The 57438-nt window shown below is 59.0% G+C and carries 53 protein-coding genes and 1 riboswitch; of the genes, 46 read left to right on the top strand and 7 right to left on the bottom strand.

The window, feature by feature from the left end; genetic code table 11:
• The first annotated feature begins 71 nt into the window (after positions 1–71).
• Entirely contained in the window at positions 72–2210 is a 2139-nt protein-coding gene (gene zapA, locus F560_RS0107245) for a cell division protein ZapA (protein ID WP_019005055.1), read from the top strand.
• 577 nt (positions 2211–2787) lie between these two features.
• Here zapA and F560_RS0107235 read toward each other — a convergent pair.
• A complete protein-coding gene (locus tag F560_RS0107235; protein WP_019005053.1) occupies positions 2788–3162 on the bottom strand; it encodes a cupredoxin domain-containing protein in 375 nt (124 codons plus the stop codon).
• 89 nt (positions 3163–3251) lie between these two features.
• The gene (locus F560_RS0107230) at positions 3252–3611 is read right to left on the bottom strand and encodes a phage holin family protein (RefSeq protein ID WP_019005052.1); all 360 of its coding nucleotides are present in this window, start codon (positions 3609–3611) and stop codon (positions 3252–3254) included.
• Positions 3612–3781: 170 nt separating this feature from the next.
• On the opposite strand from F560_RS0107230, the gene F560_RS0107225 reads away from it, so the two are divergent.
• From F560_RS0107225 to F560_RS24515, 17 genes are all read left to right on the top strand, one after another.
• Complete coding sequence (locus tag F560_RS0107225; protein WP_019005051.1) at positions 3782–6154, top strand: endonuclease MutS2; 2373 nt, start codon at positions 3782–3784, stop codon at positions 6152–6154.
• A gap of 25 nt (positions 6155–6179) precedes the next feature.
• Complete coding sequence (locus tag F560_RS0107220) at positions 6180–6611, top strand: DUF350 domain-containing protein (RefSeq protein ID WP_019005050.1); 432 nt, start codon at positions 6180–6182, stop codon at positions 6609–6611.
• A gap of 108 nt (positions 6612–6719) precedes the next feature.
• A complete protein-coding gene (locus tag F560_RS0107210; protein ID WP_019005049.1) occupies positions 6720–7304 on the top strand; it encodes a hypothetical protein in 585 nt (194 codons plus the stop codon).
• Positions 7301–8230: a cysteine synthase A gene (gene cysK, locus F560_RS0107205; RefSeq protein ID WP_019005048.1), complete on the top strand. Its 930-nt coding sequence runs from the start codon at positions 7301–7303 to the stop codon at positions 8228–8230. Before F560_RS0107210 ends, cysK begins: the two co-directional genes overlap by 4 nt.
• A gap of 119 nt (positions 8231–8349) precedes the next feature.
• Positions 8350–8574: a hypothetical protein gene (locus F560_RS0107200; RefSeq protein WP_019005047.1), complete on the top strand. Its 225-nt coding sequence runs from the start codon at positions 8350–8352 to the stop codon at positions 8572–8574.
• A gap of 17 nt (positions 8575–8591) precedes the next feature.
• Entirely contained in the window at positions 8592–8972 is a 381-nt protein-coding gene (locus F560_RS0107195; protein ID WP_019005046.1) for a spore coat protein, read from the top strand.
• 153 nt (positions 8973–9125) lie between these two features.
• Complete coding sequence (locus F560_RS0107190) at positions 9126–9617, top strand: Lrp/AsnC family transcriptional regulator (RefSeq protein ID WP_019005045.1); 492 nt, start codon at positions 9126–9128, stop codon at positions 9615–9617.
• Positions 9618–9647: 30 nt separating this feature from the next.
• Complete coding sequence (locus F560_RS0107185; protein WP_019005044.1) at positions 9648–10859, top strand: aminotransferase class I/II-fold pyridoxal phosphate-dependent enzyme; 1212 nt, start codon at positions 9648–9650, stop codon at positions 10857–10859.
• Between the two features lie 111 nt (positions 10860–10970).
• Entirely contained in the window at positions 10971–11228 is a 258-nt protein-coding gene (locus F560_RS22750; protein WP_019005043.1) for an aspartyl-phosphate phosphatase Spo0E family protein, read from the top strand.
• A 77-nt stretch (positions 11229–11305) separates the two neighbouring features.
• Positions 11306–11935 (top strand): bifunctional adenosylcobinamide kinase/adenosylcobinamide-phosphate guanylyltransferase, encoded by a 630-nt coding sequence (locus F560_RS0107175; protein ID WP_019005042.1) that lies wholly within the window; start codon positions 11306–11308, stop codon positions 11933–11935.
• Positions 11907–12500, top strand: coding sequence for a cob(I)yrinic acid a,c-diamide adenosyltransferase (locus F560_RS0107170; protein ID WP_019005041.1), 594 nt, complete (start codon positions 11907–11909; stop codon positions 12498–12500). The genes F560_RS0107175 and F560_RS0107170 overlap by 29 nt, the downstream gene beginning before the upstream one ends.
• Positions 12493–13494, top strand: a complete 1002-nt coding sequence (locus F560_RS0107165; protein ID WP_019005040.1) for an RluA family pseudouridine synthase — start codon at positions 12493–12495, stop codon at positions 13492–13494. Before F560_RS0107170 ends, F560_RS0107165 begins: the two co-directional genes overlap by 8 nt.
• Entirely contained in the window at positions 13491–13853 is a 363-nt protein-coding gene (locus F560_RS0107160) for an arsenate reductase family protein (protein ID WP_019005039.1), read from the top strand. Before F560_RS0107165 ends, F560_RS0107160 begins: the two co-directional genes overlap by 4 nt.
• Positions 13854–13886: 33 nt before the next feature.
• On the top strand, positions 13887–14963 hold the full coding sequence (locus F560_RS0107155; RefSeq protein WP_019005038.1) for a site-2 protease family protein: 1077 nt from the start codon (positions 13887–13889) through the stop codon (positions 14961–14963).
• 21 nt (positions 14964–14984) lie between these two features.
• A complete protein-coding gene (locus tag F560_RS0107150) occupies positions 14985–16169 on the top strand; it encodes an aminotransferase class I/II-fold pyridoxal phosphate-dependent enzyme (RefSeq protein ID WP_019005037.1) in 1185 nt (394 codons plus the stop codon).
• Positions 16170–16274: 105 nt separating this feature from the next.
• Positions 16275–17168 (top strand): 5'-3' exonuclease, encoded by an 894-nt coding sequence (locus tag F560_RS0107145; protein ID WP_019005036.1) that lies wholly within the window; start codon positions 16275–16277, stop codon positions 17166–17168.
• 74 nt (positions 17169–17242) lie between these two features.
• Positions 17243–18649, top strand: coding sequence for a phosphodiester glycosidase family protein (locus F560_RS24515; protein ID WP_019005035.1), 1407 nt, complete (start codon positions 17243–17245; stop codon positions 18647–18649).
• A gap of 11 nt (positions 18650–18660) precedes the next feature.
• Here the strand turns inward: F560_RS24515 and F560_RS0107135 are convergent, their stop codons facing one another.
• From F560_RS0107135 to F560_RS0107125, 3 genes are all read right to left on the bottom strand, one after another.
• Positions 18661–18933, bottom strand: a complete 273-nt coding sequence (locus F560_RS0107135; RefSeq protein WP_019005034.1) for a hypothetical protein — start codon at positions 18931–18933, stop codon at positions 18661–18663.
• A 110-nt stretch (positions 18934–19043) separates the two neighbouring features.
• Positions 19044–19340, bottom strand: coding sequence for a DUF3055 domain-containing protein (locus F560_RS0107130; protein WP_019005033.1), 297 nt, complete (start codon positions 19338–19340; stop codon positions 19044–19046).
• Between the two features lie 70 nt (positions 19341–19410).
• A complete protein-coding gene (locus F560_RS0107125) occupies positions 19411–20526 on the bottom strand; it encodes a nitric oxide synthase oxygenase (RefSeq protein ID WP_019005032.1) in 1116 nt (371 codons plus the stop codon).
• A gap of 308 nt (positions 20527–20834) precedes the next feature.
• On the opposite strand from F560_RS0107125, the gene F560_RS0107120 reads away from it, so the two are divergent.
• Positions 20835–21833, top strand: coding sequence for an HRDC domain-containing protein (locus tag F560_RS0107120; RefSeq protein ID WP_019005031.1), 999 nt, complete (start codon positions 20835–20837; stop codon positions 21831–21833).
• A gap of 134 nt (positions 21834–21967) precedes the next feature.
• Here the strand turns inward: F560_RS0107120 and corA are convergent, their stop codons facing one another.
• On the bottom strand, positions 21968–22903 hold the full coding sequence (gene corA, locus F560_RS0107115) for a magnesium/cobalt transporter CorA (RefSeq protein WP_019005030.1): 936 nt from the start codon (positions 22901–22903) through the stop codon (positions 21968–21970).
• A gap of 334 nt (positions 22904–23237) precedes the next feature.
• Positions 23238–23359: riboswitch (SAM riboswitch) on the top strand.
• A gap of 97 nt (positions 23360–23456) precedes the next feature.
• Here corA and metA point away from each other — a divergent pair.
• The 24 genes from metA (at position 23457) to F560_RS0106985 (ending at position 52022) form a co-directional block, all read left to right on the top strand.
• A complete protein-coding gene (gene metA / locus F560_RS0107105) occupies positions 23457–24374 on the top strand; it encodes a homoserine O-acetyltransferase MetA (RefSeq protein WP_019005028.1) in 918 nt (305 codons plus the stop codon).
• 56 nt (positions 24375–24430) lie between these two features.
• Positions 24431–25591, top strand: coding sequence for an aminotransferase class I/II-fold pyridoxal phosphate-dependent enzyme (locus F560_RS0107100; protein WP_019005027.1), 1161 nt, complete (start codon positions 24431–24433; stop codon positions 25589–25591).
• A gap of 6 nt (positions 25592–25597) precedes the next feature.
• Complete coding sequence (locus tag F560_RS0107095) at positions 25598–26779, top strand: trans-sulfuration enzyme family protein (RefSeq protein WP_019005026.1); 1182 nt, start codon at positions 25598–25600, stop codon at positions 26777–26779.
• Positions 26780–26914: 135 nt separating this feature from the next.
• The gene (mqnC, locus tag F560_RS0107090; protein ID WP_019005025.1) at positions 26915–28051 is read left to right on the top strand and encodes a cyclic dehypoxanthinyl futalosine synthase; all 1137 of its coding nucleotides are present in this window, start codon (positions 26915–26917) and stop codon (positions 28049–28051) included.
• A gap of 417 nt (positions 28052–28468) precedes the next feature.
• The gene (locus tag F560_RS22740; protein WP_019005024.1) at positions 28469–29341 is read left to right on the top strand and encodes a putative sporulation protein YtxC; all 873 of its coding nucleotides are present in this window, start codon (positions 28469–28471) and stop codon (positions 29339–29341) included.
• A 441-nt stretch (positions 29342–29782) separates the two neighbouring features.
• On the top strand, positions 29783–31723 hold the full coding sequence (gene thrS, locus F560_RS0107080) for a threonine--tRNA ligase (protein ID WP_019005023.1): 1941 nt from the start codon (positions 29783–29785) through the stop codon (positions 31721–31723).
• A gap of 90 nt (positions 31724–31813) precedes the next feature.
• Positions 31814–32569 carry a 3D domain-containing protein gene (locus F560_RS24970; RefSeq protein WP_019005022.1) on the top strand — a complete coding sequence of 252 codons (756 nt, stop codon included), beginning with the start codon at positions 31814–31816 and terminating at the stop codon, positions 32567–32569.
• A gap of 84 nt (positions 32570–32653) precedes the next feature.
• Positions 32654–33178, top strand: coding sequence for an RNA polymerase sigma factor (locus tag F560_RS0107070; protein ID WP_019005021.1), 525 nt, complete (start codon positions 32654–32656; stop codon positions 33176–33178).
• A gap of 225 nt (positions 33179–33403) precedes the next feature.
• Positions 33404–34522 carry a cell wall-active antibiotics response protein LiaF gene (gene liaF / locus F560_RS0107065; protein ID WP_019005020.1) on the top strand — a complete coding sequence of 373 codons (1119 nt, stop codon included), beginning with the start codon at positions 33404–33406 and terminating at the stop codon, positions 34520–34522.
• 5 nt (positions 34523–34527) lie between these two features.
• The gene (locus F560_RS0107060) at positions 34528–35586 is read left to right on the top strand and encodes a sensor histidine kinase (RefSeq protein WP_019005019.1); all 1059 of its coding nucleotides are present in this window, start codon (positions 34528–34530) and stop codon (positions 35584–35586) included.
• Complete coding sequence (locus F560_RS0107055) at positions 35583–36251, top strand: response regulator (protein ID WP_019005018.1); 669 nt, start codon at positions 35583–35585, stop codon at positions 36249–36251. Before F560_RS0107060 ends, F560_RS0107055 begins: the two co-directional genes overlap by 4 nt.
• Before the next feature lie 65 nt (positions 36252–36316).
• Positions 36317–36730: a YugN family protein gene (locus tag F560_RS0107050; protein WP_019005017.1), complete on the top strand. Its 414-nt coding sequence runs from the start codon at positions 36317–36319 to the stop codon at positions 36728–36730.
• Between the two features lie 534 nt (positions 36731–37264).
• Positions 37265–38902, top strand: coding sequence for a S1C family serine protease (locus F560_RS22730; protein WP_019005016.1), 1638 nt, complete (start codon positions 37265–37267; stop codon positions 38900–38902).
• A gap of 85 nt (positions 38903–38987) precedes the next feature.
• A complete protein-coding gene (locus tag F560_RS0107040; RefSeq protein WP_019005015.1) occupies positions 38988–39674 on the top strand; it encodes a response regulator transcription factor in 687 nt (228 codons plus the stop codon).
• Between the two features lie 3 nt (positions 39675–39677).
• Positions 39678–41201, top strand: a complete 1524-nt coding sequence (locus tag F560_RS22725) for a sensor histidine kinase (RefSeq protein ID WP_019005014.1) — start codon at positions 39678–39680, stop codon at positions 41199–41201.
• 125 nt (positions 41202–41326) lie between these two features.
• Positions 41327–42274, top strand: a complete 948-nt coding sequence (locus F560_RS0107030) for a 4-hydroxy-3-methylbut-2-enyl diphosphate reductase (RefSeq protein WP_026298142.1) — start codon at positions 41327–41329, stop codon at positions 42272–42274.
• A 37-nt stretch (positions 42275–42311) separates the two neighbouring features.
• Entirely contained in the window at positions 42312–42809 is a 498-nt protein-coding gene (locus F560_RS0107025; RefSeq protein ID WP_019005012.1) for a DUF2062 domain-containing protein, read from the top strand.
• Positions 42810–42960: 151 nt separating this feature from the next.
• A complete protein-coding gene (gene aroF / locus F560_RS0107020; protein WP_019005011.1) occupies positions 42961–44022 on the top strand; it encodes a 3-deoxy-7-phosphoheptulonate synthase in 1062 nt (353 codons plus the stop codon).
• A 1186-nt stretch (positions 44023–45208) separates the two neighbouring features.
• Entirely contained in the window at positions 45209–46225 is a 1017-nt protein-coding gene (locus tag F560_RS0107015; protein WP_019005010.1) for an LLM class flavin-dependent oxidoreductase, read from the top strand.
• Positions 46226–46627: 402 nt separating this feature from the next.
• Positions 46628–48052 carry a type I glutamate--ammonia ligase gene (glnA, locus tag F560_RS0107010; RefSeq protein ID WP_019005009.1) on the top strand — a complete coding sequence of 475 codons (1425 nt, stop codon included), beginning with the start codon at positions 46628–46630 and terminating at the stop codon, positions 48050–48052.
• A gap of 226 nt (positions 48053–48278) precedes the next feature.
• Complete coding sequence (gene serC / locus F560_RS0107005; protein ID WP_019005008.1) at positions 48279–49367, top strand: 3-phosphoserine/phosphohydroxythreonine transaminase; 1089 nt, start codon at positions 48279–48281, stop codon at positions 49365–49367.
• A gap of 103 nt (positions 49368–49470) precedes the next feature.
• Positions 49471–49935 carry a tRNA (uridine(34)/cytosine(34)/5-carboxymethylaminomethyluridine(34)-2'-O)-methyltransferase TrmL gene (trmL, locus tag F560_RS0107000; protein WP_019005007.1) on the top strand — a complete coding sequence of 155 codons (465 nt, stop codon included), beginning with the start codon at positions 49471–49473 and terminating at the stop codon, positions 49933–49935.
• 176 nt (positions 49936–50111) lie between these two features.
• A complete protein-coding gene (locus tag F560_RS0106995; RefSeq protein WP_019005006.1) occupies positions 50112–50354 on the top strand; it encodes an AbrB/MazE/SpoVT family DNA-binding domain-containing protein in 243 nt (80 codons plus the stop codon).
• Between the two features lie 552 nt (positions 50355–50906).
• Complete coding sequence (locus F560_RS0106985; RefSeq protein ID WP_019005004.1) at positions 50907–52022, top strand: aminotransferase-like domain-containing protein; 1116 nt, start codon at positions 50907–50909, stop codon at positions 52020–52022.
• On the opposite strand, the gene F560_RS0106980 is transcribed toward F560_RS0106985, so the two are convergent.
• Complete coding sequence (locus F560_RS0106980; RefSeq protein ID WP_019005003.1) at positions 52019–52951, bottom strand: DUF2161 domain-containing phosphodiesterase; 933 nt, start codon at positions 52949–52951, stop codon at positions 52019–52021. The genes F560_RS0106985 and F560_RS0106980 overlap by 4 nt on opposite strands.
• A 222-nt stretch (positions 52952–53173) precedes the next feature.
• Here F560_RS0106980 and F560_RS0106975 point away from each other — a divergent pair, with 222 nt between their 5' ends.
• The 3 genes from F560_RS0106975 (at position 53174) to F560_RS0106965 (ending at position 57130) form a co-directional block, all read left to right on the top strand.
• A complete protein-coding gene (locus tag F560_RS0106975; RefSeq protein ID WP_019005002.1) occupies positions 53174–55069 on the top strand; it encodes a PrkA family serine protein kinase in 1896 nt (631 codons plus the stop codon).
• A 179-nt stretch (positions 55070–55248) separates the two neighbouring features.
• A complete protein-coding gene (locus F560_RS0106970; RefSeq protein WP_019005001.1) occupies positions 55249–55635 on the top strand; it encodes a LytTR family transcriptional regulator DNA-binding domain-containing protein in 387 nt (128 codons plus the stop codon).
• Between the two features lie 148 nt (positions 55636–55783).
• On the top strand, positions 55784–57130 hold the full coding sequence (locus tag F560_RS0106965; protein ID WP_019005000.1) for an MATE family efflux transporter: 1347 nt from the start codon (positions 55784–55786) through the stop codon (positions 57128–57130).
• Positions 57131–57438 lie beyond the last annotated feature (308 nt).

Below are 57438 nucleotides of genomic sequence, written 5' to 3'. Positions count from 1 at the left end.
CTTAAGCAGGGATGACGGAAGCCAGCGATGGATTCGCTGCTATTTTTCTTAGGGGACTGGGAGGAAGAACCGTGAATGCTGATCATCGTACGCGGGTAACGGTTGAGATATACGGAACGCAGTATACTTTGGCTGGCCATTCCAGCCCGGAACATATGAAGCGGGTTGCCGCGATGGTCAGCGAACAAATGTACAAAATTTCCGATGCCTCGCCGCGGCTCGACCTGTCCAAGCTGGGCGTGCTGGCGGCGGTCAACGTGGCGGACGAATTGCTGCAATTGATGCAGGAAAACGAACGGCTTCAGGAGGCGGAGAAGGAACGGCAGCGCCTGTCCGCCGAGCTTGAGCGCGCAACGGCCGAATCCGCCGCGGAGCGGCAGCGGCTCGAAGCCGAATTGGACGAGGCGAGGCGCCGCTTCGACGCGGAACGGGAAGCGTTCCTCGCCTCCAAGGAAGCCGAGCTTCAGGCGCTGCGCGCCGAGCACGAGGAAGCGGTCCGGAAGCTGCGCGCGTCCGGCGAAGCGGAAACGGCGCGCGTCCGGGAGTCGCTTGAAGCGGAGCTGGAAGCGCTGCGGACCGCCGCGGCGGAAGCCGCCGACCGCCATGAAGCGCAGCTTCGGGCGCTGCGGGAAGACGCGGAAGCCGCGGCCAAGCGGCATGAAGCGGAGCTTGCCGCTCTTCGTTCGGCGCATGAAGAGCAGCTGCGGGAGCTCCGGGCGGCGCATGACGAGCAATTGCGGGAGCTCCGGGCGGCGCATGACCAGCAGCTTCAGGAGCTTGAGACAGCGCATACCGAGCAGGTTCAGGAGCTTCAAACGGCGCACCGCTCCGAGCTTGACCGGATTCAAGGCGAGCGCGAAAGCGAGTTGAACCGCTTGAACGCCCGGCACGCCGGCGAGTTGGAGAAGCTGAAAAACGAGTTCCGTGCGGAAACGGAGCGGATGAAGCAAAGCCAGGCCGCCCAATTGGAGCGGCTTAAAGGCGAGCACAACTCGGTGCTGGTATCGTTAAAGAACAGGCATGAAGCGGCGCTGGAGGCGTTAAAGAACGAGCAGGAAGCGGCCGTCCGCCGTCTGAACGACGCTCACGCCGACGAACTGAAGCAGTTGAAAGCCGCGCATGAGGCCGAGGTCAAACGTTACGAAGACGAACTGCAAACGGCGAAAGCCGCTCATTCTTCGGAGCTTGGTGCCCTGCGCGCCTCTCTGACAGCCGAGAAAGAAGCGCTGGCCGCCGCCAAGGACGAAGAACTCGAAATCGTCAAATTGATGCATGCGGACGAGCTGGAGGAGCTGAAGGCCGATTTTGACAAGCGGCTAAGGGAAACGGTTGAAGCGCACAAGGCGGAGCTGGAGCGGAAGCTTTCGGATCAGACCGCTGAAATGAACGAGTTGAAGGCGGGTTACGAGTCCGAGCTTGCCGAGTGGAAATCCCAGGCGAAGGAATGGCAGTCCCGGGCGGAGGAGCTGCAATCGCAGCTGGGCAGCCTGCGGGATCGGCTGGAGGCGCTGCAGGCCAAGCGCGCATCCGAGCTGGAGTCCATGCGCGACGAGCGCGGTCGCTGGTCGGCCGAACGCTCCGAATGGCAGGCGAAGGAGAAGGAATGGCAAGCCGCAAGGCAGAAGCTGGAGAACGAAACGGCCCGCCTCGGCCGCTTGGTGGACGAGCTTCGGAAAGAAGCGAGCGAGCGGGAGCAGGCGGTTAAGGCGTTGGAGGCGAAGGCGGCCGAGCGGCTGAAGGCGGAGTCGGAGGCGCGCGAGCTTGCCGAACGGGAACGCGACCGGCTTGCCCGGCGCGAGCAGGAGCTTGCGGCGATGGAGAAAGCCGCGCGGGAAGCGCTGAAGCGGACGCAGGAGCAAAAGGACGAAGCCGAGCAAAGCGTGCGCGAAGCGCTGGAATGGGCGCAGGCGTTGGAAACCCGCGTGGCGGAATTGGAGCAGGAAGCCGAGCGGCAAAACGAAACGGCGCAGCTTGCCCTGCGGGAGCTCGATGCGGCCCGCGTCCAGGTCGCCGCGATGGAGGCGCTCGAAGCGGAGCTTGCCGCCGAGCGGGACGAACGGGCGCAGGAAGCGGCGAGCCACAGCGAGCGGGCAAAGCGGCTGGAAGCGGAGCTCGCATCGCTGCGGGGAGAATACGAAGCGCTGCGTGAAGAATACGCCAAGCTGCAAAACGAATTCAACGAATGGATCGATATGCTGGAAGATCAATGACCGGAATGCGGCAAGCCCCCTTCGGAACCGATATCCGAAAGGGGCTTGAATCGTTCAGGGAAGCGCCGGGAAAACGGCTTCGTCAATCGAATCAAACGGACCGTCATTCCATTATTTTGTCAAAAAGCAGCTGAAAATCGTCGCGATGTGACACTGGTTCCGTTATTCGCTCCTAACAGTGGTTTTTTGGCGTGATTTACCGGAAATAACGGATCCTCTGTCCTTGAAGGCCGACGATTAGGCGTTGAACATGAAAATAGCGGATTTCCTGTCCGTCTTCAGCAGCCAAGCTTTATGAAATCTTCGTCAAGGGCTCTCGCCAAGCGCTCGCCAAGTCTCGTCCCGTTTTTCCGTCGCAGATCGTTGCTTATAAAGCCAACTTCGAACGGTCGGGCGCACGAAAAAAGCAGGCGCGAAGGGCGCTTTGGCGCCAACAACGCAACTTGCGGACGGCCGGAGCAAAGATGAGCGCAGGTTACGGCAAGACGAAGACCGCGCATCTCGCCACAACCGGAGCAACCCGCCGCGCGGCAAAACGAAGCCCCCTTCGGCAATCGTCCGAAAGGGGGCTGTTCGTTCACTGCACGATCAATTTCGCCGTCATGTTCAAGTGGCCCTCACCGCAGATGATGTTGCACTTGATTTCATAAGTTCCTTCTTTCAGCGCGACCACCTTGGACTTTTTGCCGCTGCTCAGCTTGACGTCCGTGCCTTCGATGGCGATTCCGTGCGCGCCTTCTTCGTTGATCAGCTGAATCTGAACCGGCGTATCTTTCGGAATCGTGTATTCGGTCTGATCAAACTGCCAGTTGGACGCTTTGATCGTGAGCACTTCCGAAGCGCTTGCACTCGGTTCCTCCGCCGCGTTCGATTCGCTGCCGCCGCCTCCGCAGGCCGACAAGGTTAGCGCAAGCGCTGCGGTTGCCAGCAGCGCAGTCCATTTTTTGTACATTCCGCATCCCCCTCCGATGTCTCTGAACCAAGCGGGATTTGTCCCGTCTTTGGATTATCATACCACATCGGAGAGCGGCAGGCACACGGTCAGCTCCGGTTGTTGTTCGCCGCGCGGAACGGGTTGCCGATCGGAATGAACAGGTCGACGATGCCGATGACAAGCGCCGCCAGCAAAGCGCCGAGCACGGTTACGGAAACTTGACCCACGACGAACTGGGCGAGCCAGATGACGACCGCGCTGGTCAGGAAGCCGACGATGCCTCTGCCGAACGGCGTGACTTTTTTGCCGAAGATGGCCTCGACAATCCAGCCGATCAGCGCGATAACGAGAGCCAGCAGCAAAGCGCTCCAGAAGTTCCCTACCGAAAACTGGGGCACAAGGAACCCGACAATCATGAGCACAATCGCCGAAACGATGAAGCGGACGACATGTCCGAGAAAATTCATATTTGCTCCTCCTTAAGCAAAATGTTTGGCCGGAATCACCCGGTATTGCACATCCGGACTTACCGGTACTGAGCATAGTGTTTCCCCTTTTGGGACGGTTATGATTGGAAGGTTTCGCAAGCGCGCCGCCATCCGCTATAATAAGGGCTGAGAGGAGTTGGAACCCCGCCGTGAACGATAAGGCGTTATATACATTGGAGTACGATAAAATCCTGCTCAAGCTGGCGGAATTCGCGGCAACGTCGCTTGGCAAGGAGGAAGCCGCGCGGCTGCGTCCGTCCGCGGATTTGGATGAAGTGAGGCGCCGGCTGGCGGTTACGGACGAAGCGGTCCGGTCGGTTGAGCTCAAAGGGGCGCCGCCGTTCGGAGGCGTAGCCGACGTGCGGCCGCAGCTTCAGCGCGCGAAGCTTGGCGGCGTCCTTGGGCCCTCGGAGCTGATGGACATTGCCCAGCTCATCAGAGGCATAAGACGCATCCGCAAGTATACGGCTTCGGTGGCGGAAGAGATTTCCATTCCGCTGCTTGAAGATTTGGTCGAGCCGCTGATCGACGCGAAGCCGCTGGAGGACGAAATCCGCCGATGCATCGACGAGCAGGGCGAGGTCATGGATGCGGCCAGTCCGGAGCTTGCCGCCATCCGCCGGGAGATCCGCCTCGGAGAAAGCCGGGTCCGCGACAAGCTGGAAAGCCTGATCCGTTCGGCCTCCGTGCAGAAAATGCTGCAGGAAACGCTGATCACCATACGCGGCGACCGCTACGTGATCCCGGTCAAACAAGAGTACCGCTCGCACTTCGGCGGCATCGTGCACGACCAGTCCGGCAGCGGCGCGACGCTGTTCATCGAGCCGGAAGCGGTGCTGCAGCTCAACAACAAGCTCCGCGAGCTCAAGCTGCAGGAGCAGAAGGAAATCGAGCGCATTCTGCGCCGGCTGAGCGCCCTTGTCGGCGAAAAGGCGGAGTTGCTTGTTTCCGATAACGAATCGCTCGGATACATCGATTTTATTTTCGCCAAAGCGGCGTTTGCGAAGTCGCAGTTTGCGACCCGGCCCGAGATGAACGGCGAAGGGAAGCTTCGCTTAAAACGCGCCCGCCATCCGCTCATTCCGGAAGAGGCGGTGGTCCCGATCGACGTCGAGCTCGGCGAAAGCTATTCGGCGATCATCGTAACCGGTCCCAATACCGGAGGCAAGACGGTGTCGCTCAAGACGGTCGGCCTGCTCAGCCTGATGGCCATGTCGGGCCTGTTCGTGCCGGCGGACGAAGGCAGCCGGCTGTGCGTGTTCGACGGCGTGTACGCCGATATCGGAGACGAGCAAAGCATCGAGCAGAGCTTGAGTACGTTTTCCAGCCATATGACCAATCTGATCGGCATACTGAAACGGGTGACCTCCCGGAGCCTGGTGCTGCTGGACGAATTGGGAGCCGGAACGGACCCGGCGGAAGGATCGGCGCTGGCCGTTGCGATTTTGGAGCATCTGCACCGCATCGGCTGCCGCATCATCGCCACCACGCACTACAGCGAGCTGAAGGCATATGCGTACAACCGGGAAGGCATCATCAACGCCAGCATGGAATTCGACGTGGCCACCCTTCGTCCTACCTATCGGCTGCTGGTCGGCGTGCCCGGACGGAGCAATGCGCTCGCCATCGCCAGCCGGCTTGGATTGCCCCAGTCGATCATCGATTTCGCCCGGCGGGAAGTGGGCGATGACGAGCTCAGGGTCGACACCATGATCGCTTCGCTGGAACAAGACCGCCGCCGCGCCGAATCGGAACGCAAAACGGCGGAGCGCTTGCGCCAAGAGGTGGAGGCGCTCCGCAAGCAGATCGAAGAGGAAAGGTTCAAGTTTCGGGAGCAGAAGGCCAAACTGCTCGAGGAAGCGCGGGAGGAGGCACGGCTTTCGGTTCTCAAGGCCAAGCGGGAAGCGGAGCAGATCATTGCGGACCTGCGGAAGATGGCGATGGAGGAAGCGGCGTCCGTCAAGGAGCACAAGCTGATCGAAGCCCGCCGGAAACTGGAGGAAGCCGTCCCGGAGCCGGTCGAAAAGCCGCGGCGTCCGGCGGAAGGCAAGCCCGCGGACATCGGGCCGGGGGACGAGGTCAAAGTGTACAGCCTCGGCGGCCAGAAAGGCCACGTCGTCGAACTGACGGGTTCGGGCGAAGCGCTCGTGCAGCTTGGGATTTTGAAAATGAAAGTCTCCTTGAGCGATCTGGAACTCGTGGCCGGCAAGAAGCCCGCGGTTGACGCCCGCCAAGCGAAAACGGCCGCCGCGATCGTCAAGCGCACCCGGGACGATCATGTCCCGCTCGAGCTGGATTTGCGGGGCATGACGCTGGACGAGGCGCTGATTGCGGCGGATCGTTTTCTCGACGAAGCGTTTTTGTCCAATTTGGGCCAGGTTTATTTGATCCACGGCAAAGGAACCGGAACGCTCCGGGCCGGAATTCAGGACTTTCTGCGCAAGCACAAGCATGTAAAGTCGTTCCGTCTGGGCGCGTACGGCGAAGGCGGAGCGGGCGTGACCGTAGCCGAGTTGAAATGACGGCGGAACGGGGGGAGGATTGCGCATGGACAGTACGAGCAGCGTGGATTCGTTGATGGCTCATCCCCTTTTGGCGATGCTGGCCTATTTTTCGGTCGGCATCTTGATGCTGATCGTTTGCCTTGCTTGCTTTGAATGGGTCACCAAATACAACTGCTGGAACGAAATCGCAAAAGGCAACGTGTCGGTCGCGATGGCTACCGGAGGAAAAATATTCGGCATTTGCAACGTGTTCCGCTTCTCGATCCAAAGCAACGACACGATTTACGAAAGCTTGCTTTGGGCCGGCGTCGGATTCGTGCTGCTCTTGGCCGCGTATTTTCTGTTCGAATTTTTCACGCCGGTGTTCCGTATCGATGACGAAATCGCCCGGGACAATCGGGCGGTCGGGCTGATCTCGCTGTTTTTGTCGGTTTCGCTGTCTTACATTATCGGAGCGGTCGTCACCTACGGGTGACCGGGTCGGCTGGAGGTTTGCGCATGAAATATTTGTGGGGCACTTTGTTTGCGCTTGCGTTGGTGTTTTTTGCGTTAGGCGTCGTTTACATGGTGATGGAGGGATAAAATGGCAGTCGTCGTATGCCCGTGGTGTCAGACGGAAATTCTTACCGAGGAAGGCCAGGAGCCGGATAAAGTTTGTCCCGTTTGCGAGAACGAATTGGACGGTTACCGGACGCTGAGGATCACGCTGGACAAAAACGAGGAGGACGAGCCGGAGGAACCGGCCGCAGCGGCCAAACGGTCCGGAGGCGGCGCGGCAGCTGCCGGCGAAGAGCCGGATTGGGAACGGGACGCCAAGCTCGAAGACATCAAAGAGCTGGAAGAGATCGAAGAAAAAGCGGAGAGCCTGCTCGATTTCGAGGAGACGGTCGAAAAGCTGCTCGACGAGCAGGAGACGGTTCCCGAATGCCCGGTGTGCCATGAATATATGCTGGAAGCGGGCGAAATCCAAGTCGGCGAAGAGGCGTTTAAGCCGCGCGTATCCAAGCTGCTGTACGGCGGCGGAGCGGTGCTGGGCGCTCCGTTTGCGGTACAGGCTTATGTGTGCCCGTCCTGCTTTGCCGTGCATTACGCGCTGTCCGAGGAGGACCGCATAAAGCTGTCCCAACGGCTCAGCGGAGCCGCGAAGAAGAAAGGAAGCCCGCAATGAGCCGGGTTGTCCGTTCCGTAACGGAACTGATCGGGGATACGCCTGCCGTCCGGCTGAACCGGTTGACCGGGGAGCGGGATGCGGAAGTGCTGGTGAAGCTGGAAAAAATGAACCCGAGCGGAAGCGTCAAGGACCGCGCCGCCTATGCGCTTATCGCCGACGCGGAAGCGCGGGGGCTGATCGCGCCGGGCTCGGTCATTATCGAGCCGACCAGCGGGAACACCGGCATCGGTCTGGCGATGAACGCGGCGGCCAAAGGTTACCGCCTGATTCTCGTCATGCCCGACAATATGTCGCGGGAGCGGATCGCCCTGCTGCGGGGCTATGGCGCGGAAGTCGTGCTGACGCCCGCAGAGCAGCGCATGCCGGGGGCGATCGCCAAGGCGAAGGAGCTGCTGGCCGAAATCCCCGGAAGCTATATGCCGAATCAGTTTGAAAATCCGGCGAATCCGGACATTCACCGCCGCACGACCGCGCTTGAAATCATCGAACAGACCGAAGGACGGCTCGACGCGTTTGTCGCAACGGCAGGTACGGGCGGCACGATTACCGGAACCGGAGAGGAGCTGAAGTCCCGTCTGCCCGGACTTTATATCGCCGTTGTCGAGCCCGCGGGTTCCCCCGTGCTGTCGGGAGGCAAGCCCGGTCCGCATAAGCTTGTCGGTACAAGCCCCGGATTCGTCCCGAAGATTCTGAATACGGCGGTCTATGACGAAATCGTTCAGGTAACGGACGACGATGCGCTGACGACGATGCGGCAGCTCGCGCGGGAGGAAGGGCTGCTCGTCGGCCCTTCTTCCGGCGCGTCCGTGTTTGCCGCGCTCAAGCTGGCCCGCCGGCTTGGCGCGGGCAAGCGCGTGCTCTGCATCGCCCCCGACACCGGCGAGCGGTATTTGAGCATGGGCGTGTTCAACCCGGACAGCTAGATTCCGGCACGGCGCGCGGATTGCGTATGGTTCTTGGACATGCATTTGCATATTTTCCTGCTGGCGGCAAATACTACCCTTGTTGATAACAACTCTTGGAAATGGAAGGAAGTTAGCGGATGAACCAACCGATAACCGCCAAAGAGCTGGAGTACATCGCGGACTCCATGTCGAACGAGGATTTGCTGATCAAGCAATGCGCGGCGGCCGCTTCGATTTGCGGCAACCAGCAGATCCAGCAGGTGCTGAACCATCAGGCGCAGGTGCACATGCAGCATTACCAATCGCTGCTTAACTGTCTGCAGCAGTCGCAGCCGAACGCGCCGACGCAGCCGCAAGCCTAAAGGAGGAATCGACAAGGATGAACACGGCTTCCCAATCTTTCATGCCGGATAAGGATCTGGCTTATACCGTTCTGGCCGATCTCAAGCGGGTGACGCGGGAATACGCCATCGCCGCTACCGAATCGGTATGTCCGAACGTAAGGCAAATGTTTACGCAGCTGCTGAACAATACGCTGGCGATGCAGGGCGAGCTGTACAACTCGATGAAGCAGCAAAACATGTATACCGCCTCCTCCCCCGCTTTGCGCCAGGAAATCGACAAGCAGCTGAAGGAGTATCAGCAGACCCAGCAGCAGACGAACCAGTTTGTGCAGCAGCGCCGCAACCAGGCGAACGCGGTCCAGCATCCCGTTCCTCCTTATCAGCAGCCTAACCAGCAGCCACAATACTACATGTAAAAAGATCGATCTTCCGCGATTCCCCTTCGACCGACGGCCGAAGGGGAATTTTGCGTGTTGCGGACGAGAATAGGTCCAGTGTGCACTCCGATTTGCTCCTTTCCATCCGGCCTGTATTTGATGTAATATGAGAGGTATTCAGGAGGGATCCCAATGAACGAATTGAAGCTGAAAATTTTGGATCTGCTCAAGGAAGACGCGCGTTTGTCCCCATCGGTCATCGCCACGATGCTGGGTGCGGACGAATCCGAGGTATCCCAGGCCATCGCGGAGATGGAGAGCGATCATGTAATTGTCAAATACGCCACCGTGATCAACTGGAGCAAGGTCGACGACGAGAAGGTGACCGCGCTCATCGAGGTGGAGTGCTCGCCGGAGCGCGGACGGGGGTTTGAAAGCATCGCCGAGCGGATTTACCTGTACCCGGAAGTGAAGTCGGTCTATCTCATGTCGGGGGCGTACGACCTGCTCGTCGAAATCGAAGGCAAAAACCTGAAGGAAGTCGCATCGTTCGTTTCCAACAAGCTGGCGACGATCGAATCGGTCATTTCGACCAAAACGTTTTTCATTCTGAAAAAATACAAGCAGGACGGCATCATTTTCGAAGATTTCGAAGACGATCACCGATTGCCGGTTTCGCCGTAACCTAATAACTGAAAGAAGGAAAAAACTCCCATGATCAAAGACGAGGAACTGACCAAAACCCGGACCAAACGAAACGGTATGAAAGATTATTTGTCGGCCGGCGCCCGCGCGATCCCGCCTTCCGGCATCCGCCGTTTTTTCGATCTGGTCAGCGCAAGCAAGGACGGCAGCATCATATCGCTTGGCGTCGGCGAGCCGGACTTTGTCACTCCGTGGCGCTATCGGGATGCGGCCGTGTATTCGCTTGAGAAGGGAAAAACGCAGTATACGTCGAACGCCGGCATGCCCGAGCTGCGCGAAGCGATCGGCGAGTACCTGCATCATCAATTCCGCCTGGACTACGATCCCGCAAGCGAAATACTCGTCACGGTCGGCAGCAGCGAAGCGATCGATCTGGCGATTCGCGCCCTGATCGAGCCCGGCGACGAGATGCTGGTTCCCGAGCCGTGCTATATCTCCTACAATCCGATTACGACGCTTGGAGGCGGCGTGCCGGTAGGCGTCGAGACGTATGCCGAAGACGGCTTCAAGCTGAAGGCCGAGAACCTCAAGGCAGCGATTACCCCGAGATCGAAGCTGCTTATTTTGTGCTACCCGAGCAATCCGACCGGCGCCATCATGACGTACGAGGATTGGCTGCCGATCGCCAAGGTCGTGGAGGAGCACGACCTGATCGTCATATCCGACGAGATTTACGCGGAATTGACGTACAGCGGCAAGCATGTAAGCTTCGCTTCTTTGCCCGGCATGCGGGATCGGACGATCGTGGTCAACGGCTTTTCCAAGGCGTTCGCCATGACGGGCTGGAGGCTCGGATACGCGTGCGGCCATCCGGACCTCATCGGCGCCATGCTCAAAATCCATCAATACACCGTCATGTGCGCCCCGATCATGAGCCAGGTGGCTGCGCTCGAAGCGCTCAAGAACGGCATGGAAGACATGTACCGCATGGTCGAATCGTACAATCAGCGCAGAAGGCTGGTCGTAAGCGGCTTCCGCGAAATCGGTCTCGATTGCCACGAGCCGCATGGGGCGTTTTACGCTTTCCCCTCCATCCGGTCGACGGGCCTTAGCGCGAACGAGTTCGCCGAGCGTCTGCTGAAGGAAGCCAAAGTTGCCGCCGTTCCCGGACACGTGTTCGGCAAAGGCGGCGAGGGCTTCATCCGCTGCTCCTATGCGACGTCGGTCGCGCAGCTGACCGAAGCTTTGGAGAGGATTGGCGATTTTTTGAACAAATTGTGATTTTTCAACATTTTGCATAATTTAGATAGGCATTTTCCCCATGTTCTGCTATAATTACCCTTGTTTTTCAAGCCGCTGGATGATGACTCGTCAAGTGAAAGGGGAGAGAGCGTGGAGACGGCGGAACATAGATCGATGGGGCATGACGATACCGCAATCCATTACGTCTCGTCCGTTCGGGCTTGCCGGGGAGACGATTCCTTCGGGGAATCCGGCAGCTTGGTTGACGAGATCGACAGCTTGAGGCGAAGCATGACCGAGGCTTTTTTGCGGGAAATGTCGTTTACGTCGGAGCCCGTCATTGAAATCAGCCGACTGCTGGATGTTAAGATAAACGAATACATGAAACAGACCCTTATCGCCAGATAAGCCCGGAGGCGCGTTTCCGGGCTTTTTCTTTTTGTGCTATAGTGGAAAGGAAGTACGGCGACAGGGAGGTAGGGGAGATGCTGTGGCTCGTCATCGGGGGCGTCGGCAGCGGGAAATCGGCGTTCGCTTGGCGTCTGGCCGAAGCGCTCGGCCGAGAGGCGATTCTGCTGGCATGTCCCGCCTGGCCTGACGATTCGGGACGCCTTCCGGCACCCGAACGGCCCTCCGGCACCCAACCGGCCTTCCGGTGGAAAATGCTTCGGGCGGATGCGGATGCGGCTCGCAAATTCGAGGAAATCAACTTCAGTTCGAATCCGTTTCGGATCGATCAGCGGGTCGTCGTGTTCGACGGCCTGGCCGGCTGGCTTCGCGGCCAAATCGCCCGCGAGCGGGATGCGTCCGCCAAGCCGGACGCGGCGCCGGATTCGGCATTCGCCAGGCTGGACGCGGCGCTCGACGAGACGCTCGGCGCCATTCTCGGCTTCGACGGCCGGAGGATCGTCGTCACGGAGGAACCGCTTGCGGGGCTTGCGGCCGATCCATGGGAACGGTGGTATCTGGCTCGGCTGTCGGCGGCCAATTTGCGCCTTGCAAGCGCGTGCGCCGGCATGTACCGGCTGACGGCCGGAGCGGCGACGGAATTGAAAGGTTCGCGTACGAAGCGGGGGAACGTTCATCATGAAACTCTATACCCGAAAGGGAGATAAAGGCGAAACGTCCATTATCGGCGGCCGGGTGGCCAAGGACGACGTGCGCGTCGAGGCTTACGGGACGATCGACGAGCTGAACGCTTTCGTCGGCCAGGCTGCCGCTTTGCTTGCGGCTGACGCAGGCGGGAGCTGGGACGATCTGCTGGAGGAGCTTTATGTCATCCAGCAGGAGCTGTTCGATTGCGGCTCGGACTTGTCGTATGCGCAGCCGGCGCCGGAGCAGCTGAAGGTCACCGCGGACATGACGGCGCGGCTGGAGGCGTGGATCGATCGGCATGCGGCGAATGCGCCGCCGATCGAACGGTTTATTCTGCCGGGCGGAAGCCTGGCCGCCTCGATGCTGCATGCGTGCCGGACCGTGTGCCGGCGGGCGGAGCGCCGCATGGTGGCGCTGGCGCGGACGGGGCAATCGTGCCCGGAAGAGGCGCTGCGGTACATCAACCGCCTGTCGGACTATTTTTTTGCCGCGGCGCGAGCGGCGAACGCCCGCCTTGGCGTGCGGGATGCGGAATACGAGCGCGGCGCCCGCGTGTTCCGGCGGAGGCTGAAGGCGGATGAATGAGGAGAAGGAAAGGTATTACCAGCCGCTGGTGCACCGCGCGGACGAAGCCGACGACGGCAAGACGCTGCAGGAAATTCTGAAGCATCGGCTCGGCGTCTCCAGGAGGCTTTACGTGCGGCTGAAAAAATCCGAGGACGGCCTGAAGGTGAACGGCATTCGGGCGCTGCCGGGCACGAGGATCGCCCGGGGCGACGTCATCGAGCTGCGAATGGAGCAGGAGTCTTCGGACGATATTCTCCCGCAGCCGATGGAGCTGGACATCGTGTTCGAAGACGAGCATTTGCTCGTTCTGAACAAGCCCGCCGGCATCATCGTGCATCCGACGACCGGCCATTACTTGAACACGCTGGCCAACGGGGTCATGCATTATTGGCGGGAGCGGGGCGAGCGCTGCCGCTTCCGCCCCGTGCACCGCTTGGACGAGCATACGTCCGGCCTGGTCATCGTCGCCAAGCATCCCTATGCGCATCAGCAGCTTTCGGTCCAAATGGCGGAAGGCGCCGTGGAGAAAGCTTACCGCGCCTTCGTCTACGGGAAGCCCCCGCATGAAGAAGGCGAGGTGCGCGGGGCGATCGGGCGGGTGCCGGAAGATCCGCACCGCCGCGCGATACGCGAGGACGGGGCGCCGTCGCTTACCTATTATTCGGTGGCCCGCGTTTACGATTGCGGCGCGTCCGAGCTCGAAATCCGGCTCGGCACCGGACGGACGCACCAAATCCGCGTGCACATGACCTCGATCGGCTGTCCGCTGATCGGGGACGATTATTATACCGACCCGGCATGGGAAGGGTCGCCTCTGTCCCGGATGCTTGCGGACGTGGCCAAGCGGCAGGCTTTGCATGCAAGGCTGCTCGCCTTCCGCCATCCGGTGACGGGCGAAGCCATGACGCTGGAAGCGGAGCTGCCGGACGATCTTAAGGCGCTTGCGGCCAGGCTGGCGGAACTGTCCAACGCAACGAAATCCGCGCAAGAAGGAGCAACGAACGGCATATGAGCAAAACGCTGCAAGTTTATCATTATCCGGGCTGCGGCACCTGCCGCAAAGCCGTAAGCTGGCTTAAGGAAAAAGGCTATACGCTGGAACTGCGGCATATCGTGGACCATCCGCCGTCCGCAGACGAGCTGAAGCAACTGATCGGCCAAAGCGGATTGCCGGTCAACAAGTGGTTCAACACGTCCGGCGAAGTTTACAAATCGCTGGGACTGAAAAACCGGCTGCCGCAAATGTCGGACGACGAGAAAATCGCGCTGCTGGCCGGCAACGGAAAGCTGATCAAACGGCCGGTCATCACCGACGGGGAAAAGGCGACCGTAGGCTTCCGCGAGCAGGACGTCCTGCCCGTCTGGGGATAAGGCGGAGAACCGGCGAGGAAAGGAGCGAAGCCGTTGGCACTTAGGGAAGAGCGGCAAGAGAAGAAGCGCAACCGGGGAAACGGAATTTGGGCGTGGGCGGCGGGGCTTGTCATGCTGCTGTCCAAGGGCAAGAGCGTGCTGCTGGCGCTGCTGAAATTCGGCAAGCCGCTTCTGTCCATGGCCGTCACGGTCGGGGCCTACGCGCTTATTTACCCGTGGACGTTCGCGCTCGGCTTCGTCGCGCTCATCTTCATCCATGAGATGGGCCACGTATGGGTGGCGAAGCGGCGCGGCCTGCCCGTCACCGCTCCGGTGTTCATCCCGTTCGTCGGCGCGCTCATCATGATGAAACGAACGCCGAAGGACGCGGCGACGGAAGCCGCGATTGCGCTGGGAGGTCCCGCACTGGGCTCCGCCGGCGCGCTTGTCTGTTACGGAATCGGCCATTGGACGGGACAGGAAGTATGGTTTGCTCTCGCGTATGTCGGATTTTTTCTGAACCTGCTCAACCTGCTGCCGATCCATCCGCTGGACGGCGGGAGAATCGCGGCTGCCGTCAGCCGCTGGCTGTGGGCCGTCGGCGCCGCGGTCGGTCCGTTTGTCGTCTGGTATACGCGCAGCCTCCTGTTTGCGCTCATCTGGCTATGGTTTCTATGGGAAATGTACCGGCGTTTCAAACAGAACCGCAGCGGGGGCAAACCGCACGATGCGGAGGGCGTGTACGAAGCGGTTGCCGATCCGGCGCTGCCTTCGTGGTACTTATCCGGCGAGGCGCACCGGCGCGAGCTGCCGTTTACGGCTTATTGCCGTCTGGACGGGCAGCATACGGTGGAGTTCTGGTGGGAGCCGCTGTCGTTCCGCGGCCAACTGGAAATCGATCTGCCGTGCACGGTCAACCGCGTTTATATCCGGCAGATCGAGGGGCCGGACGAGAACGGCAACGTGAAGCTGACGGTTCGGATGGAGGGGCAGAGGCATGAGCCGGCCAATTATTACGATGTGCCGGCCCGCGTTCGCTGGCGTTTCGGCATGATGTACGGCGGACTTGCGCTTGCCTTGCTGTACATGATGTGGTTGATTCAGGAGACGGGACTGGCTCATCCCGGTTAAGAAAGCGAGAGGAAGTGGGTTATGGCGAACAAATGGCGCTCGGGACGGCTGGACAGGCTCGGTTCGGCGATTTTTTCCGAGGTGGCGGAATGGAAGGCGGAAGCGCGGCGGCAAGGGGCCGATGTCATCGGGCTCGATATCGGCAGCCCGGACCGCCCTCCGGCTGCGGAAGTCATGGAGACCTTGTCGGCTGCCTGCCTTCGGCCGGAGCTTTACCGGTATCCGGGAACGGACGGGTCCGCGAAATTCCGGGAAACGGCAGCCCGCTGGTTTGCCCGCAGGTTCGGGGTGGAGCTTGACCCGGAGCGCGAGCTGCTGTCGCTGATGGGCACGCAGGACGGTTTGGCGCATCTTGCGCTGGCGGTGACGAATCCGGGCGACTGCGCGCTGCTGCCGGACCCGGGGTATCCCGTCTATCAGGCGGGACTTGCGGTGGCGGGCGTCGAGCCCGTCTTGATGCCGCTCACCGAGCCGCACGGCTATTTGCCCGACTTTGACGCCATCCCGGACGAAGTGTGGCACAAAGCCAGGTTCATGCTGCTCAACTATCCGAGCAATCCGCTGTCGGCAACCGCCGATCTGGCGTTTTTCGAGAAGGCGGTGGACATAGCGCGCCGCAGAAACGTGCTGCTCGTGCACGACAATGCGTACAGCGAAATGGCTTTCGACGGCTTCCGGCCGCCGAGCGTTCTGGAAGTGCCGGGAGCGTTCGACGTGGCGGTCGAATTCCATTCGCTCTCGAAGTCGTTTCATCTGGCGGGCGGCCGCATCGGATTCGCCGTCGGCAATCGCGACGCCCTGGATGCGCTGCGGGCGCTGAAAAGCAATATCGATTTCGGCGTATTTCTCCCCGTTCAGGAGGCCGCCGCCGCCGCGATGGAGCGCGATATGGCGCGTCCCGAACCGGTGTCGGCTCTGTACGAGCGAAGGAGGGACCGCTTCGTGCGGGCGCTTCGCGAGGAAGGCTGGATGATTCCCTTCCCGAAAGCGACGATGTTCGTGTGGGCGCCGCTGCCCGCCGGGTGGACGTCCAGAGCGTTTTCCCGGGAGCTGCTCGCCGCAACCGGCGTGGCGTCGGTTCCCGGCAACGCGTTCGGTTCCCGGGGAGAAGGGTATGTGCGGCTGGCGCTGGTGGAAGAGGAAGAGCGGCTGGAAGAGGCCGCCCGGCGGATCGGACGGTTTTTGCGGGAGCATGAGCCCCGCTGACGGAACGGTTCCGCCGGGCGCGGCGGCCCGCGGCTCGGCAGCCGAAAGCGCGGGGCGGGCCGTTAGTGCCGGGCAACGGCGAAAAGAACGGGAAGGATGAACGTCATGATTGGGATAAACGAAAGAGATGCGGGACGGGAGCGGCATGTGCTGCTCGTCGACGGCATGGCCGTTCTGTTTCGCGCTTATTACGCGACGGCCTACGGAGGCGCGGTCAAACGGACGCGGAGCGGAACGCCGGTCAACGCGATCCACGGGTTTTTGCGGTATTTCGGCGATGCCGTTCAACGGTTTTCGCCCACCCATATCGTCTGCTGCTGGGATATGGGGAGCGCGACGTTCCGCACCGGGCAATTTCCCGACTACAAGGGCAACCGGCCGGAGGCGCCCGAGGACCTGATTCCGCAGTTCGAACTGATCAAGGAGGTCATGGAACACTTCGGCGTGCCGAACGTCGGCGTGGAGGGCTATGAAGCCGACGATTGCATCGGAACGCTGGCCAAGCGTTTTTGCGGCGAAGCTCTGGTCACGATCATGACCGGCGACCACGATCTGCTGCAGCTGACGGATGACCGGATCCGGGTTGCGATCATGAAGAAGGGGCACGGCAATTATACGGTTTATACGCCGGAGGTGCTGATGGAGGAGCGGCAAATGACCCCCGCGCAAATTGTCGACCTGAAAGGACTGATGGGCGATCCGAGCGACAACTATCCCGGCGTCCGCGGCGTCGGGGAGAAAACGGCGATGAAGCTGATTCGCGAGTATGCGTCCATCGACGGGATTCTCGACAACCTGCATCTGCTTCCCGCATCGTTGCGGCGCAAAATCGAGGCCGATCTGGACATGCTTCATCTGTCCAGGCAGCTTGCGACCATCCGCTGCGATGCGCCGGTCGACCTGCCGCTGAACGCATGCGCTTGGAACCTCGATCCGGGCCGGGCGCTCGCCATCTGCGAGGAATTGGAGTTCCGGGACCGCCTGCGCTGGATCGGCTAAATCATCTGCTCTTCATAACGGCTCTTCTTTTTCCGAAATAAAGGGAATAAAGGAAAAAGAAAGGGTCGTTTTTATTGGCGAAATATACGGTTCGCATCATCGGTGCCGCCCTGGCGGCCATAATGTTGGCGTCGGCGTTGCCCCAGGCGGCGGCGACCGCAGAGCCGCAGAAGGAAGCCGCCCGAACGGTCCAGGTCTGTCCCGCGCAGCCGGCAACCTTGCCGCTCGGCTCCAGGATGGATCTGAAGAAAATCCTGCAGCTTCCGAAGGGAATGGACGCTTCCTATGCCGTGCCGGATACCCAAACCGTCCGCGTGACGACAGGGGGGATCGCGGTTCCGTTGGCACAGGGAACGGGGACCGTCACCGTTTATCCTTATGCCGCCATCGGGAACGGGGAACCGCCGGGGAGCGAGGCGCTTTCTTCCTGCACCGTCAAAATCCGCGTCACCGCCGCCGCTTCTCCCAAGCTCGCCTTCCCGCCCAAGGCGGAAACGCGCAAAGTGAAGGCCGCGAACAAAACGTTTACGGTCCAGACGGTCGTCATTCCGAAAGGAATGCCCGTCGATGTCGGTCTCGGGAAAGACCGGATCGGCGGCACGGAGCCGCTTGACGCCATCGCAAAGCGGCGGAATGCGCAGATCGCCGTAAACGGCACGTTTTTCGAGGCGTACGGCGGCGTCCCGGAGCCGTGGGGCACCGTCATCGCCGACGGCGAAATCGCCCATATCGGCAATACCGGAACGACGATCGGCTTTACGGCGTCCGGCCAGGCCAAAATGGAATCGCTCAAGGTCATCATCCGCGGCACGGTAGAGGGAGAAAACGGCCGCACAAGAAGCTGGTACGCGTATTTCGTCAACCGGACGCCTTCTTCCGCTTCGGGTTCGGCGGCGATTCTGTATACCCCGAAGCGGGGCGGCCGGATCGGCGCCGCGAAAGGAACGGCCGTCGTGGTGAACAAGGGCGTCGTGGAGCGGATCGCCAAAAACGAGAACGCGGCGATTCCCGCCAACGGTTATGTGCTCTTGTTTGCGGGCGCGGAAGAGAAGATGGCGGAGCGGTTCGCCGTAGGCAAACGCGTCCGCTACGAAGCGGAATTCACCGGCGCCGACGGCCGTGCCGTCGACTGGAGCGATGTTGTCACCGCCATCGGAGCGGGGCCGCGGGTCGTCAAGGATGGAAAGGTGGCGGTCTCGGCGGAGAAGGAAGGATTTACCGAAGCGAAATTCACCACCGCCTCTGCCGCCCGCAGCGGCATCGGCATCCGTGCGGACGGCAGCATCGTCGTGGTAACGGTGGGCAGCGCCACGATCAAGGAACTGGGCGCCATTCTGGTTCAGCTCGGCGCAAAGCAGGGGATGAACCTGGACGGCGGCGCTTCATCCGGGCTGTACGCGGACGGAAAGCTGCGCACCGTCCCGGGGCGGAGCTTGAGCAATGCGCTTCTGTTCGGGCCCAAGCTCGCGTTCCGCCCGTGACGCGGTCCGCTTCACTTGGATTCGGGTTCCGGTTTCTCGGCGTGCGTCGGGTGGTCCCCCGGATAATCGCGTTCAAGCCCGGCGTGCAGTTCCCGGTTTTCGTAAACGAAGGTGTTCTGCGGGCGCTGATCCTCCCGCCAAGGCGAACTCTTGCCCGGCTTGACGGATACGGGAGTGCCGTAAGGGCCTTCCGGAAATTCCTCGGCGGTCAAATCGTTGCGCTGCGATTCGACCGTAGACAGATCGGCGGTCGGTTGGCGGTTTTCCTTTTTAAACCCTTCCATCGCAAAGCCTCCTCGCTGGCAAGTCGTCTTGCCGGTTAGGATAACCTGCACGAACGTTTCCATTCGCAGCGGCGCCGACCGGCGGACCGCAGCGGCAAGGCTTTGGTTAATCAGTCCGTAAAATGAGGCTCGCCCAGCACGAGCGCGAGAAATTGCGCCAGTTCGTCAGCTTCTTCCTCGCCCAGCCGGAACACCGACTCCAGCACGCCTTCCTCTTCTAGATCGTCCGTGCCAAGGACGGCGCTGCGGCCCGACTGCATGTCGATCACCAGCTTTTTGCCGTAAAAACGGTTCGTCGTCGTGATCGCCAGATCGAAACGGTGCAGCTTCGGCGTGATGAAGGTGACAAACCTCGTCGTCGTTTGCTCGGTGCTGTCGGACATAAAGTCGAAATCTTTCGGAACCATGAAGGCGCCTCCTGTCGGGTTAACGGATAAATGGCCGGCGGATCGTGCTCCGCCGTCTTGCCGCCTTATCTTATTGTTCGTAAGGCCGCCGCTGATACACAAATCCGGGCCAAACTTCGCGGTCCTCGTAGCTGCTGTGAAAAATGTCCGTCGCCGCGGGCGAAAGCGGCGGTATCAGCCACGACCAGCGGCCGGTCACTTCGCGGCCGGCCCGGCGTTCGTTTTTCTCGAACATTTTGAATTGCTGCGCCGCCGTATGGTGGTCGACGATGCTTACGCCGCGCTTTTTAAACGAATGAAGCACAGCCGCGTTCAGCTCCACCAGCGCCCGGTCCTTCCATAGCGATGCGTTCGAACTTGTGTCCAGCTTCAGATTGCGCGCAACCAGCGGCAGCAGATTGTAGCGGAACTCGTCCGCAAGATTGCGGGCGCCGATCTCGGTTCCCATATACCAGCCGTTGAACGGGGCGGCGGGATACCGGATTCCGCCCATGACCAGGCCCATGTCGGAAATGATGGGAACGGCGTACCATTTGACCTCGGTGCCTTGAAAGATGTCGTACTGGGGATGGGACAGGGGCACTTCCAACACCAGCTCTTCGGGAATCGGATACCAGCGCGGTTTGCGGCCGTCCGATTGGACGACGAGCGGCAGGATGTCGAACGGAGTGCCGGCTCCCCGCCAGCCGAGCTCGCGGCAGGCCTCCGTGAAGCTCACCGAAGCCGGATCGCCTACAACGCCGTCCCCGGTCTTGTAGCCGGCATACCGGATCAACTGGTGGTTCCATATCCGCACCGGCTCGCGTTCGCCGGCCGCCGGCGCGAAGACGGTGATGACCGGACGGATTTCCCCGCCGTTTGTAGCGTATTCGATATGGTGGAGAAGCGCCTCGTAAACGTCGTCCTCGGTTCGGCAATGCCGGGCATCGATCACATGCAGCCGGTTCCAGAACAGCCTGCCGATGCAGCGGTTCGCGTTGCGCCAGGCCATTTTTGCGCCGTGGGCGATTTCTTCGAACGTGTGCGTGTAATACCCCGTTTCGCGGATTTCCCCGCGGATGTCGCGTAGGCGCTCTTCGGCCGCGGCCGGAGGCCGGCTTAATTCCGCGTAGACCTGCCGGATGAAGGCTTCCGCTTCCGAAATCAGCCGTTCCGTCTTCAGCGCCTCGGTGTTCGTGCTCTGCATGCCTTGTTTCGCCTCCTGTCCTTTTCCCCGATGATGGCATATCCGCGCTTGACCTAACCTTAACACAGCAGCGGGAACGGCCGCAAAAGGAAAACTTGTGACAGTTTTCGATTCGTTCGGGGGAAAACGGGGAAAATTGCTTCTTGCCAAAACGAGCCAATTCTGCTAGACTTTCATTAAAAGGTTCAGGCATACGATGAGGAAGCACCTCTTCGCCCATGCGGCGGAAGGTGCTTTTTTTCTTGCTCGCATGGCAAGGCCGGAACTTGCCATTACGCCGCTTACAGCGGACAAGGAGGAGAATCCGAATGGAAATCGTGTTTCTGAATCGGTTTGAACGGGCGACGGGATTATCCGACGCGGAACGGGGGCAAGTTTTTATCGGCGAAGAGGAGGGCATGTGGACGGCAGGATGGCAGCAGCTGCCGGAGTTTGGAGAGCCGGAACAGGAGATTTGGTACGAGGGCGCCAGCTGGGAGGAATTGCTTGCGACGTTCCGCTACGGAGTGGCGCGCCGGATGAGGGAAGGGTTCCGTCCGCGGATGGACGGCATGCTGGAGGACATCCCGCATTGGGAGCGGCAGCCGGCGCTGCCGTCGCTTATTCAATGTTACGCCGATATGTTCGACAAGGAAGCGGAACTTGCGGCGCTGCGCCAGTGGAGACGCGCCAAGTCCGCGGAAGAGAATCGGCCCGTCTATCTGGTGGCGACCAACCGCGAGCTTCAGATGCTGGCCGTCTACGTTCCCCGGACATTGGAAGAACTCGGCCAGATTCCGGGCTTCGGGCCGCTCAAGACGCAGCGGTACGGCGCCGAACTGGTGGAACTGCTGCGGCCGTTTGCGAGGGAGCACAGCTTTCCGCTGGATTGGGTCGCGCAGCGGATCGACGCCAAAGCGTGGGATGAATGGTCTTACCGCCAAAAGGAGGAGAAATACGAAAGAAGCTTGTCGCTCGTCCAGGAGAAGCGCAAGCTGCTGGCGGGCATCCGGCAGGGCCAATCGCTGGCGGATCTGGAGCGGGAGCTGAAGCTTTCGCGCCGCCTGCTGCTGGAGCGGATCGAGAAGCTGGATGAGGAAGGGTACGACGTATCGGCTCTGGTCGAGAAGGAAACGGCCGGAATTTCGCAGGAAGAGGTCGCCCAAGCGACGGAGGCGATAAAGGAACTGGGCGACCGGTACTTGAAGCCGCTGGTGAAACGGGTATATGGCGAGACCGAGCCCGGCAGCGAAACGGAACGGGTGTACGAGAAGCTCCGCCTGCTGCGCATCCGGCTTCGCCGCGACGCGCAATCGAAAGCGGTATAAGACCAGGGCGTGGCGGCTGCGAATCAACGGTTGAAATAAAAAGGCGTATTTCCCGCACATATGCGGGAAGTACGCCGGCCGGGAAGCCCGTTTCGGCACAGAGGTCCGAATGGGTTATGGTCACGAAAGTGCGTTCAAAGCCAGTCTTTTTTCCGAAAATAATAAAACATGGCGAAACCGATCAGAACCATGACGATCAACAACACAACGGAGCCGTAGCGCTCGTGCATGCCCGGAATGTAATCGAAGTTCATCCCGTACACGCCGGTAATGAAGGTAAGCGGCATGAATATGGTTGTAAGGGCGGTAAACACCCGCATGATTTCGTTGGCCCGGTTGGCGACGCTGGACTGATAGGCTTCGCGCAAGTTGCCCATCAAGTCGCGGTACGTTTCGAACGTTTCATAAATTTTCACTGCGTTTTCGTAAATGTCGCCGAAGTATTTTTGCAGCTCGTCGTCGATAAGCCGAAGATCGCGCTTGTTCAATACCCCGATCACGTCCCGCTGCGGACCGAGCACTTTCTTCAGCCACAAGATTTCACTTCGCAGGCTGATGATTTCGTTCAGGTGCGATTTTTTCGTATGCATCAGGATGTCTTCCTCAAGGCCTTCGATGCGTGCTTCGATCCGGTCTCCGACCAGAAAATAATTGTCCACGACAATGTCCACCAGATGGTACAGCATCCGGTCGGCCCTGTTGACCTCTTCTTCCCACAGAATCGGCTTGATCGTGCGCAGCTCGTTGATTTTTTGGCGCGTAACGGTGATGATGTAGTGCCGGCCGAGAAACAGGTTGAGCGCCCGCAGGAAGATTTCCTCGTTGTCGAAGCGGATGCTGTTGATGACGATAAAATAATGGTTTTCGTAAACTTCCAGCTTGGGGCGCTGCTCTTCCTCCGACATGCAGTCCTCCACGGCCAGATCGTGAATGCCGAAAAGAGGCTGCAAATCGACCAAATCCTCGATGTTCGCGTCAATCCAATAAAATCCGTCCGCCGGCGGCACAAGCGTTTGGGAGATGTCTTCCACAGGCGTAAAGACGCCCTTGTTCACAAGTCGGATTTTCATCGGAGATCGCTCCTTGGCATGATGGTCATGCAGGACGCCGATCCGCAAGCGGAAAGAGGAAGCCGGCGGCGAAGACGGCCGCGGACTTCCTCAGCGGCGGATTGCGGTCCTGCTCTAGGACAAGCGTATGGCAAATGCGACTGGGCCCCGGGTGATCGCCTTCCATGACCGACTCCCCCCTTCGATTAAGGTTGTATTATGCGTTCAATCCGTCCTAAGTATAATCTTCCGCAATGTCCCTTTCAAGAAACATTTCATGCGGTCAAGTCGCTTGACGGTCTTGTGTTTTTCGGGTACATTAGGGATAGTTTATCGACAACCGAATAGGTTAGCCATCTTATCAAGAGCAGGCGGAGGGACTGGCCCAATGAAGCCCGGCAACCGGCGTCCACGGCGACGCACGGTGCTAATTCTTGCGGAGACGAGCGTATTTCGCGCGTCTCTGAGAGATGAGAGAGGCGCACGTGCGAACACCGACAACGGCCCTTTCTCAGGAAAGGGTTTTTTTCATGTTCGATTCCGCCGCAGGATACGACCGAAGGAGGCAAGCGACATGCCCATTAAAGTGCCCGACAACCTGCCGGCGAAAGAAGTGCTTGCCGGCGAAAACATTTTCGTAATGGATGAAAGTGTCGCCTACAAGCAGGATATTCGCCCGCTGCGGATTGCGATCCTCAATTTGATGCCGACGAAAGAGACGACCGAGACGCAACTGCTGCGGCTCATTGCGAACACGCCTCTGCAGGTGGAAGTCGTTCTGCTGCATCCGAAGACGCACACGTCCAAAAATACGTCGCCCGAGCATTTGGCGACGTTTTATAAAACGTTCGACGACATCAGCCATCAGCGTTACGACGGCATGATCATCACCGGAGCGCCCGTCGAGCAGCTTCCTTTCGAGGAAGTGACCTACTGGGAAGAGTTGAAGGACATTATGAGCTGGAGCGCCCGCAACGTCACGTCCACCTTCCATATTTGCTGGGCGGCGCAAGCGGGGCTGTACCATCATTTCGGCATCCCGAAGTACGATCTGCCGAAAAAGCTGTTCGGCGTCTTCCCGCATACGATCGAAAAACGCAACGTAAACCTGCTGCGGGGGTTCGACGAACTGTTTTACGTCCCGCAATCCCGCCATACCGAAGTGCGGCGCGAGGATATCGAAAAGGTACCGCAGCTTGAAATCTTGTCGGAATCGGAAGAAGCCGGCGTCTACATCGTCGCGACGGTCGACGGAAGGCAAATTTTCGTCACCGGGCACTCGGAATACGATCCGCTTACGCTCAAATGGGAATACGACCGCGACAAGGCGAAGGGGCTGCGCATCGACGTGCCCAAGAACTATTTTCCGAACGACGATCCGACCAAGTTCCCGCTGTCGACTTGGCGGGCGCACGGAAACCTGTTGTTCTCCAACTGGTTGAACTATTACGTGTACCAAGAAACGCCTTACGATCTCGGGGCGGGCATTTAAACGCGTTTGCCTGCCCTTTCTTTATAACCCATCATTCGCGAAGGAGCCGCTGATTCATGAACATCGAAAGTCGCCTGGCCCAGATCGGTTCTCAGAATGATCCTGTAACTGGGGCCGTAAGCTACCCGATTTACCAAGCTACCGCATTCCGTCACCCGAAGCTCGGTCAAAGCACCGGGTTCGACTATGCCCGTACGAAAAGCCCGACGCGTTCCGTTCTCGAAGCCGCAGCGGCCGATCTGGAAGGCGGCGACGCCGGTTTCGCCTGCAGTTCCGGCATGGCGGCGCTGCAGACGATTTTCGCCTTGTTCGGGCAAGGCGATCACCTGATCGTCTCTTTGGACCTTTACGGCGGTACGTACCGCTTGCTGGAGAAAATCATGTCGCGCTTCGGCGTGACCGCCTCCTACGTCGATACGGGCGATCTGGACGCGCTGGAGGCGCATTATACGCCGGCGACCAAAGCGGTGCTGATCGAAACGCCGACCAATCCGCTGATGATGATCACGGATCTGGAAAAGGTATCCGCCTGGGCGAAGCGCAAAGGGCTGCTGACGATCGTCGACAATACGCTGATGACCCCGTTTTTGCAGCGGCCGATCGAGCTGGGCGCGGATATCGTCATTCACAGCGCAACCAAATATTTGGGCGGGCACAACGATGTTCTCGCGGGACTGATCGTTACGAAGGGCAAGGAGCTGTCGGAGCAGATGGCGTTCCTGCACAATTCGATCGGTGCCGTGCTCGGGCCCCAGGATTCCTGGCTCCTCATGAGAGGGATGAAGACGCTGGCGCTGCGGATGGAACGGCATCAATACAATTCCGTCCGGCTTGCCGAGTGGCTGCTGAACCATCCGGCGGTCGAGGACGTCTACCATCCGGCGCTGCCGCATCACCCCGGCCATGACGTTCAGAAGCGGCAAGCTTCCGGCCATACCGGCATTTTCTCGTTCCGGATGAAGGACGCCAGAACCGTCGAGCCGATTCTGCGTCATTTGAAGCTGATCGCTTTCGCCGAAAGCCTCGGCGGGGTCGAATCGCTGCTGACCTATCCGGCCGTCCAGACGCATGCGGATATTCCGGAGGAAATCCGCCGCAAGGTGGGCGTGGACGACCGTCTGCTGCGCTTCTCGGTCGGCATCGAGCATATCGACGATCTGATCGCCGACCTGGGCAACGCAATCGATGCGGCATTGCGCGAAATCGAAGGGGAGTAACGGACCATGAGCAAACAGCACGAATCCCGCAACGGACAGAAAGAGACGCAGTTTGCGACCAAGCTGATTCACTTCGGCAAGGAAATCGACGAGACGACGGGCGCATCGAGCGTGCCGATTTTTCAGGCGTCGACGTTCCATCATTTTGACCTGGACAACCCTCCGGCGCACGATTACAGCCGCTCGGGCAATCCGACCCGGGAAGCGCTGGAGCAATACATCGCCGTGCTGGAAGGCGGAGCGCGCGGCTTCGCGTTCGCTTCCGGCATGGCCGCGATCTCGACGGCGTTCCTGCTTCTGTCCGCGGGCGACCATGTGATCGTGACGGAGGACGTGTACGGCGGCACCTACCGGCTGCTGACGACGGTGCTGACCCGGCTCAACATCGAATCCACGTTCGTGGACATGACCGACTTCGAACAGGTGAAAGCGGCGCTTAAGCCCAATACGAAGGCTGTGTACATCGAAACGCCGTCGAACCCGACGCTGAAAATTACCGACATCGCCGAGGTGGCCGGCTGGGCGAAGGCGAACGGGCTGTTGACGATGCTGGACAACACGTTCATGACGCCCTATCACCAGCGCCCGATCGAGCACGGCGTCGATCTGGTCATCCACAGCGCCACGAAATTTCTGGGCGGGCACAGCGATGTGCTCGCGGGTCTGATCGTAACCGCCGACGAATCGCTCGGCCGCCGCGTCAAGCAGCTGCAAAACGGGCTGGGCGCGGTGCTGAGCGCGCAGGAAAGCTGGCTGCTGATGCGCGGGATGAAGACGCTGCGGGTGCGGATGGAAGCGAGCGAGCGCAGCGCCATCACGCTTGCGCGGTGGCTGGACGCCCATCCGGCCGTGAAAAAAGTATACTACCCGGGGCTCGAACATCACCCCCGCCGGGACATCCATGCGAAGCAGTCGCTTGGCTTCGGCGCGGTCGTGTCGTTCGACGTCGGGGACGGGGAGCGGGCCAAACGGCTGCTGAGCCGCGTCCGTCTGCCGCTGGTGGCGGTCAGCCTCGGCGCGGTGGAAAGCATTTTGTCCTATCCGGCGATGATGTCGCATGCCGCCATGCCCCGGGAGGTAAGGCACGCAAGAGGAATCACGGACGGTCTTGTCCGCTACTCGGTCGGGCTGGAGGACGTTCAGGATCTGATCGACGATTTGGATCAGGCTATGGATTTCGGGAGCTAAGCAACCGGAAAATAACGTTGAGACCGCAACTGCCGCTGCTTACTTTTAGAAAGCGGTGGCCGTTGCGGTTTTTTTGTGCTACGATGATCAAGACGAGTGTGCCAGATGCAGACCATGGAGAGGGAGGAAATCGCAATGAGCACGGTGGACCCCATTTTGGACCGAGCCCTGAAAGGAGAACGTCTGCAGCTTGAGGACGTGATCGCCCTGTTCGAATCGGACGAGATCGAAAAAATGGGTCACGTCGCCAATCAGCTGATGCTGCGCCGCCATCCCGAGCCGATTACGACGTTTGTCGTCGGCCGGAATGTCAACTATACGAACATTTGCGACACTTACTGCCGTTTCTGCGCCTTTTACCGGGCGCCGGGATCGAAAGAAGGCTATGTGCTGCCGGACGAAGTCATCCTGCAAAAGATTCAGGAAACCGTCGACGTCGGCGGCACTGAAATCTTGATGCAGGGCGGAACGAATCCGGACCTGCCTTTTTCGTACTATTTGAATTTGCTGCGAAAAATCAAGGCCAGGTTCCCGCAAATTACGATGCATTCGTTTTCGCCCGCGGAAATCCACAAGATGAAAGAAGTATCGAACGGGCTGTCGCTTGACGAAGTGGTCCGCCAGCTTCACGAGGCCGGTCTCGATTCGCTGCCGGGCGGGGGCGCGGAAATTCTCGACGACCGCACCCGCAAAAAAATCAGCCGCCTCAAAGGAAGCTGGCGCGACTGGATGGACGTCATGACGGCCGCGCACAAGGCGGGCATGACGACGACGGGCACGATGGTCATCGGCTTCGGCGAATCGATGGAGGAGCGGGCGCTTCATCTGCTCCGCATCCGCGACGCGCAGGACGAGTGCCTGAGGAACGGTTATCCGTCCCGCGGCTTTCTCGCGTTCATTCCGTGGACGTTCCAGCCGGACAACACGAACTTGAAGCGGGAGAAGGCCACCCCGGAAGAGTATCTGAAGACGCTGGCGATCAGCCGGATTGCGATCGACAATATCGACAACTTCCAATCGTCCTGGGTGACGATGGGGCCGGAAATCGGCAAGCTGTCGCTTTCGTACGGCGCGAACGATTTCGGCAGCACGATGATGGAGGAAAACGTCGTCTCCGCCGCCGGCACGACGCACAAAGTGAACATCGAGCTGATTCTGAGGCTGATCCGCGAAGCGGGCAAAATTCCCGCGCAGCGCAACACGCAGTATCAGATTTTGAAAGTCTATCACGGAAACGAACAGGCAGCGAAGGATTTCGTGATGCAAAATTAAAAGGCTGACCCGGTCGCGGGCAGCCATGATAGCCGGTTCACCGCATCTGTTGCGGCGGACCGGTTTTTTATTTTTGCAGTAGGGTTTAAGCACGCAGTAGGATGTCAGACACAACGTTTGCGCGGTAACCCCGCCATGTAGTCCGCCCGGTACCCTACTTTGCCGCCAGCCATGGTGCTTACCCGCGCTTTCGGAAAAGAAAGGCATACGTTCCGTCCAAAAGACGGATTCAAGCCGGATGAAGTCGGCCTCTTCGCTGTCGCGGCGCGTTTATTTGCCGTACCCTTCGCATCGTACCCCCGCAAAGCTTCCGGCCGAGCCGTCATTTTATAAAATGTACCATGCCCGTTTGCAGATCGTATATCCCCAAATCGGCCACCATATAGTTAGAAAAAGGGGCTGCGGGAGGCGGAATCGATGAAAATGGACGTATGGACGATCGTTGCGGACGCAGAGAGCGGGCTGTCCGAAAGACTGGCCGCGATGTTGAACCAGTCGTTCGCCGGGTTGGCCGGCCAGGGAGGGGAAGGACCGTGGGAGCTTCCGGGCGACGGCGGGCTTATCCGATGCTGCCTGAAAATCGGGCAGGGCAGGGATGAATTTTGCAACCGGACCGGCCACGTGCTGGCTGAATATACGGTAATGGAAAGGGAGCTGGTTCAGCTCCGTCAACTGCTGCACAATCAATACGGATTCCGCAACCCGATCGAGCTTGACGTCATGATTTCGGAAGCGATCGGCCTGCTGGACGGGGAACCGGAAGCGGACGAGGCGGTTGCCGGAAGGGGCCGCGACAAGCGGATCCGCAGGCTGGCCCAGCAGTTCGCGGCGTATTTGCGCGAGAACGAATTTCTTCATTTGGAAGGCTTCATCCGGTTCAGGCTGCGCGACTACGAAGCGGAAGTAAAAGAAGCGGCGGCAACGGTGGCGGAGGAAAGGCTGATGGATCGGCAGTACGAGGAATTCGTGTCGCTATTGCACTCGATGGTCGAGTGGCAGGAAGTTCGCGTTCCCGAAGTGCACGTGCTTCATGGCGGCGGACATGCCTTCAGGCTGCTGGATGAGAAGCTGCGTCCGCTGGAAAAGGAGGCGCCAAGCTGGGCCGAAACCTCCGAGGAACAAGCGGAACGGGACTCGCTCGAAGAGGAAAGCCTGCTTGTCAGCCGGCTGCTTGCCGTCTCTCCGCGGCGGCTGTACATTCATACGCGGGAGCCGGAAGCGCAGGTCATCCGCACCTTGATGGGCATTTTCGGCGAACGGGCCGCGTTGTATCCGGAGCAGCCGACTTGACGGGAAACCGCGGCCAAGGTATAATTCCGTTCAACAGCCTTGCGCGCTTATCGCAAGCCAAATCGGATATCGGCGATGAGAAAGACACCGATGCCGGAATACGGACGGCTCAGAGAGAGGAACCTTAGGCTGCAAGTTCCTTCCGGACCGGCCGGCATCGACCCCTTTCGAGCCGCAGCGCGGAACGCGTCACGCCATTTTTTGGCGTCGGCCGTCAGTATGCGCTGCCGGGTCATGACCGTTAAGCATGCTTGAGAACCGGAAGCCTGCGCATGTTTTGACGCGAAGAACGGGCGGCCGGTTGAACAAGGGTGGAACCACGAGACGCAATTCAGGCACTCGTCCCTTTGGGGGCGGGTGTTTTTTGTTGTCTTTGGCTTTTCTCGGGGCTTATGCTGTTTGTGCGTGTCAAGGCTTTATGCGCTAAGGGAGGATGCAGGAATGGCTGTACAGATTAAGCTGCCGGACGGCGCCGTCCGGGAATATCCGGAAGGCTCGACGATCGACGATGTCGCCGCTTCGATCAGCCCCGGACTTCGGAAAAACGCCGTCGCCGGCAAATTGAACGGCAAAGTTGTCGATTTGAACACCCCTCTCGAAAACGAGGCAACGGTTGAAATCGTGACGCTGGATTCGGCCGAAGGCGTCGAAGTGATGCGGCACAGCACCGCGCACCTGATGGCCCAGGCCCTTAAACGCCTGTACGGAGCCAAAGCCGTCAAGCTTGGCATCGGACCGGTGATCGAGGACGGCTTTTATTACGACATCGATCTGGAGCATTCCATTACGCCCGAAGATCTGGAGAAAATCGAGCGTGAAATGGAAAAGATCGTCAAAGAAGATTTGCCGATCGTCCGCCGGGTCGTTAGCCGGGAAGAAGCCATCCGCATTTACGAGGAGCTCGAAGACCCGCTCAAGCTGGAGCTGATTGCCGGCTTGCCGGAGGACGCGGTCATTACGATTTACGACCAGGGCGAATTTTTCGATCTGTGCCGCGGACCCCATCTTCCTTCCACCGGCCGCATCAAAGCGTTCAAGCTGTTGAGCGTGGCGGGGGCTTATTGGCGGGGCGACAGCAAAAACAAGATGCTGCAGCGGATTTACGGGACGGCGTTCCCGAAGAAAAGCCAGCTCGAAGAGCATCTGCACTTCCTTGAGGAAGCGAAGAAACGCGATCACCGCAAGCTGGGCAAGGAGCTCGGCATTTTCACGTTCTCTCAGCAGGTCGGACAAGGGTTGCCGCTCTGGCTGCCTTATGGCGCCAAGCTCCGCCGCACGCTGGAGAGGTACATCGTCGATCTGGAGGAAAAGCTGGGCTACCAGCACGTCTACACGCCGGTGCTCGCCAACGTCGAGCTTTACAAAACGTCCGGCCACTGGGAGCACTACAAAGAGGACATGTTCCCGCCGATGGCGCTCGACAACGAGGAACTGGTGCTGCGCCCGATGAACTGCCCGCACCATATGATGGTGTACAAAAGCGATCTGCGCAGCTATCGCGATCTTCCGATCCGTATCGCCGAGCTTGGCACGATGCACCGCTACGAGATGTCCGGGGCGCTTACGGGGCTGCACCGCGTCCGCGCGATGACGCTTAATGACGCCCACATTTTCTGCCGGATGGATCAGATCAAGGACGAATTCAAGCGCGTCGTCAACCTGATCAAGCGCGTATACGAAGACTTCGGCATCAAGGAATACCGTTTCCGCCTGTCCTACCGCGATCCGAAGAACACCGAAAAATACTGGCCGGACGATCAAATGTGGGAAACGACGCAGCGGATGCTGCGGGAAGTCGTGGAAGAGCTGAATCTGCCGTTTTTCGAAGCGGAAGGCGAAGCCGCGTTCTACGGGCCGAAGCTCGACGTGCAGATCAAAACCGCCACGGGCAAAGAGGAGACGCTGTCGACGGCCCAAATCGACGTGCTGCTGCCGGAGCGGTTCCAGCTTGAATATATCGGGGAAGACGGCAAAAAGCACCGTCCGGTCGTCATCCACCGCGGCATTATCAGCACGATGGAGCGGATGACGGCGTTTCTGCTCGAAAACTTCGCCGGCGCCCTGCCGCTGTGGCTGTCTCCGGTTCAGGCGAAAATTCTTCCGGTCAGCCAGGCGTTCGACGCCTATGCCCGCGAAACGGCCGAAAAGCTGCAGGAAGCCGGCATCCGCGCCGAAACCGACCTGCGCAACGAGAAGCTGGGCTACAAAATTCGCGAGGCTCAGCTCGAAAAAGTTCCTTATATGCTGATCGTCGGCCAGAACGAGGCTGCCGAGGGCACCGTTTCGGTCAGACGGCGCGGCGAAGGGGATCTGGGAGCGCAGCCGCTCGCGGAGTTCATCGCAAGGGCGACCGCGGAGATCGCATCCAAACGCGTGGACTAAACTAATACGCGCCACGCGTACGGCATAGCGGGAGCCGTCGCATAGCGCTTGCTGGCATGGGGCAACCTACCGCTTAGAGGTGTGAGCCACATGTCAGCAAGTTTTTTTGTATCCCCGAAAGGCTGGATTCGGCGCGGGACGGCGCTGGCCGTAAGCTTTGCGCTGCTGGGCACGCCGGCTGCGTGCGCCTTAAGCGCGGCGGACCAGGTTCCGGCGCTGGCCGAATCGGATGATGAGCGGGCCATTGCGCTGCCGGCTGCGGTTGGCGCAGAGCCTGAACTTCCGGAGGCTTCCAAACGCAGGCAACCGTCTCCCGGAGAACGTTCCCGTCCGGCCTCTGCCGTGCGGAATCCGGAGACGGATACCGTCCGACCGGCTTCCGCCGCCCAAACGGTGCGGGTTGTCGCGACGGGATATACGGCGGGATTCGAATCCACCGGCAAGCGGCCGGGCCACCCGCAATACGGCATCACCTTTTCCGGCGTGAAGGTTCGAAGAGGCCACGTATCGACCATCGCGGCCGATCCGAAACTGTTCCCAATTGGCACGCTCTTGTTCATTCCCGGCTACGGCTACGGACTGGTTGCCGATACCGGATCGCGGATCAAAGGCTATAAAATCGATTTGTATTTTCCTTCGACCCGTCAGGTGTTCCGGGAATGGGGAAAAAGAACGGTCGATGTGCAGGTCATCTATCGGGGAAAAGGCAAAGCGACCGAATCGATGCTTGAGGCTTGGAGCCAATTCGTCTCCGCCGGAAAAGCGGGTCGCGCTTTTTCTCCCGAAGGCGTTCCGGTTTTGGGCACTATCGGTTCGGATAAAAAATTGTCGAATTCCGGGAAGTAAAATTGGAAATTATTCTCCTCAAGACGCGAATATGGTACAATGGAGAAAAGTGGAAACGTATTCTCCGAGGAGTGACCGTTGGCCATGACGTACTTCCTGCGAGATTCAGCATTTCCGGGCAATGCCGTTATGGAAGAAGAAATGCTTGAGGAACTGTACCGACAAATGTTGAAGGCTGCCCGAAGCCGACTGTATGACAAAAACGATGCGGGGGATGTCGTTCAGGAGGCGTGGGTTCGAATTTTGGAGAAATATGACACCCTGAGGGAGAGCCGCAAGCTCATTCCATGGGCGAAAACGATCGCTTCGAATTTGGCCTCCAATGCCAATCGCGCGCGCCGATCCGAGTGGCTGGCTGACAATTGCGAGGAGTACGAGCACGTATCTCATTCCTATCACGGCCCGGAGCTGATAGCAGAATTGTCCGACGTGCTGGGGCGGCTGGACCCGGCAACCCGGACGCTGCTGCTTTACAAGTTTTATTACGGTTTCAAAGACGATGAAATTGCGGCTGCCCTGGATGTGCCGGTCGGCACGGTCAAGGCGCGCATTCATCGAGGAAAAGCGAAAGTCAAGGCCCAGAACCAAGAGCAACCGAGAAGTACATAGCCTCGATCCGGTCAAACCGACAGCGTTCGACCTTTTCCGGAAGGTGAAAGCTGTCGGTTATTTATTGCGCATTTCGCCGGGGTCCTGCTTCTCCGTCCCTGGACCGAGCCCGCGTTCCGCCCCGCGCAGCTATGGCGGCTTGGCGCGATTCGTTATAATGAAGCTGTGTACGATCATTTCGTAAACGAGGCGAGTTCATAACGAGTACGACGGAGGCTGGCTATCATGGTGCAATCGCTGCTTCAGCGTATCTTTTGGGGGATCGTGCTGATCGGTATCGGGGTTGTTTTTTTGTTCGACCAGATCGGCGTGCTGGATGTCGATTTCGGGGATTTGGCCCGAACCTTCTGGCCGGTCTTCGTGATCTTGGTGGGCGTTCACGGCTTATTGATGCAGCCCAGAGGCGGGTATTGGTGGAACTTCTTCATTATTTTGATCGGCGTGTTTTTCCTCGGACGCAATTTGGATTGGTTCGAATGGGAGTTTGGGGATCTCCTGCGGGGGATCGGACCGTTTGCGCTGATTCTGTTCGGGCTTATGCTGATCTTTCGGGGCCACAAACCGAAAAGACCGCACGATTGGGACCGCAGCGGATGGAACCCGGTGACGCCGCCGGAGTCCATGATGGGGCCGCCGCCCGCGCCGCCGACTTACGACAGCTTGAACGGCGACCCATCGTTTGGCGGCAAAGAAACGGGTCCTGCTCCGGAAAGTCCTCCGCGTCCTTCCGATAGCGGGCAACAGAACCAGCGGGAATCGGCTCCGAATTGGCAGCAGGATGTCAAGCAGGAGGAGCCTTCCCAATGGCAGCATGGATGGAAGAATCACGGGCATCACGGGTGGAAGGAACATGGGCCGCACGGGTGGAAGAAATATGGCCCTCACGGATGGAAAGGCTACGGCCCTCACGGATGGAAGGGATTTGGACCGCATGAATGGAGAGATCACGGTTGCTGGCACGGAGACCGTCACAATTACAGCCGCTTTATCGGCGACTTTTATATCGGGGACGGCTATTTCGAACTGCGGCCGATGAATATCTCGCATTTTATCGGCGATACGAGAATCGACCTGACGCGGGCCCAGATTCCTTACGGCGAAACGAGGATTAACGTCTCTTCGTTTATCGGCGACGTCAAGGTGTTCGTGCCGAACGATTTTACCGTAGGCGTGCGGGTGGAGTCCAACTGCCTGATCGGCGACGTCAAGGTGCTGGAGCACAAGCGGGATGGCTTGTTTAACCACGTGTCGGTGGAAACGCCGGGATACCGGGATTGCGACAAGCAAATCGTGCTGGTCGTGAGCACGTTTATCGGCGATGTCCGCGTATCGAAGGTGGGCTGAACGGGATGCGGCTTGTACGGGGCAGCAAGTGGGAATGGACGATCTTCGCGGCGGCGTCCGGATCGGCGATCCTGTCGTTTGTGTTCATTGTTTTGCATTGGGAAAAAGGGGATGCAGCCGATTCGGAGTGGTGGATCGGCTGGGCGGCGGCGATTCTGGTTGCGTCCATTGCGTTCGCGTACCGGCTCGGGCTGAGAACGCAGCGTAGAATCGACCAGCTGCAGCTGGCGATGAAGCAGGCGGCGGCGGGCAATTGGAACGTGCGTCTGCCGGAGCTATCGGCGGATGCGTTTACCGAGGCGTACAGCGAATTTAACGGCATGCTGGCCAAGCTGGAAGACCGGCTGAAGCTGCTGCAGCGGCTTGGGGAGCAGGAGGTTCGGGAAGAGGGAACGTCCAAAGAAGCGGCCGTGCTGGAAGAGCGTAGAAGGCTGGCCCGGGATTTGCACGACACGGTTAGCCAGCAATTATTCGCGTTGCACATGTCCGCGTCTTCGCTGCCGATGCTGCTTAAGAAAAATCCGGAACAAGCCGAACAGGTCATGCGGCAGTTGATCGACATGTCGGCGATGGCTCAGCGTCAGATGCGCGGCTTGATCGCCCAGCTTCGTCCGCTGGAGCTTCAGGGAAGGACGCTGTCCGATGCGCTGAACCGCTGGTTTCCGGATTACTGCCGCCAGAACGGATTGCAGGGCACGCTTGAGATGCAGCTTGAGCAGCGGCTTCCGGAGGCAATCGAGCATCAATTGTTCCTCATCATTCAGGAAGCGATGGCGAACGTCGTCAAACATGCCGAGGCGAAGGCGGTAAGGCTGCTGCTGGGCACAACCGACAGGCAGGTTACGCTTTCGGTCGAGGACGACGGCTGCGGCTTCCGCCACGACCAGGTGCGGGCCGGAGGGCATGGTCTGTCGACGATGCGGGAACGCGCGCAGAAGCTGGGCGGAGATGCGGAAATCGTGACCAAGGCCGGCGCGGGGACTTGCGTTCGCGTCTCGTTTCCGATTTTTGCGGCGGAAATGCCGGACGAACATGACAATGAAAAGGGGATTCGCGCCACATGACTGCGGACAACCAATGTTATTCCGTGCTGATCGTCGATGATCATGCCATGGTCAGGGCGGGGCTGAAAACGTATTTGTCGCTCGATTCCCGGTTTGAAGTGATCGGAGAGGCGGGAAGCGGAGCGGAGGCGGTGAAGGCGCTGGCCCGGGGCGGCTACGGCGGCCGGATGCCGGATCTGGTGTTGATGGATTTGATGATGCCGGAGATGGACGGCGTCGAAGCGACGCGCAGGCTTTTGGAAATCGAGCCGTCACTGCGCATCGTGATTTTGACCAGCTTTTTGGAGGACGACAAAGTCGTCGAAGCGATCGAAGCGGGCGCCGTCAGCTATGTGCTGAAAAGCGTTTCAGCGGACGAGTTGATCTATGCGCTGCTGGGAGCCGCCCGGAGCATGCCGGTCATGAGCGGAGAAGTATCGCAGGCGCTTGCGCGGGGATTGCGGCAGCGTACGGTGGACGAGGGCGGAGACGGGCTTACGGATCGCGAGCGCGAGGTGCTGCTGCTCATTGCGGAAGGAAAGTCCAACAAGGAGATCGGCGAAGAACTGCACATCAGCGTCAAAACGGTCAAAACCCATGTCAGCAATCTGCTGATGAAGTGCGAAGTCGAAGACCGTACGCAGCTTGCCATCTACGCCCACCGAAAAGGTTGGGTGCGTTCATAACCTTCCATTTCGGTTAAAACGGGCGGATTGCGGATATGCTATAATAAAAAAGGGGTTGTCCCCGCATGTACGCCATCTCTTCCCGTTTGACCGGACAGATTCGAGAATATGCCTCGGCAGAGCGCGAACTGGCCGGCAAGGGCTTTACGCTAAGCGGCAATTGGGATTATCGGCACGGCTCGTTCGACTGCGCGCTGGACGATGCGGAAAAAGTGTGGCTTCGTTTGCCCTTTTCCGTGACCAGCGGCAATTTGGACAGCGAGACGGAAGATATCAACGCGAAGATTCAATTCGGTGAGCCTTTTGTGCTCAAGCATGTTTACAATGAAGGCTTGGATCCGGAAGCGCAGCCCCGGACGTTCGGAGCGATGTTTGACCAATTTTCCGATCCTGCCGACCGCGACGCGGACATCGAGCCGGAATGGATCGAAAAAGCGCGCGAACGGCTGCGGGAAATCGAATCTCGCGATCCGGGGTAAGTCTTATAGCGATCGCCTCGGCAGCCGGAAGCCCGCGGGTCCGCGTTTAAGATGCCTGCTTATCGGCTTCCGTATGGAATTCGCGAAAACGGGTGTGTCCGGACAAGGCGGCGCAGTCGTTTTACACGGACGGTGGAGCCCTGCAGTTGCTTTTTCTGCAATTGCAGGGCCGTTTTGTGCAGATGGCCCCGATTAAGTGCCGAAAAGGCAATTGCATCCTGTTTTGGGCTCGGGGGAACGGATGAGATAGCCTGCAGTTGCGTAGAAGGCAACTACAAAACGGAGTTGGACTGGTTTTTTGGATTTAAGTGCTGAGAAGGCAATTGGACTCGCCTGCGCTTCACTGTGCGGCATGCTGCCGAACAGAGATAGAGGCTGACGATGATTTTGCCCATTTTGCCTATTGAAGATTTAATTCGAATTCATTTCGTTTTAATATAGTTTTAAGGAAATCAGACGAAGATAGAAGCATACGAGAGATGCGGCGCAGCGGTTAAGATAAGCACCGCGAATTTCAACAAGGAGGAATGGGCTATGGACGATCAAAACAGAAAAACCGACGATTTGTTCGGATTTCGATATGGACGCGAAGAGGCGTCCGGTGCGCACAACGAGGCCAAAGAGATTTCGGCAGAAAATGCGGAAGAGAACGGGGAAACGGTATTTCGTCCGTACAGTTCCAACGGATACGGCGCTTCGGCTTCCGGCGGCGATTACGGCGGCCTGAGCGGCTCCGGTTCGGAAGATTCGTCGAATCCTTCCGGCTCGAGCGCCTTTACGTACGGGCCGTTTTCTCAAGGCGCATCGGCCGGTTTCGGCAGCGGCAGCGGCGGTAACGGCGACGGCGAGCAGCGGCACCCGGTTCCGGTAAGCCGCGATTACCGGCCGTTTACCGTCTCGGGAGGACGCAACTGGGACGTGACAACGAAGCGCCGCCGTTCGCCGTTTCTGGCGATGTTCGCTTCGTTTATGGTCGGCGTGCTGGTGGTGGGCGGCTTGATGTTCTCGGCGGACCGCTACAACTGGTTCGGCGGCAAGGCGCTGACCGCCTCGACGAGCGAGACTTCCGGCTCCTCTGAATCGGCGAAGACGACAAGCGGCAAAGCCAGCAATGTGGCGGACGTCGTCCGGCCGAACAATATCGCGCAAATTTTCGAGCAGGCAAGTCCGGCCGTCGTCAAGATCGAAACGTATGCCAACGTGCAATCCCGGTCGGGCAACAGCTTGTTCGACGATCCGTTCTTCCGCCAATTTTTCGGCGAAGAGCCGAATTACCAAGGCGACGGCGGCAATTCGCTCCAGGAAACGGGAATGGGCTCCGGATTCATCTTTGACTCGACCGGCTATATTTTGACCAATGAGCACGTGATCGACGGCGCTTCCGAAATCAGGGTGACCGTCAACGGATACGAAGAGCCGTTCAAGGCGAAGCTGCTCGGCTCCAGCTACGATCTGGACCTTGCGGTTCTGAAGATCGAAGGCAGCAATTTCCCGACGCTGAAGCTGGGCGACTCCAACGCGGTCAACATGGGCGATTGGGTCGTAGCCATCGGCAACCCGTACGGCTTCGACCATACGGTAACGGTCGGCGTGCTCAGCTCCAACGAGCGCGAGATCAGCATCCCGGACAGCAACGGCACGCGCGAATACAAGCATCTGCTGCAAACCGACGCTTCGATCAACCCCGGCAACTCGGGCGGTCCGCTGCTGAATCTGAACGGCGAAGTCATCGGCATCAACACGGCGGTCAGCTCGGAAGCGCAGGGCATCGGCTTCGCGATTCCGACGAGCACGATCAGCGAAGTGCTGGAAAACCTGAAGACCAATACGGAAATTCCGAAGGAACCGGAGCCGTTTATCGGCGCGAGCCTGCAGGAGCTGACGGAAAGCACCGCCAAACAGCTCGGTCTTGACAGCACGGACGGCGCGCTTGTAAGAGAAGTCTTGTACAACTCCCCTGCGTACAAAGGGGACCTGCGCCAATACGACGTCATTACCGGCATCGACGGCAAGTCCTACAAGACGCCGGACGAGATGATCAAAGTCATCAAAAGCAAGAAAGTCGGCGACAAGATCACCCTCAACATCGTCCGGGGCGGCAAAAAGTTGGATTTGACCGTCACGATCGGCGACAGGAACGAGTACGAAAAGACGCAGCAGTCCGCAGAGTAAGAAAGAATCGCGCAAAAGGGCAGTCTACCGCGGCTGTCCTTTTGTTTTAAGTTGTCCGATAGACGAATTCAGAGAGGAGTCCGCCATGAGACCGCATATCGTTGTGATCGATGATGATGAGAAAATCACCTCCCTGCTGCGCCGAAGCCTGGCGTTCGAAGGGTATGAAGTGACGACCGCTTCCAACGGGCAGGAAGGACTTAGGGTGCTGCTCGGCCGCCATGCCGATCTGGTCATCCTCGACGTGATGATGCCGCAGCTGGACGGGTGGGAAGTGTGCCGACGCCTGCGCGCGGCGGGGATCCAATCCCCGATTTTGATGCTCACCGCAAAGGACGACGTGCAGGACCGCGTCAAAGGCCTTGATCTGGGCGCCGACGATTATCTGATCAAGCCGTTTGCCCTGGAGGAGCTGAACGCGCGGGTAAGGGCGCTGCTTCGGCGCAACCCGGAGCAGGTGGAGGAGAGCCGCCAGCTCCGCTACGCCGACCTGCTGCTGGACGTCGACTCCCGCGAAGTGATCCGCGGCGACAAACGCATCGAATTGACAGCCAAGGAATTCGACCTGCTGCATTTTTTTATGCAAAATCCGAAGCGGGTGCTCTCCCGCGATCAAATCATGGAACGCATCTGGGGCTATGATTACAGCGGCGAATCGAACGTCTTGGAGGTTTACGTGGCGATGCTGCGGCAAAAACTCGAGGAACACGGCGGCAGCCGGCTCATTCAGACGGTGAGAGGTGCGGGGTACGTCCTGAAAGGAGACAACTAGGCTATGTCCATCCGCCTTCGCCTGACGCTTTGGTATACGAGTTTGCTCGCCTTAACGATGGTGGCGTTCGGATTTTTGGTTTATTATGTGGTGTACCATAATACCATGCAGGATTTGAAAAACCGCCTATGGGACGTTGCAGGCGAATTTCGGGTAGGCGCCTTTCCCGATTTTTCGCTGGGGCTGCGAACTTCGAACCGGTTTGACCGCTCGACGATCTTTGCGCAATTGGTGAGCTACATCGAAAACGAGAGCGGCGTGGTGAGCGACAAAACCACGAATTTGCTCACCTATGAATTTCCGTATCCGGCGCTAAGCGACTTGAAGTTTCAATATCGTTTTTTGTCATACAAAATCGACAACGAACCTTTTTACATTCTGGAAAAGCCGGTTTACGACTTGGCAGGCAACAAAATCGGCCTGATTCAGATCGCTTCGTACATGGGCAAGGAGGAGGCGATGCTGGCGCTGCTGCGCCAAATCTTGTGGCTGTCGGGCCTGGCCGGCGTCCTGGTGGCGTTTGCGCTCGGCATGTTCCTGTCGCGCAAGGCGCTGCAGCCGATCGAAGAAGTGACGGCCGCGGCCGAACGGATTCAAAGCGGATCCGATCTGAGCACCCGGATTCCCGGCGACAGCCAGGACGAGATCGGGCGGCTCCGGAGGACGCTCAATCATATGCTCGAACGGCTGGAGCGCGCGTACAAGGAGCTGGAAGAATCCATTGCGGCGCAGCGGCGATTCGTTTCCGACGCGTCCCACGAGCTGCGCACGCCGCTTACGACCATCCGCGGCAACGTCGATTTTCTCGCCAAAATATGGGGCGGCGAAGGCGGCCAGGCGGAAGGCGCTCCCCTGACCGCGGAGGAACGCGAACAGCTGTCGAAGGAAGCGATCCACGATATTGCCGACGAAGCCCGGCGGATGAGCCGCCTGGTTAACGATATGCTTGCGCTGGCGAGGGCGGATGCCGGCTACACCATGCCGATGGAACGTCTGTCGCTGCGTCCGCTTGCGGAGGAAGCGGCCCGGCGCGCGGCATTTTTGCCGCGGAAAGCGGAATGGGTCGTCGGACCGCTCGATGCGCTCGACGGCGTATGGGTAAAGGGCAACCGCGATTATTTGCTGCAATTGCTGTTTATTTTTATCGAGAACGGATTCAAGTACACGCCGTCCGGCGAAGTCAGGCTGGAAGCGGTCCGTTCGGGCGACAAGGTCGGACTGGTCGTGGCGGACACCGGCATCGGCATGAGCAAGGAAGAGGTGCCGCACATCTTCGACCGGTTCTACCGCGCGGACGAATCGCGGGGCAAGACGGCCGGCACCGGACTCGGGCTGTCCATCGCCAAGTGGATCGCCGACATGCACCACGCTACGCTGGAAGTTCGGACGAAGCTCGGCGAAGGGAGCCGCTTCATCGTCTGGCTTCCCGTCGACTTTTCCCAGCCGACAGAATGCGATATAATAGAACATACGGAACGCCCTAACCTCCCTGAAGGGGAGAATCGCCAGGGGCAGGAACGGGAATGAAGCGGGGGAGAGAAGCTGCGTTCGCTGCGGCAAGCGTGCGCGCGGTCCGCTCCCGGCGAGCATTTCCGCGGCTCCCCCGCGAAGACGCATCAATCCAATACAAGGGCGGGAAAGCAGGCGCTTACATGGAAGTAATAAAGATTTCACCTCGCGGGTATTGCTACGGCGTGGTCGATGCCATGGTGTTGGCGCTGCAGACAGCGCGCAACCTGGATCTGCCGCGCCCCATTTATATTCTAGGCATGATCGTCCACAATACGCATGTGACGGAAGCGTTCAAGAACGAAGGCATCATTACGCTCGACGGTCCCAACCGTTTGGAAATTCTGGAGAAGGTGGACAAAGGCACGGTCATTTTTACCGCGCACGGCGTTTCGCCCGAAGTTCGCCGGATTGCCCGGGAGAAAGGGCTGACGACGGTGGATGCCACCTGTCCCGACGTCACGAAGACGCACGATCTGATCCGCGAGAAGGTGGCCGACGGCTACGAGGTGATTTACATCGGCAAGAAAGGCCACCCCGAGCCGGAAGGCGCGATCGGCATCGCTCCGGACCATGTTCATCTGATCGAGCGTGAAGAAGACATCGCCAATTTGGCGCTTTCCGCGGAGCGGATCATTATTACGAACCAGACGACGATGTCGCAGTGGGACATTAAGCATTTGATGGCCAAACTGCTCGAAGTGTATCCTCACGCCGAAATCCACAACGAAATTTGCCTGGCGACGCAAGTCAGACAGGAGGCCGTTGCCGAGCAGGCCAAAGGCGCGGACCTTTGCATCGTGGTCGGCGACCCGCGAAGCAACAACTCGAACCGGCTGGCCCAGGTTTCCGAGGAGATCGCGGGAGTGCCCGCCTACCGGGTGGCCGACGTGACCGAGATCAAGCGCGAATGGCTGGAAGGCGTGAACAAGGTAGCCGTCACCTCCGGCGCATCGACGCCGACGCCGCTGACGAAAGAAGTAATCGCCTACTTGGAGCAGTACGACCACAACGATCCGCAAACCTGGGAGATTCGCCGCACGGTGAACATGAAAAAGCTTTTGCCGACGATTCGGGAGAAATCGACTTAATCCATGGGGAAGCACCTCGGACAGAAAGGGAGCCTCCATGCGTTATTTGCGTAAATTACAGCGTTTGCTGAAATATCAATACCTGAAGCTGCTGCGCGCCAAGGGCGGAGCGTCCTCGGTCGCGATGGGCTTCGGCGTCGGCCTGTTCGTGGAAATGTTCAATTTGCCAACCTACGGCACTTCGTTTTTGCTGGTCTTTCCGTTGATTTTTCTGCTCAGGGGCCATTTGGCGGCGGCTTTGATCGGTTTCGTGTTCGGGAAAATCATTTACGTTCCGATGACGATCCCGAACGCGATGGTGGGCGGCTTCGTGCTGCCCAAGCATTTTAACGTGCATGTTTCCTTCCTGCCGGAATGGGCGAACCATCTTCTGCTGATCAATCTCAAGCTCATCGTCGGCGGCATGATCGACGGCGCGATCCTGGCGGCGGTTTGCTATTTTCCGATCCGGTACAGCGTCAATGCGTTCAAGGCGAAACGGAAGGAAAGGCGCAAGTCGAGACGGCAGGATGCAAGCGGCAATGCCATTCTATAAGTTCTTCCGGTGCCCCGCGTCTTCGCATTTTGGGCGTTGACATGGGGCGTTTTTTCGGCTATATTTGCTTTATCACTTAAAAGCGTATAAGCGTCAAAGCAAACAAGCGTTGAAGCGTATAAGCGTAAAAAGGTTCAGGAGCGTGAACGTCATGATCGTCATTACTTCCCCTACCATATCCGAAGAGCGGATTGCGGAAATCGTTCAGCATATCGAGAGGAGCGGCGTGCAGGCGCACGTCTCCCGCGGAACCGACCGCACGGTCATCGGCATCATCGGCAAAGCCGACCCGCATCTTGCCGAGCATCTCCGCTCGATGAAAGGGGTCGAGAACGTCATCAAGATTTCCAAGTCCTACAAGCTTGCCAGCCGCGATTTCCATCCGGACGATACGATTATCGAAATCAAAGGCGTGAAAATCGGCGGCGACAATCTTGTCGTCATGGGCGGCCCCTGCGCCGTGGAAACGCCCGAGCAGATCGATGAAATCGCCCGTCTGGTGAAGGCGGCGGGAGGCCAGGTGCTGCGCGGGGGCGCGTTCAAGCCGCGGACCGGCCCTTACAGCTTCCAGGGCATCGGCGTGGAAGGCTTGAAGTGGATGAAGGAAGCCGGCGAGAAACACGGGCTGCTGACGATTACGGAAGTCATGACCCCGGAGTACGTGGATGTGTGCGCCGAATACGCCGATATTCTGCAGGTCGGCACGCGGAACATGCAGAACTTCGACCTGCTGCGCAAGCTCGGCACGGTCCGCACGCCGGTGCTGCTCAAACGCGGCTTCAGCGCCACTTACGACGAATGGCTTAATGCCGCGGAGTACATTCTGGCCGGCGGCAACCCGAACGTGATGCTGTGCGAACGGGGCATCCGCACGTTCGAAACGTACACCCGCAACACGTTCGACTTGGCGGCCATTCCGGTTATCCAGCAGCTCTCGCACTTGCCGGTGATCGCCGACCCGAGCCATGCGACCGGCCGCCGCGAGCTCGTCGAAACGATGACGAAAGCGGCCGTTGCCGCAGGGGCGAACGGGCTGATCATCGAAATGCACACCGATCCGGACAACTCCGCGACGGGAGACGGCGTGCAGTCGCTGTTCCCGGACCAGTTTGCCAACTTGCTCAAGGATCTGGAGAAGCTGGCGCCGCTAGTCGGCAAACGTTTCGATACGGTCAAGGCCCCGGCCGAAGCGTTTGCAACCTGGAAAAAATAACGTCCGCACCATCAAGCTATTCCGCCATCCCGCCGGCGAGCGGGCGGAATAGCTTTTTTTTCTACGACAATGTGCATCTTTGCCAAGTAGTCCGTCCAGTACGCTACATTGCCTCCGTCCGCGTTGCTCAGCCCCCAAGTAGTCCGTCCAGTACGCTACATCGCCTCCGTCCGCGTTGCTCAGCCGCCAAGTAGTCCGCTCAGTATGCTACATCGCTTCCGTCCACGGTGCTCAGCCGCCAAGAAGTCCGCCCAGTACGCTACATCGCCTCCGTCCGCGTTGCTCAGCCGCCAAGAAGTCCGCCCAGTACCTCTCACTAGCTCATAGCCCCGAACGGCTATATTGGATTTTGTGCAGGATATGGGCACCTTCCGCCCCTTTCCGGACCGTATGTTGGATTTTCTCCACTGAAATGGCCCGAGAGCCGTGCGGATTCGGCTTCTACGGGCCAAAAGAGTGGATAAATCCAACATAGACCGGCTTCCGGCGCGTGAACGGCGGTATTTGGTTGGATTTTTCCAATTTAGATGCATAGATTGCGGTTGATCATCGGCTACGGTGGTTGAGTAGGTATAGACTCGGTAGCCGGATCGCCGCAGTTGCGATTATAGCTGCGGTTTATCATCGGCTGCGGTGGCTGAATGGCCGCGGTTGCTCTAAATTGCCGAAGTTTCTATATTGCCGTGGTCACGATTATAGCCGTGGTTACGATTATAGGCGTGGTTACGATTATAGCCGTGGTTACGATTATAGCCCGCGGTTGCGATTCGCGAACGAACAGCCGCTGCGCAAACCCCGGGTAGCTTCGGCCTCGGTCAATCCGGCGATGGGCATAGGGAGGGTGAAGCTCAACTGGCTCGCCGACGCCAGCGCGCATCCAAGCGCTTGAACGTTAATGGGCCGGTTGGATGGGCTAGTCTAATAGGCTGGTTGAATCTGGTCTAATGGGCTGGTTGAATGGGCCAGTCTAATGGGCCGATTGAACAGGGAGGATTAGGCCGGTTCAACGGGCCGGATGAATGGGCCGGATGAATGGGACAGTTGAATGAGGCGGCCGAATGCGCCGATCGTGGTTTTTGCGTTGTCCCGAGCCGCAAATCGGGTTTAGTTCCTAAGTAATGGAGCGTGCGGGATTCTGGATCGGCTTCGCGAAGCATAGACGTACGACGAGGGGAGGGACGGCAGAATGACAAAGCTGAAGCTGGGCGTGCTGGATCAGTCGGCTCCCGGTCCGAACGATCGGGCCGGCGAAGCGCTGCGAAATACGGTTGCGCTGGCAAGAGTCGCCGACAGGTTGGGGTATACGCGCTTTTGGGTGTCGGAACATCATCACGCGCCGGGGCTGGAGGGTTCGTCGCCCGAGGTGCTTGTTGCCGCCCTCGGAGCGAACACGTCGCGCATTCGGGTCGGGTCCGGAGGCGTGCTGCTGCCGCACTATAGCCCGTACAAGGTCGCCGAGAACTTTCGCGTGCTCGAGGGGCTGTATCCGGGCCGGATCGATCTGGGAATCGGCCGGTCTCCCGGCGGGATGCCGCTCGTCTCCAAGGCGCTGCAGTGCGGGGAAGCCGCGCGGAAAGAAGCCCGCATGGAGGACATGCTTGCGGAACTGGCCGCTTACCTGGAGCTCGGGGATCCGCTGCCTTCCGGGCATCCCTTATCGGGCCTTCACGCCATGCCCCGCGTAGAGACCGCTCCCGAGATATGGCTGCTCGGTTCGAGCGGGTACAGCGCGGCGCTTGCTTCCCGTCTGGGAGCGGGCTTCGCCTTCGCGCATTTCATCAACGGAACCGGAGGGCAGGGCGCCGTGCGGGACTACCGCAGGCATTACCGGGCGGGTCCGCTCGGCGGGCGACCGAAGGCAACCGTCTGCGTCTTTGTCCTGTGCGCGGATACGGACGCGCTGGCCGAGCGGGAGGCTGCGGCTATGGACTTGCGCCTGCTCCGCCAGGAGAAAGGGGAATACGGGCCGCTCCATCCGACGCCGGAGGAAGCGTTGGCTTACCGTTACGGCGAACGGGAGAAGCGGCGGATTCTCGACAACCGCAAACGGATGATCGTAGGAGGTCCGGACAAGGTCAGGCGGCAAATGCTGGCGTTTGCGGACAGCTACAGGACGGAAGAAATCATGGTGACCTGCATCATGTCCGATTTCCGGCTGAAGGTCAGATGCTACGAACTGCTTGCGGAGCTGTTCCTCGGCTAGTTCGCGGCGGCAACGGCGGGGAGCGTCCGTTATTAAAGGAGGAGCCCCGCCAAGCCGGGCAAACCATCATTCGGAAACGGGCTCAATGGAGGAAATGTAACATATTTCCATAGCGGATACGAATGCCATGCGGCGCAATCCTCGTTTCAAACCGCACAACAGCGGATAATGCCGCATTTTTCAAGCTTGCCGCCTCCACACGCCCCAAAATGAAGGCGTTTACAACGATTTCCCCGCCTTTTGAAAAGTGTCAGGATAGCTAACACTTCCACAAAAAATACCTTACATAACTATTGACGCTCCCTAAAGCGAGAATTATAATAACCTCAACAAGTTCAGTAAAAGTTGAACGTTCAGACGCTCTTGCGGACTTAATGTTCGGAAATGGGGAGGAAAATCTAGATGTCCGTACAAAATGTTTTGGAACTGATCAAGGAAAAAAACATTGAATTTGTCGATTTCCGCTTTGTGGACCTGTCCGGCCGCGCGCATCACATTACGCTGCCCGCATCCGAAGTTGACGCCGACACCTTTGTAAATGGGGTCGCTTTTGACGGTTCTTCGATTCCCGGCTTCCGCGGCATCGAAGAGTCCGATATGGTTATGATGCCTGATACCGAATCCGTATATATCGATCCGTTCACCGCGCACTCCACGCTGATCGTAATGAGCAACATCCATACGCCGGATGGCAAGCGTTACGACCGCGACCCGCGCTCCATCGCGCAAAAAGCGGAAGAATACCTGCAAAAAACGGGCATCGGCTCGGCCGCGTATTTCGCGCCCGAATCGGAATTCTTCATCTTCGACGACGTTCGTTACGAATCGACGATGAATTCTTCTTCCTTCTTCGTGGATTCCGAAGAAGCGGCCTGGAACACGAACCGCAAGGAAGAAGGCGGCAACCTGGGCTTCAAAGTGCGCGTGAAAGGCGGCTACGTGCCGGTCGCTCCGGTAGACTCCCAACAGGACATCCGCAGCGAAATGGTTCGCCTGATGCAGGAAGCCGGACTGCGCGTTGAGCGCCACCACCACGAAGTGGCTACGGCCGGCCAAGGCGAAATCAACTTCCGTTTCGACACGCTGACCAAGACGGCCGACAACCTCCTGAAATACAAATACATTATCCATAACGTAGCGCGCCAATACGGCAAAGTCGCAACCTTCATGCCGAAGCCGCTCTTCGGCGACAACGGCAGCGGGATGCACGTTCACCAATCCATCTTTAAAGACGGCGAGCCGCTGTTCTACCAAGAAGGCGGTTATGCGAACCTGAGCCAGCTGGCCCTGAACTACATCGGCGGCATTCTCTACCATGCGCCGGCCCTGATCGCGCTGACGAACCCGTCCACGAACTCGTTCAAACGTCTCGTTCCGGGTTACGAAGCGCCGGTTAACCTCGTGTACTCGAAAGGCAACCGTTCCGCGGCCATCCGGATTCCGGTCGCTGCCGTAACGCCGAAAGGCTGCCGCATCGAGTTCCGTACGCCGGACTCCACGGCCAACCCGTACCTGGCGTTCGCCGCTATGCTGATGGCCGGCCTGGACGGCATCAAGCGCAAAATCGATCCGAGCGCGCTGGGCTACGGTCCGTACGACAAAAACATCTACGAACTGTCCGAAGAAGAGAAGAAAGAAATCCGCAGCGTACCGGGCTCGCTGGACGAAGCGCTCGACGCGCTGGAAGCCGACCACGAGTTCCTGACCGAAGGCGGCGTCTTCACGAAGGAATTCATCGAAAACTATGTGGAATTCAAACGCGCCGAAGCGAAAGCCGTTTCCATCCGCGTTCATCCGCACGAGTACAGCCTGTATTTCGACTGCTAATCGGAACCGTTCGAAACAAAGCCGAAAGCTCCCCTGGCGGGAGCTTTTTTATTGGCAAAGGCAAGTTTCAAGACCCGACCGTAAAAACGAAGGTTATCCGTAAATGTCGGTAGGTTTGTTCGGAAATTCGTACAATTGCCACGCTTTTGGCCTTTTTCCCGGTTGAAGTGTTCGTGATGCTTTGTTATGATAAGCCTATTATGAAACTACACAAGGTGGGAATCCTATGGCTAATCGTGCCTATAATTTTAACGCCGGCCCGGCCGCTCTTCCGCTGGAAGTGCTGCAGCAGGCGCAGGAGGAATTTGTCGATTTCCGCGGAAACGGCATGTCGCTGATGGAAATGTCGCATCGCGGCGCGGTGTACGAAGGCGTTCACCGGGAGACGGAACAATTGCTTCGCGAACTGCTCGGGATTCCGGACGGCTACAAGGTGCTTTTTATCCAGGGAGGAGCCAGCACGCAGTTTGCGATGGTCCCGATGAACCTGCTTCAGCCCGGCAAAGTCGCTTCGTACATCGACACCGGCAGTTGGGCGGGCAAAGCCATCAAGGAGGCGAAGCTGTTCGGACAGACGGCGATCGCGGCCTCCTCGGAGAAAGACAAATACAACCGGATTCCGTCGGCTGCGGAGCTGCAAATCGCTCCGGATTCCGCCTATGTCCATCTGACCTCGAACGAGACGATCGAAGGCACGCAGTGGCAGGAATATCCGGACACGGGTTCGGTGCCGCTGGTCGCCGATATGTCGAGCGATATTTTGTGCCGGCCGCTGAACGTTTCGAAATTCGGGCTCATTTATGCCGGGGCGCAAAAAAATCTCGGTCCTTCGGGCGTAACGATTGTCATCATCCGCGAAGACTTGATCGGCAATCCGTCGATGCCGGTGCCGACAATGCTCCGCTACGATACGCATGCGAAAAACGATTCGCTGTACAACACGCCGCCGACGTTTGCGATCTATATGACCAACCTCGTGCTGAAGTGGGTCAAAGCGCAGGGCGGAGCCGCCGCGGTCGAGAAGGCGAACCGGGCCAAAGCGAAACTTCTCTACGAAGCGATCGATCAAAGCGGCGGATTTTACCGGGGGTTCGCCGATCCGGGCAGCCGCTCGATCATGAACGTAACGTTCCGGATGGCAAGCGAGGAGCTGGAGAAGCTGTTCGTCAAGGAATCGGAGGCGGAGGGCTTTGTCGGGCTCAAAGGGCACCGGAGCGTCGGCGGCCTGAGAGCTTCGATCTACAACGCCGTGCCGCTGGCCAGCGTGCAGGCGCTGGTTGAATTCATGGCGGAATTCAAGCGCCGCCACGGCTAACCGCCCATCGTTCAAAGCGTAACCCCTTTTCGGACCGCGGCGCCTTGGCCGCGGTCTTTGCATGCGCGACAAGCTGCGAATCTAACCGCTAGGAGGGCAAACGATGGCACTGAACATCGTGCTTGTGGAGCCGGAAATTCCGGCCAATACGGGCAACATCGCCAGAACCTGCGCTGCGACCGGAACGCGGCTGCACCTGGTGCGTCCGCTCGGGTTTTCGACGGACGACCGGGAGCTGAAGCGGGCCGGACTGGATTACTGGTATGCCGTCGACATTACGTATTACGATTCCTTTCAAGAGGTTCAGGCCGCATATCCCGAAGGGCGTTTTTTTTACACCAGCACGCGCGCCCAAAAACGGTACAGCGATTTCCGGTTCCGCGACGGGGATTTTTTCGTGTTCGGGAAAGAGACGAAGGGACTGCCGCAAGCGCTGCTGGACGCAAATCCCGACACCTGCATGCGGCTGCCGATGACGGACAAGGTGCGTTCGCTGAACCTCGCCAATTCGGCGGCGATCGTCGTATACGAGGCGCTTAGGCAAAACGGGTTTTTTGGCCTGCAATAAAATATTCGACAAAAATTGACGAAATCGCTCAAAATTTATTGAAATCTTGTATAATGTTAAGCAAATCCGTCGGCCGGAAGGAATCGATTTTGTTCCTATCGAAATGTAACAGACGGTTAACGGTTCAATGCGAATAACCAGCCAAGATTACCGGGAAATGAATGGGAGGAAGTACGTTGAAACCTGCTGGAGTCGTTCGGAAGGTAGACCAACTGGGCCGCATCGTGCTGCCGAAATCGCTGCGCAAACGGTACCAAATGAATGAAGGGGATCCTGTCGAAATTTTGGTGCAGGGCGACCACATTATTTTGGAGCGCTATCGTCCCCGCTGCGTATTTTGCGGTTCGATGGAATCCGTGGGCGAATTCAAAGAACGCTACGTTTGCGCGCAATGTATCGACGAAATGGCGAAGCTGTAGGGTCTGCCGCTAAGCGAATCCTTTTTTCTGGAGTCGTCCGAATCGCCGAATCCCGGCCTTGCGGACGGCTCTTTGGCATGAGCTTTCCATCCAACGCAAAAAACGCCGGATCGACCTTGCCTTCATGGGCATTGGCGCGGCGTTTTTAAATCCCCCTTATGGACATTCCCGATCCACGCAAAAGAACAAAGCCGAAAGAAACTTGCGATTACAGCCCCTTCGTCTTGTCGTCCTGATAAGCTGCCGTCAGAATGGCGGTAAGCAGCATGGCCAGCACAAGAATGACAACCCAGAATTTATCGCTCATCCCCAGAAACATGTTCCACACCTCCACTGGACTTTCTTTATTATAACCAACACCAGGCAAAAAGAAAACGCAAAATATTGCGATTGTCCGGCATACATATAGATAGACGCGAGAAAAGCGGCTGCGCCGTCCTTGTCCGGGGTGCGCCCGCATTCGCGGAAACGACTCTAACCGGATCGACGAAAGGGGATCTTTTCTGCATCGTTGCGCGTCAACTCCTTTAAACGCATGAAGGAGGAGCTGCGGTGAGCCGAATCATCAATTGGATGGGCGGATGGCCCAAGGATGGGCTGATCGGCGCCGGGGAATGGGAAGAGAGGACCGAAAGGTTTGCCGAAAGGAATAAACAGGAGGAGGCGGACGAACAAGCGCAAGGTTTGGGCGCGCTGAGGGAGCGGATCGCCGAAGAGGCGGCCCGGTCGGCCGCGGAAGGGGACCCGTCCCGGGTCTTCATCGCGCAAGGCGCGGATGCCGCGATCGAATGGCTGGCGCGAAGTCTGCTGCGCGTTCAGGACGTGGTGCTTGTCGAACGGCCCACCAGCCGTTCGGCGCTGCAGCTTTTTAATCGGTTGGGCGCAATTCCGGTATCCGTTCCCGGAGATCAGGACGGCATGGACCCGGAGGCGCTGTCGCATGCGCTCAAACAATATCGTCCGAAGCTCGTGTATGCGGCGGTTGCGTGTACCGATCCGGAGGGAAGGGGTTGGAGCGGAGAGCGGCGGCTCGCGCTCGCCGAACGATGCCGGGATGCGGGCGTGATGCTGCTGCGGGACGACCGCCAGGCGCTGCTGCTTCCGGGCCGCCGGGGAACCGATCCGGAAGCGGAGGCGGGCGCCGCGTTCTGCTCGGTCGGGGAGCTGCCTCCCGGTCTCGTCGCCGATCTGCGGCTCGGCTGGCTGGCCTGCCGGGGCATCGGCGACGAACGGCTCCGGATGCTGACGAGCCGCGGCGGTCCGGCGCAGGTTGCGCTCCGCGATCAGCGGGCCGCCGCCGATCTGGTGCTGCCGGAAACGCTGGAGCCGCTGCTCGCGACGCAGCGGTTTGTCTGCCGCGCCAGAATCGGCTTGCTGCTGGAGCAATTAAAGCTGAAGCTTAACAAATGGCCGTCGCTGTCCTGGACGGAGCCGCAGGAAGGCATGCACGTATGGGTTTCGCTGCCGGAAGGGCTGGACGGAGACGTCCTGCTGCGGGCGGCATGGCTGCACGGCCTGCTGTTTCAGCCGGGAAGCGCGTTCTACGCCGACGAGCCGGACCGCTGCAAGCTGAGGATAACCGCCGTTCATACGGAGGAAAAGCAAATTCGCACCGGCGTGAAGCTTTTCGAGGCTTCGGTGAACGAGATGCTGGCCCGGCTCGGCTAGCCGTTTTCGGGCTTGGAGCCGGGAGCGCGGGCAGTCCCTCGCGCACGCCCGAAAGCGGCGGCTTCGCCGCCGTCCGCGCTGGCGGCGGAAACTTCCCCGGCGGCCGCTCTTGCCGCCGTCCAGCCGGCCGCCCACTCGTAACGGGCCGCCAGGACCGACGCGACCGCTTCGTATTCGTCCAGGGCGGCGTGCCCGGCGTCGGTCAATCCGTACACGCCGCGCCTTACGTGCCGGAACCATCCGTAGTGGTTGTCCCGGAGCATCCGGGCGGCATCCGGGGCGCCGGTCAGTCTCCCGACCTCCCGCGGGGGAAGCTCGCCATGGCAGCGGAGCGCAAGGGCGCAGCGGATCGCCCGCTCGCGGTAGGCGGTGACCAGCTTGCGCCCCGAGCTGCCCCCGGTGTTGTAGTCGCCGCTGCGGGCGGCGAACTCTTTCATAATCTTTGCCGCGCCGGCCCGTTTGCGGCCGTCCGCGGCAAGGCCATAGGCGGAGCCGGCCGGACCGGCGGTCTCCGGCGGCGGCTTGAGCGGGTCGGCGGCCGTACCGGCGCTTGCCCGGATCGGGCCGGGCTCGCACCACACCTCGACGGCGGGTTCTTTCGTCTTGTAGAAGGTGACGGTGATGAGCCCGAGCGACAGCCGCCTGCACAGCGCGGTCAGCTCCTGAAACCGCTGGTTGCGGGCCCCTTTCTTGGCCCGGTTCCGTTCGACGGCAAGCCATACTTCGGCGCCGGTCCGCTGCCGGTCGATTCCCTGCAGCAGCAAGGGCAGCGTAAAGGTTTTCTTCATTTCCACGATGACGGGGCGCGCGTCCGCCGCGCGGACCGCGACCAGGTCGCAGCCGAGCACTTCCGCCTTCACTTCGTAGCCGCGCCGGACGAAAAAGGCTTTGATCGGCGCATACAGTTCGGTCTCCCGTTTGACTGCCACGGATAAACGGCCTCCTGCATTTTCGAATCGCGATGATTTTTTACATTATAGCACGAACGCCGCTTTTTTCCGGCCGAGCCGCGTCCCGGCGCCGTCCAAAGCTGACATGGGAAGGGCCGCGGTATTTTTCATCGCGTTTTCGGAGCAAGATCGTCGAACTAGCCGCATACTTATGTAATACGTTTCGTAACGGGAGAGACAGAGAACGAGGGAGGAAGCGGCATGGATATATTCAAACGGATCGCGGAGTACCGGGCTGAAAGCGAGAGGCTTGCATGGTCCGGAACCTTCGCGGATTACATTGAGCTGTTGCGCCGCGATCCGACTCCGGCGATGACCGCACATGCCCGGGTATACGACATGATTATGGCGCAGGGCGTCGAGGAGATCGGAGACCGTAAGCGATACAAATTTTTCGAGAACGAGATTTACGGGCTGGACCGGACCATTGAAAAGCTGGTTGAAGAATATTTCCATTCGGCGGCGCGCAGGCTGGATGTCCGCAAACGGATTCTTTTACTCATGGGCCCGGTAAGCGGCGGCAAATCGACGATCGTCGCGATGCTGAAGCGAGGGTTGGAGCAGTATTCGCGAACGCCGCGCGGCGCGGTTTACGCGATCCGGGGTTGCCCGATGCACGAGGAGCCGCTGCACCTGATCCCGCACGAGCTGCGGCCGGAGGTGGAGCGGGAGCTGAAGGTGCGCATCGAAGGCAACCTTTGTCCGTCTTGCCAAATGCGCTTGCGAACGGAATTTGATGGAGATATTATGAAGGTGCCGGTCGAACGGGTGTTCATCTCCGAGGAAAATCGCGTCGGCATCGGCACGTTCAGCCCATCCGATCCGAAATCCCAGGATATCGCCGACCTGACGGGCAGCATCGACTTTTCGACGATCACCGAATACGGCTCGGAATCGGATCCCCGGGCTTACCGGTTCGACGGAGAGCTCAACAAGGCCAACCGGGGGCTGATGGAGTTTCAGGAAATGCTCAAATGCGACGAGAAGTTTCTGTGGAACCTTCTGTCGCTGACGCAGGAAGGCAACTTCAAGGCCGGGCGGTTCGCTCTCATTAGCGCGGACGAGTTAATCGTGGCCCACACGAACGAATCGGAGTATAAAGCGTTTATCGCCAACAAGAAGAACGAGGCGCTTCAGTCGCGGATGATCGTCATGCCGATCCCGTACAACTTGAAAGTGTCGGAAGAAGAGAAAATTTACGCCAAGCTGATCAAGCAGTCCGATATGAACCACATCCATATTGCGCCGCATGCGCTGCGGTCCGCCGCGGTGTTCTCGATTCTGACCCGGCTTAAGGAATCGAAGAAGCAGGGCATGGACCTGGTCAAAAAGATGCGCCTGTACGACGGCGAGGAAGTGGAGGGCTTCAAGGAAGCGGACCTGAAGGAAATGCAAAACGAATACGCCGACGAGGGGATGTCCGGCATCGATCCCCGGTACGTCATCAACCGGATTTCGAGCGCGCTGATCAAGCACGACCTTCCCTGCATCAATGCGCTGGATGTGCTCCGGGCGCTCAAGGACGGCCTCGACCAGCATCCTTCGATCACGAAAGAGGAGCGGGAGAAATACCTGAACTTCATTTCGGTGGCGCGCCAGGAATACGACAATCTGGCCAAAAAGGAAATCCAGAAGGCGTTTGTCTATTCGTTCGAAGAGTCGGCCCGCACGCTGTTTGAAAATTATTTGGACAATATCGAGTCGTATTGCAACTGGACCAAAATCAAAGATCCGCTTACCGGCGAAGAGATGGACCCGGACGAGCGGCTGATGCGATCGATCGAGGAGCAGATCGGCGTGTCGGAAAACGCGAAAAAAGCGTTCCGCGAGGAAATCCTGATCCGGATCTCCGCGTATTCCCGCAAAGGGAAGAAATTCGACTACAACACGCACGAGCGCCTGCGCGAGGCGATCGAGAAAAAGCTTTTTGCCGACCTGAAGGACATCGTGAAGATTACGACCTCAACCAAGACGCCGGACGAAAATCAGCTCAAGCGGATCAACGAAGTGACGAAGCGGCTCATCGAGGAGCACAGCTACTGCCCGGTTTGCGCCAATGAACTGTTACGATACGTGGGCAGCCTGTTGAACCGCTGATGGTTTAACATCGTCTAATTGACAAAAAGATTAATTTATCCACATTTTTTCAGATTTCTCGTATGGACGGTTGCAATAAGAGAGTCATTATTCTATAATTATGGCAAATATTTCATAATCTGCGGATGACGGATACTTAATCTAGCACTATCAGGCGTATTTTTGGAGGGATCGAAGCCATGGGGGAGCAAATCCGGTTGTTGGACCGCGAAGGCAGGCCCTGTACGTTGGATCTGATGGATATCGTGGTTGTCAAGCCAACGCCCAATGGACCGGTTTTTTTGACGAAGGAAGACACCTATTATTATCCGACGACATTGGAAGAGCTGTACATTCTGTTCAAGGAACACGGCTTTGAGCGGCTGGACCGGACGAATCTTGCCAATCTCCATCTGGCGCAGGCGTTCGACCCGAAAACGCGCAAGGTCTACTTCGATTATCCCTGGGATAAGGACAGCCGGTTTGCGACCGTCTCCGAGGCGAACGTGAAGAAAGTCCATCATCTGGTGAAGGAGACCCCTTCCAAATACAAGCCTTTTTCCAAACCATTGTTCGGTTCCGATTAAGATTGCGCGTCGAGGTTGCGCCCGGCTTCAGGGCGCAGCCTTTTTTCGTTTGTCCGGCCGGCGCGAAACCTGAGTTGACAGCAGGAAGCGGTTCGGTCAAACTGAAAAAAAGAGCGCCCATCTTTTTGAACGGAGCATTCATACGGACATGAATCTTTTTCGCAAATGGACGCAAATTTTGCTGTTGGCGCTGCCTTCATTTTTCTCTTTTGCCACGCAAACGGCCACCGGTTCCATTAACCTGATTATGGTCGGCCATTTGGGATACGTCGCGATTGCGGTCGTGGGCGTAACCAACATTATCATGTACAACGTGTTCGCCCTCTTCTCGGGAATCGGACACACGGTGAATTACCTGGTCGCCCAGAACTACGGTTCGGGCGAAATGAAAAAAGGAATCCAGCGCACGTATCTGGCGCTGGCGGCCAGCGCGGCCGTCGCCGTGCTGATCGCCGTTGCCGGGATTTGCGGCGGCAGGGCCGTACTCGCCTTAAGCGGCGGTTCGGACGAACTGGTGGCGGCGGGCGGACAGTACGTCGAGCTCAGGTTTTGGGCCCAGGCGCTCGGCATCGTCAGCTTCATGTTTCACGGATTTTTCCGCGGCGTCGGCGATACGCGGTCGCCGATGGTCATCTCTCTCGCCAGCAACGGGCTGATGGTTCTGCTGACGTATGCGCTGATCGAAGGCGCCTGGGGGCTGCCGGAGCTCGGCCTGGCCGGCAACGGCTACGCGATTTTGATCGGCGAAGCGTTTCAGCTCGCCTGCTGCATGTTCGTTTTCTGGGGGCTGAAGCATAGCAAGTTCGGAACGCGAATTCGGCCGAAGATCGATTGGAGCGAGCTGCGCCTTGTCTTTCGGGAGAGCGGCAAGCTGGGGCTTCAGGAATTTTCGATGAGCGTGTCGATGTACATCTTCACCATGTTCGTCGCCAGACTCGGCGACCAGGCGCTGGCGGCGAACGAAGTCGCGCTGAACGTCATGTCGTTCGGCTTTATGCCCGCGTTCGCGTTCGGAACGACGGCGACGATTCTCGTCGGGCAGGCGATCGGAAGGGGCGAGGCGCTGGCCGCGCGCAGAGCGGGAACGGATACCGCCGTTCTCGGCTCGATCTTCCTGTTTCTGCTCGGCACGGCCGAGCTGATCTGGGCGGTTCCGATCGCGCAAATTTACAGCAAGGACCCGGCGGTCTACGAAGTCGCGGCCCATTTGATCGAGGTATCCGCCTATTTGCAAATTTTCGACGGGTTTTACAATTTCTATGCCGGCGGGCTTCGCGGGGCGGGCGATACCGCCTTTCTGATGCGCTCTTCGCTGGCGCTGAATTTCCTGCTGTTCGTGCCGCTCGCCTATCTGTTGATTATGGTGCTCGACTGGGGCAGCATGGGCGCCTGGCTGTCGTTGTACACGTTCCTTACCGTGCTTGGGCTTACCGTCATGATTCGCTTTTACCGGACCGATTGGCATGCGGTCAAATTAAAAGAGGCGGCGCACTGATTTCTTTCCGCCGGACTGGCCTTCTGGCCGTATTTTCGGCGCAGCGGTTATGGGAGCTGTCCTAAAAGGGGCTGCCCGATTATCCGGTGCCATATAAAAAATGAACCTTCAACCCCTCTGTAAAAGGGGGGGATTGGAGGTTTATTTTTATTAGCACAGTATGGCATCAACACCGGACCGGTCGGAACGGCAATTGCAAGCGGGCGAGCAGCGGGGTTGGAGGCAAAGAAGGGTACTGGACGGACTACATGACGGGTTATCGTCGGGGCTGGCAGCAAAGAAGGGTACTGGACGGACTACATGGCGGG

This window comes from Cohnella laeviribosi DSM 21336, from assembly GCF_000378425.1.
In the GTDB taxonomy this organism is placed as follows: domain Bacteria; phylum Bacillota; class Bacilli; order Paenibacillales; family Paenibacillaceae; genus Cohnella; species Cohnella laeviribosi.
Note: the sequence above shows the minus strand (reverse complement) of the source record. Positions and strands in the feature narration are given on the sequence as shown.

Excerpts from the sequence above, each read along its gene's own strand:
- F560_RS0107060 (WP_019005019.1), top strand. The coding sequence starts at position 34,528 with ATGCGGCTTGTACGGGGCAGCAAGTGGGAATGGACGATCTTCGCGGCG.
- F560_RS22730 (WP_019005016.1), top strand. The coding sequence starts at position 37,265 with ATGGACGATCAAAACAGAAAAACCGACGATTTGTTCGGATTTCGATAT.
- F560_RS0107185 (WP_019005044.1), top strand. The coding sequence starts at position 9,648 with ATGATCAAAGACGAGGAACTGACCAAAACCCGGACCAAACGAAACGGT.
- F560_RS0107125 (WP_019005032.1), bottom strand. The coding sequence starts at position 20,526 with ATGCAGAGCACGAACACCGAGGCGCTGAAGACGGAACGGCTGATTTCG.
- metA (WP_019005028.1), top strand. The coding sequence starts at position 23,457 with ATGCCCATTAAAGTGCCCGACAACCTGCCGGCGAAAGAAGTGCTTGCC.
- mqnC (WP_019005025.1), top strand. The coding sequence starts at position 26,915 with ATGAGCACGGTGGACCCCATTTTGGACCGAGCCCTGAAAGGAGAACGT.
- glnA (WP_019005009.1), top strand. The coding sequence starts at position 46,628 with ATGTCCGTACAAAATGTTTTGGAACTGATCAAGGAAAAAAACATTGAA.
- F560_RS22740 (WP_019005024.1), top strand. The coding sequence starts at position 28,469 with ATGAAAATGGACGTATGGACGATCGTTGCGGACGCAGAGAGCGGGCTG.
- corA (WP_019005030.1), bottom strand. The coding sequence starts at position 22,903 with ATGAAAATCCGACTTGTGAACAAGGGCGTCTTTACGCCTGTGGAAGAC.
- F560_RS0107235 (WP_019005053.1), bottom strand. The coding sequence starts at position 3,162 with ATGTACAAAAAATGGACTGCGCTGCTGGCAACCGCAGCGCTTGCGCTA.
- F560_RS0107190 (WP_019005045.1), top strand. The coding sequence starts at position 9,126 with ATGAACGAATTGAAGCTGAAAATTTTGGATCTGCTCAAGGAAGACGCG.
- F560_RS0107200 (WP_019005047.1), top strand. The coding sequence starts at position 8,350 with ATGAACCAACCGATAACCGCCAAAGAGCTGGAGTACATCGCGGACTCC.
- F560_RS0107055 (WP_019005018.1), top strand. The coding sequence starts at position 35,583 with ATGACTGCGGACAACCAATGTTATTCCGTGCTGATCGTCGATGATCAT.
- cysK (WP_019005048.1), top strand. The coding sequence starts at position 7,301 with ATGAGCCGGGTTGTCCGTTCCGTAACGGAACTGATCGGGGATACGCCT.
- F560_RS0107015 (WP_019005010.1), top strand. The coding sequence starts at position 45,209 with ATGACAAAGCTGAAGCTGGGCGTGCTGGATCAGTCGGCTCCCGGTCCG.
- F560_RS0107160 (WP_019005039.1), top strand. The coding sequence starts at position 13,491 with ATGAGCAAAACGCTGCAAGTTTATCATTATCCGGGCTGCGGCACCTGC.
- F560_RS0107025 (WP_019005012.1), top strand. The coding sequence starts at position 42,312 with ATGCGTTATTTGCGTAAATTACAGCGTTTGCTGAAATATCAATACCTG.
- F560_RS0107070 (WP_019005021.1), top strand. The coding sequence starts at position 32,654 with ATGACGTACTTCCTGCGAGATTCAGCATTTCCGGGCAATGCCGTTATG.
- F560_RS0107150 (WP_019005037.1), top strand. The coding sequence starts at position 14,985 with ATGGCGAACAAATGGCGCTCGGGACGGCTGGACAGGCTCGGTTCGGCG.
- F560_RS0107130 (WP_019005033.1), bottom strand. The coding sequence starts at position 19,340 with ATGGTTCCGAAAGATTTCGACTTTATGTCCGACAGCACCGAGCAAACG.
- F560_RS24970 (WP_019005022.1), top strand. The coding sequence starts at position 31,814 with ATGTCAGCAAGTTTTTTTGTATCCCCGAAAGGCTGGATTCGGCGCGGG.
- serC (WP_019005008.1), top strand. The coding sequence starts at position 48,279 with ATGGCTAATCGTGCCTATAATTTTAACGCCGGCCCGGCCGCTCTTCCG.
- F560_RS0107030 (WP_026298142.1), top strand. The coding sequence starts at position 41,327 with ATGGAAGTAATAAAGATTTCACCTCGCGGGTATTGCTACGGCGTGGTC.
- thrS (WP_019005023.1), top strand. The coding sequence starts at position 29,783 with ATGGCTGTACAGATTAAGCTGCCGGACGGCGCCGTCCGGGAATATCCG.
- F560_RS0107165 (WP_019005040.1), top strand. The coding sequence starts at position 12,493 with ATGAATGAGGAGAAGGAAAGGTATTACCAGCCGCTGGTGCACCGCGCG.
- F560_RS0107120 (WP_019005031.1), top strand. The coding sequence starts at position 20,835 with ATGGAAATCGTGTTTCTGAATCGGTTTGAACGGGCGACGGGATTATCC.
- F560_RS0107170 (WP_019005041.1), top strand. The coding sequence starts at position 11,907 with ATGAAACTCTATACCCGAAAGGGAGATAAAGGCGAAACGTCCATTATC.
- F560_RS0106965 (WP_019005000.1), top strand. The coding sequence starts at position 55,784 with ATGAATCTTTTTCGCAAATGGACGCAAATTTTGCTGTTGGCGCTGCCT.
- F560_RS0106970 (WP_019005001.1), top strand. The coding sequence starts at position 55,249 with ATGGGGGAGCAAATCCGGTTGTTGGACCGCGAAGGCAGGCCCTGTACG.
- F560_RS0106975 (WP_019005002.1), top strand. The coding sequence starts at position 53,174 with ATGGATATATTCAAACGGATCGCGGAGTACCGGGCTGAAAGCGAGAGG.
- liaF (WP_019005020.1), top strand. The coding sequence starts at position 33,404 with ATGGTGCAATCGCTGCTTCAGCGTATCTTTTGGGGGATCGTGCTGATC.
- F560_RS0107145 (WP_019005036.1), top strand. The coding sequence starts at position 16,275 with ATGATTGGGATAAACGAAAGAGATGCGGGACGGGAGCGGCATGTGCTG.
- F560_RS0107210 (WP_019005049.1), top strand. The coding sequence starts at position 6,720 with ATGGCAGTCGTCGTATGCCCGTGGTGTCAGACGGAAATTCTTACCGAG.
- trmL (WP_019005007.1), top strand. The coding sequence starts at position 49,471 with ATGGCACTGAACATCGTGCTTGTGGAGCCGGAAATTCCGGCCAATACG.
- F560_RS0107220 (WP_019005050.1), top strand. The coding sequence starts at position 6,180 with ATGGACAGTACGAGCAGCGTGGATTCGTTGATGGCTCATCCCCTTTTG.
- aroF (WP_019005011.1), top strand. The coding sequence starts at position 42,961 with ATGATCGTCATTACTTCCCCTACCATATCCGAAGAGCGGATTGCGGAA.
- F560_RS0107095 (WP_019005026.1), top strand. The coding sequence starts at position 25,598 with ATGAGCAAACAGCACGAATCCCGCAACGGACAGAAAGAGACGCAGTTT.
- F560_RS0107135 (WP_019005034.1), bottom strand. The coding sequence starts at position 18,933 with ATGGAAGGGTTTAAAAAGGAAAACCGCCAACCGACCGCCGATCTGTCT.
- F560_RS0107040 (WP_019005015.1), top strand. The coding sequence starts at position 38,988 with ATGAGACCGCATATCGTTGTGATCGATGATGATGAGAAAATCACCTCC.
- F560_RS0107050 (WP_019005017.1), top strand. The coding sequence starts at position 36,317 with ATGTACGCCATCTCTTCCCGTTTGACCGGACAGATTCGAGAATATGCC.
- F560_RS0107195 (WP_019005046.1), top strand. The coding sequence starts at position 8,592 with ATGAACACGGCTTCCCAATCTTTCATGCCGGATAAGGATCTGGCTTAT.
- F560_RS0107230 (WP_019005052.1), bottom strand. The coding sequence starts at position 3,611 with ATGAATTTTCTCGGACATGTCGTCCGCTTCATCGTTTCGGCGATTGTG.
- F560_RS0107175 (WP_019005042.1), top strand. The coding sequence starts at position 11,306 with ATGCTGTGGCTCGTCATCGGGGGCGTCGGCAGCGGGAAATCGGCGTTC.
- F560_RS0107100 (WP_019005027.1), top strand. The coding sequence starts at position 24,431 with ATGAACATCGAAAGTCGCCTGGCCCAGATCGGTTCTCAGAATGATCCT.
- F560_RS22725 (WP_019005014.1), top strand. The coding sequence starts at position 39,678 with ATGTCCATCCGCCTTCGCCTGACGCTTTGGTATACGAGTTTGCTCGCC.